The sequence below is a fragment of the Candidatus Omnitrophota bacterium genome, assembly GCA_028716165.1.
Taxonomy (GTDB): domain Bacteria; phylum Omnitrophota; class Gorgyraeia; order JABMRG01; family JABMRG01; genus JAQUQI01.
On sequence record JAQUQI010000009.1, the window covers coordinates 1 to 49,249 of the forward strand.

The window sequence follows — 49,249 nt, forward strand, 5'->3', positions numbered from 1 at the left end:
AGAGTGTTCTCATGCTTTAGCAACAAGCAAAGCTGCGAACGGATAATTTATGCTATTTTTACACACTTAAACAACCAATGGAAGGTTAAGCCCTTAAAAGAATTTACAGAATTTTGTTGACGTAACCCTTCGCGTAAAAACACTTGACATATATAGTGCATTTGTGATAAAATCTGATTTCTTTTAGGAGCCTTATATGAAAAAGACATTTGTTGCCAGGAAAAAAGATATTAAAAGACAGTGGGTTATTGTTGATGCGCAGGATAAGGTCCTCGGCAGGCTTGCAACGCGCATAGCCATTATATTGCGCGGTAAGCATAAGCCTGAATATACTCCTCATATTGATTGCGGTGACGGGGTCGTTGTTATAAATGCGGAAAAAATAAAAGTGACCGGAAAAAAGATGCGCGAAAAAGAGTATATTACATATTCAGGTTATCCCGGAGGCCAAAAAAGGACCGTATTGGCCGAGGTAATGAAAAAAGACCCGCGAAGGGTTATCAGACAGGCGGTAAAAAGGATGCTCTCTGATACTCCGCTGGGAAGGGATATGTTTAAAAAACTCAAGGTCTATACGGGTGCCGAGCACCCGCATAAGGCCCAGGGGCCGCAGGAATTGAAGTTTTAATCAGGAGATATTATTTCATGGCAGACCAATTGCTGTTAAGAGCTACAGGCAGAAGAAAAGAAGCCTCGGCAAGGGTGGTATTGAAGCCGGGCACAGGCATAATTAAAGTCAATAAGCGTTCAATTGAGGATTATTTTCCGCGCGAAACGCTTAGGATGATTATACAGCAGCCTTTTGAGGTATGTAATCTTATCGGTAAATATGACACTACCGTGATAGTTAACGGCGGAGGCACTTCCGCGCAGGCGGGCGCTATACGCCACGGCATAGCGAGGTCCTTAATAGTTCTTGATGAAACCCTGAAAAAGAAGCTTAAGAAGGCAGGATTTGTTACAAGAGATCCTCGCATGAAAGAGCGCAAGAAGTACGGCCAGAAGGGCGCCAGGAAGAGGTTCCAGTTCTCTAAGCGTTAATTTTTAGAAAATGCTTGCCCTTACCCGGCGCCGGGCGGCAGGCTTATAATTTAATTTTATTTAAACCCCGCCTTTGCGATAAAAGCGGGGTTTTTTGTTTTTGCTGTTTTTGCAAGGTGTTTTTGTATGATATCTACGCGCGAGAAAGGCCTGATACCAAGGTTTGCCGGTCAGATTTTTATAGCTCCGGCCATATATAGATTGACAAAACTATGTGCTTTGTTTTATAATCAGTATCCACATATACTAAAAATAAGTATATATAAGGCCTGCCGTATTTAACACCAATGCCTTATCATATCTTAATGATAAATATCGGAGAACAATTATGATCAATGTTGCGATTTGCGGTATAACAGGTTATACCGGTTTAGAGCTTATCAGGATATTATTAAGGCATCCGAAAGCCGCTATCAAGGTATTAACGGCAAGGTTTGACAAACCTGTCAAGATATCGGATGTATATCCCGAATTTAGAGGCAGGCTGGATATCACCTGCCAGGCTCTTGACTCTGCCGCCCTGTTTAAAAAGGGCATAGATATTATATTTCTGGCTCTGCCGCATAAGGTGTCTATGGAATATGTCCCCGGTTTTATAGACAAAGGCAAGAAGGTGATTGACTTAAGCGCGGATTTCAGGATCAAAGATGCCGGCATATATGAAAAATATTATGGGATAAGGCATATTGCTCCCCAATATATTAAAGACAGCGTTTACGGCCTGCCGGAGTTAAACAAAGCCGAAATCAGGCATGCCTGTCTTTTGGCAAACCCCGGTTGTTATCCCACAGGCTCTATTCTGGCAGTGGCGCCTCTAATCGCGAAAAATTTAACATCAAAGGATGCAATTATCCTTAATGCCGTTAGCGGAGTCACCGGCGCGGGCAAAAAGCCTGATACAGGCTTGATCTTTGCCGAGGTTTCGGAAAACGCGAAGGCGTATAAGGTTGGTTCGCACCAGCACGTACCGGAGATGGAACAAGAGCTTGCGCGGATATCTTCAAGCAAGGTCAATATTATATTTACCCCGCATTTGATACCGGTTAGAAGGGGGATACTGACAACAGCCTATGTTAGTTTGAAAAAAGATCAGACTCTTGACAGCCTGATCGCTTGTTATAGGCAGTTTTATAAAAATGCTCCATTTGTCAATGTTTATGATGCCAATGTCTTGCCTCAAATCAAGGATGTTGTAAACACAAACACCTGCGCTATCGGTATGGCGGTTTCCTCTGACCGGTCAAAGGCGATAATAGTAACGGCAATAGATAATTTGCAAAAAGGCGCTTCAGGCCAGGCTGTTCAGAATATGAATATCATGTTCGGTTTACCCGAGACTATGGGTTTGGTATAGATTTTATAAAAGGCCGCGGCATATTTTAGGGAGATAAAAATTTGAAAAGGATATCCGGAGGCATAACAAGGCCCGTGGGCTGGCTTCAGTCTGGCATACCTGCCGGCATAAAAAAGAAAGGCGCTGACATGGCGCTGATTATATCGCGGGCGCCTGCTACGGCATGCGGGGTTTTTACAAAAAACACTTTTAAGGCCGCGCCGGTTATGATTACAAAAAAACATCTCCGATGCGGCAGGCATTTTGGCGTTATCATTAATTCAGGCAATGCCAATTGCCTGACCGGGGCGCAAGGCATATCGGACGCGCTTTCCGTGCTTAATAAACTGGCCCTGCTGGCGGATTGCAAAAAAGAACAACTTCTTGTCTGCTCCACGGGTATTATTGGCAAGAGGCTTCCTTTGGCGAAGATGCAAAATGCCATGGATAGATTATTTTTGTCATTGCACAGCCATGATTCAAAATCAGCGGCCCGGGCCATTATGACAACCGATACGTTTGAAAAAGAGAGGGCCTATAGCATAGATATCGCTAATAAGAAAGTCAGGCTGGCAGGCATAGCAAAAGGCGCTGGCATGATATCTCCTGATATGGCCACCATGATAGCGGTTATAACCACGGACGCGGATATAAGCAAAGCTGTTTTGAAGCAGGCGCTTAAGGAATCGGTTGAGGATTCATTTAACAGCATTACGGTAGACGGAGATATGAGCACGAATGATACCGTATTAATTCTGGCAAACGGATTATCAGGGGTCACGATAAAGCCGTCCACGCCCTCCTACGTCAAATTTGTTTCAGCTCTTAAGCTGTTGTGCCTTGACCTGGCGCGGATGATTGTCAGCGACGCTGAAGGCGCGACCAAGTTTATACAAATTGACGTCAACTCGGCCAAAAGCGCCGGGCAGGCCAGGGCGATAGGCCTTAAAGTCGCTAATTCTCCATTGTTTAAAACAATGTGTTATGGAAATAATCCCAATTTCGGAAGGATCGCCTCCGCCTGCGGCAGTATCGGCCAAAGCGTAAAAGCCGGCCGCGTGGATATATATATTAATGGGGTTATGGCCGTTAAATCAGGCATTGCTTGCCAAAGCCCTTTGCCAAAGGACTTACTTGCCGGCAAAAGAATAGATATAAAGATACAACTTCATTCGGGAAGGGTCTGTAAAAGGATTTACACATCCGACCTAAGCCCTGAATATATCAGGATAAACGCGGCATACAGCTAAACATGAAAAGATTTATATAGAAAAGCGGGCCTGGTGCGCAGATGAGAGAACGTATATTGGATGGCGCGTCAAAGTATATAAAAATATTCAAAGGCAAAGCCTTTGTTATTAAATATGGCGGCAGTATGCTTGAGAATAAGGCCCTTTCAGATTCCGTTCTTGACGATATCGTCTCTTTTCATAATAAAGGGATAAATGCCGTGATAGTTCACGGGGGAGGCGCAAGGATAAACGCCTTGATGGCCCAACGCGGTAAAAGCGCTGTTTTTGTTGACGGACTGCGCATTACCGATGAAGAGACCGCCGGCATCGTGGATGAGGCACTTTCTTTGGTTAACAATGATCTTGTCAGGCGCGTAACCGAACGCGGCGCCCGCGCGCGCGGGCTTTTAAGCAGAGACACGGGCCTTATAAGCGCCAGAAAAAGAAGGACGGCTGTGGCAGAAGATTTTTTGGGTGATATCAGCGCTGTTAATACGGATATAATAAAGAGCGTTTTAGATGATGGCGCTATACCGATAATTTCCCCGGTTGGCATAGGCAGTGACAAAAAGCTTTATAATATAAATGCGGATATAGCGGCATCAGAGATAGCCTCTGCCATGCAATCCGAGAAATTGATACTTTTGACAAACGTTAAAGGCGTTATGATGGACAAGGACGACGATAAAAGCCTCATCTCGCATATAGATGAAGCGCATGCGCTGGAATTAATAGGCAAGGGTGTGATCTCTTCGGGTATGATACCAAAGGTAAAAGCTGGCATCAAGGCCCTTGACAGCGGCGTGAAAAAAGTCCATATAATAAACGGCACGATACCGCACTCGCTTCTATTAGAGGTTTTTACAGATGACGGGATCGGGACGGAGATAATAAAATAGACGCGATTACCCGCGGCCGGATATTTTGTTAACATTAACTGAAGAGGAAAATATGCCTAACGCGCAAGAAATCATTAATTTGGCCAATTCATACATATTAAACACCTATAAGAGGGTTCCGGTCGTTTTTGTAAAGGGCAGGGGTTCATATGTATGGGATCAAGACGGCAAAAAATATCTTGATTTTTTCCCTGGCTGGGCTGTAAGCGGACTGGGTCATTGCCACAAGTCTGTGGTAAGCTCCGTTATCAGGCAATTGAAAGAGATTATACATGTTTCTAATAATTATTACAGTTATCCCCAGGCAGTCCTTGCGCAGAAATTATCGGCAAGCGCTTTCGGCGGTAAGGTGTTTTTCTGCAATTCCGGGGCTGAAGCAAATGAGGCGGCTATAAAGCTGGCAAGGGCCTATGGCAGCAGGGATGGAAGATACAAAATCATCACGATGGAAAAATCTTTTCACGGCCGGACAATGGCTACCCTGACAGCCACGGGCCAGGAAAAGGTCAAAACCGGTTTTTATCCTTTGCTTGAGGGCTTTACCCATGTTCCTTTCAATAACATTGATGCCGTAAGAAATGCTGTTGATGAGCTTACGGTAGCTGTTATGATAGAGCCTATACAGGGCGAAGGCGGAATTAATATAGCAGGCCAGGAGTATATGAAAGAACTTAGGGCCCTATGCAAGGCAAAGGACCTACTGCTCATATTGGATGAGGTGCAGACAGGCATGGGCAGGACTGGAAAGCTTTTTTGTTACCAGCATTATGGAATATTGCCTGATATTATGACATTGGCGAAATCACTCGGCGCCGGTCTTCCTATCGCGGCCATGATGGCTTCCGACAGGCTTGTTGACGTGCTCAAACCGGGCATGCATGCTTCTACATTCGGAGGAAGCCCTGTGGTTTGTGCCGCCTCTATCGCCGCTTTGGAAGCTATTAACAGGGACAGGCTTTTGGCCAATGCTGACAGGATGGGAGATTATATCGTCAGGGGTATCCAAAAACTCAAGAAGCGTTTCCCTGCTGTCATAAGCAGTGTAAGGCATAAAGGCCTGATGATAGGGGTTGAGTTAAACATAGATGGCCAAAAAATAATTGAGCAATGCTTTAATATGGGACTGCTTATTAACTGCACACAGTCTAATATATTAAGGATTATGCCGCCTATTACAGTCAGAAGGTCTGAAGCGGCCAGGGCCTTAAAAATATTAGCCAATGTTATGGTGTCATTATGAAAAAAGACCTTATATCCATAAAAGACCTTTCCAAAGCCCATATAGATGAATTGCTTGAACTTGCGCAGTCTCTTAAGTCTGATCCGTCGGCTTATTACGATAAATTAAAAGGCAGATCCCTCGGCTTGATTTTTCAGAAGCCTTCAAACAGGACCAGGGCTTCTTTTGAGGTGGGGATGTATCAGCTTGGCGGGCACACATTATATCTTGGCCCGGATGATATTAAACTCGGCACAAGAGAGTCTGCCAAGGACATAGCGCAGACGCTTTCAAGATATCTTGACATAATAGTAGCCAGAACATTTTCCCATAAAGAGGTCCTTGATTTGGCTGAAAACGCGACAATACCAGTTGTTAACGGTTTAAGCGATCTTTCGCATCCGTGCCAGGCTTTGGCCGATATGTTTACGATAAAAGAGAAATTTGGCCAGCTTGAAGGGCTTAATATGGCGTATATAGGCGATGGTAATAATGTTCTTCACTCACTGCTCTACGCCGGTTCAAAGGCCGGTATAAATATCAGGGTGGCTGTCCCGAAAGGTTATGAGCCTGATAAGGCCATACTATCGCAGTCAAAGGATATGGCAAAGTCGGCGGGCTCCTCAATAGAGATATTTTATGACAAAAAGTCTGCCGCCCGGTGTGCTGATATATTGTATACCGATGTCTGGGTTTCCATGGGCCAGGAGGCTGATAAACAAAAACGCCTTAATGATTTTAAAGATTTTCAACTGGACAAGGAATTATTGAGTATGGCTAAAAATGAATGTGTCGTTATGCATTGCCTTCCGGCCCATCGCGGAGAAGAGATAACGGGCGAGGTCCTGGACGGGCCGCATTCAATAGTTTTTGACCAGGCGGAGAACAGACTGCACATGCAAAAGGCTATATTGCTTACATTGCTGAATTATTAGCGGGCTGTTTTTGTCTGTTGCTTTTTAATACGGATAATAAGGTTGATTGCCGAAAGAAGGGAGTTTAGATGAAAAAAATAGTTTTAGCGTATTCCGGCGGCCTTGATACTTCAGTTGCCATCAGATGGCTGAAAGACCGGGGTTTTGATGTTATCGCCTGCCTTGTTAACGTAGGCCAAAAAGGAGATTTTAAAAAGGCCAGAGAGAAGGCATTAAAGATAGGCGCCGGAAAAGTCTATATAGTAGATGCCAAAGATGAATTTGTTAAAAATTTTATATTCCCGGCGCTTAAAGCGGGCGCTGTTTACGAAGGCAAGTATTTTCTTGCAACAGCACTTTCAAGGCCGTTAATAGCAAAGGTTCTGGCAGAGACGGCCGGCAAGGAAAAGGCGAAATTTGTAGGGCACGGATGCACGGGAAAAGGCAATGACCAGGTGAGGATAGAAGTTTCTCTGGCCGCGCTTGCAAAGGGCCTTGAGATTGTAGCCCCTGTCAGAGTATGGGATTTTGCCTCAAGGCAGGCCCAGATAGAGTATGCCAATGAGAACGGCATACCGGTGCCGGTGACTAAGAAAAGCCCTTACAGCCTTGATGAAAATCTATGGGGCATAAGCATTGAATGCGGGGTATTAGAAAACCCCGCTATAGAGCCGCCTGAAGACGCGTATCAGATTACCAGGCCGGTTTCGCAGGCGCCTGATAAGCCTGCTTATGTAAGGATTGGTTTTGAAAAAGGCGAGCCTGTATCAATAGACGGCAGGGCCTGCGGGCCTGTTGAGCTTATTCAAAAACTTAGTTCGCTCGGAGCATTGCACGGAGTAGGCAGAAGCGATATGGTAGAGAACCGACTTGTAGGGATAAAATCCCGTGAGATATACGAGGCTCCGGCCGCTTTGATATTGCATACAGCGCACAAAGAGCTTGAGGCCCTGGTGCTTGACAGGGAGTTATTGCATTTTAAAGAGGTCATAGCGCAGAAGTATGCCGAGCTTATTTATTATGGTTTATGGTATAGCCGCCTAAGGCAGGCATTGGATGGTTTCACGCTTACTACTCAGCAGAATGTTACAGGCGAGGTCAGGTTGAAATTATATAAAGGCAACCTGATTCTGGCAGGCAGGCAGTCAAAACATTCGCTTTACGATGAAGGCCTTGCTACATATTCATCAAAGGACAGCTTTGATCATAAGGCGGCGGAAGGTTTTATCAAAATATGGGGGCTTCCGTATAAAAAATAGCCGGTATGCCTGACGGAACGCATTGTCAGAATCTTTTTAGGGCGCTGTTAAATACAAGGGTATGGCCATGGACAAAAAGTTATGGGGAGGCAGATTTATCAGTAAGCAGGATGAGACATTCTGGAGATTCCAGTGTTCTATTGATTATGACAAGGAATTGGCGCTATACGATGTGATGGGCAGTATAGCTCATGCCAGGATGCTGTCTAAGCGTGGTATCATAGCGAGGAACAAGTCCCGTATGATAATAAAGGGGCTTGATAAGATAAAAAGCCAGCTCCAAAAAGGTATTTTCAGGATAGATAAGTCCGCCGAAGATATACACAGCGCTGTCTATATCGCGCTCAAGGATGATATTGGTTCTTGCGCGGATTATTTGCACACTGCCAGGTCTAGAAATGACCAGATTTCTCTTGATATGAGGATGTATGTCAAGGACAAAGCGTGCCTATTAACGGGCATGGTAAAACAACTGCAGTCCGGCCTTGTCGCGCTGGCGAAACAGTACCGGGATATTATTATGCCCGGCCTGACGCATACCCAGCATGCCATGCCTGTTTTGCTGGCGCATCAGTTATTGGCATATGTGGAAATGCTGCAAAGAGACAGGGCCCGGCTTGAGGCGGTATATAATATGGCCGATGAAATGCCGCTTGGCTCGTGCGCGATGGCAGGGACATCGTTTAATATAGACAGGCAATACACGGCAGAATTACTTGGTTTTTCAAGGGTGAGTTCTAACAGCATAGACGCGGTTAGCGACAGGGATTTTATTCTGGATATGCTGTATGCCATATCATTATTATTTATGCATCTTTCAAGGTTTTGCGAAGATATGATATTATTGTCAACCCCGGAATTCGGCCTGCTGGATATACCGGAACAATATTGCACGGGTTCGTCCATTATGCCGCAGAAAAAAAATCCCGACGCGCTTGAGCTGTTGAGAGGAACAGCCGGATACGCGTACGCGAACCTATATTCCGTCATGGTTCTGATGAAGGGCCTGCCCCTGTCTTATAACAGGGACATGCAGTTGGACAAGAAACCATTGTTTGATTCCGTCTTGCAGGCGCAGGACGCGCTTACTATAGCGGCGGGTATTGTAAAGGGCATAAAGCCCGCCAAAGGTTACGGCCCGCGTTCCGGTTTTGCCGGCGATGATTGTCTTTACGCCTTGGACATGGCCGAGTATCTGGTAAAAAAAGGCCTTGCCTTTAAACAGGCCCATGATATTATAGGCAGAATAGTTGTTTACTGTTTGGATAAAGGGATTAGGATGTCCGCTCTGCCTATGGAAAAATACAAGCAGATGTCCGATAGCTTTGATAGCGGTATATATCATATATTTTCTTTGAAAAAATCAGTCGGGTCAAAGATCTCCGCCGGAGGGACCAGCCCAAGGCTTGTAAACGAGCAAATCAGAAAGTGGCAAAAGAGACTGGCCGGTAAGCGGGCCTCTTAAGCCCTTTAACAGTTCTTGATCACAAGAAGGCTAAAAAAAGCATGCATTATTTTCATTACCTGCGCAAGAGTTTATATTGCGAATCTGTTCAGATACAAAGGATCGCGCAAAACATAGCAACGCCTTTCTATCTTTACAGCTATAAGACCCTAATAAGCCATTACGATAAGATCCGCGAGGCTTTTAAAAGCCTGGATCCGCTTATATGCTTTTCCATGAAATCAAATTCCAATCTTTCTATAGTCAGGTCTCTGGTCGGCGCGGGCGCCGGGCTTGATATTGTTTCCGGCGGCGAATTGTTTAAAGCCAAAAAGGCTGGTGCCGATATGTCCAAGATAGTATATGCCGGGGCGGGCAAAACCCCGCTTGAGATAGAAGACGCTATTCGTTCCGGAATACTGCTTTTTAACGTTGAATCATTGCCGGAACTTGTTCTGATAAATAAGCTGTGTTCGCGCCTGCGTAAAAAGGTCAAAGCCGCCATTAGGGTCAATCCGGGTGTTAGAGCCGGGACGCACAAATATATTACCACAGGCGCCAAGGGAAATAAATTCGGCATAGATGAAGACACGCTTTTAGACATCTTTAATCAGAGCCGGAAATTTCCAAACGTGGAGATTTCAGGCATACATATGCACATAGGCTCGCAGATAACGCAGGCAGGGCCTTTTGTCAGGGCTGTAAAAAAAATATCGTCTCTTATCGCCCGCTTAAGAAGCGCGGGGCATAAGGTTGATTACCTTAACATAGGAGGCGGCCTTGGCATTGTTTATGGCAATGAAAAGCCGCAGACGGCGCGGGATTTCGCAAACTCTATTGTCCCCATGGTATCTAAACTGAATGTAAAACTGATACTTGAGCCGGGCAGGTTTATTTCCGGTAACAGCGGTGTCCTGGTATCAAAGGTACTATATGTTAAGAAGTCGTTCGGGAAGAATTTTATTATCGTGGATGCTGGCATGAATGATCTTGTCAGGCCCAGCCTGTACGGAGCTTTTCACGATATATTACCGCTAAGAAAGGCGACTGCCGGTGCAAGATACGAAAAATCAGATGTGGTAGGGCCTGTATGTGAAAGCGGGGACTTTATCGCCAAAGATAGAAACCTGCCCTCTCTGAAGCAGGGCGATTTTATAGCCGTGATGGGTGCCGGGGCGTACGGGTTTTCCATGTCAAGTAATTATAATGCCAGGCCGAGGGCGGCCGAGATCATGGTTATTGACGGGTCCTATCATACGGTGCGCAAAAGAGAATGTTATCAGGACCTTATCAGGGGCGAAATAATACCAAAGCGATTGTATAAGCGGGTTTAAAAGAAATCGCGCATAAATGTAATATGATAAATTTCAGCAAGATGGTTGCCACAGGAAATGATTTTATAGTCATAGACAACAGGCTTTCTGTATTGGGCCAGCGCCTCTCTTCTGTGGCAAAGAGGCTTTGCGACAGGAAAACCGGTATCGGCGCTGACGGATTTTTAGTGGTGGAGCGGTCAAGGTCCGCGGACTTCAGGATGAGGATATTTAATCCCGATGGTTCCGAACCTGATATGTGCGGAAACGGCTCTCGTTGTATAGCATTGTATGCGCGTGACAGGCAGATTGCGGCAAGCTCTATGGTTATACAAACCGGCGCGGGGCTTTTACGCGCCTCTGTCCGCCCAGCGGGGGTGCGTATCAACACCACACAGCCTTATGATTTGAAAATGTCGCTTACCGTAAAACATTCCGGTAAGCCGTATACCTTGCATCATATTAATACCGGGGTCCCGCACGCCGTCTGTTTTGCCGATGATGTAGATGGAATGGATATGATTTCCTTTGGGCGCAGTATAAGATATAATAATATTTTTTTACCTGACGGCGTCAATGTCAACGCGGCCAGGGTCAAGAGAGGGCCTTCTTTACAGGTCAGGACTTATGAGAGAGGGGTTGAATCGGAAACCCGCGCCTGCGGGACAGGCTCCATTGCCTGCGCCCTTATTGCCAGCCTCGTGAAAAAGCTTAAATCCCCTGTCAGGATATATACCAGAGGGGGGGAGTTAACGGTATATTTTAAATACCGGGATAATAAATTTTATGATGTTTTTTTAGAAGGCCCGGCCGAAGAAGTTTTTACAGGCAGGATAAAACTCTAATTATTATCCTGGCAGATATCAATATGCGCGAGCGGATTTTTGGCCAGCAGAAGGTTTTGGCCGCGGGATTGAGATGAACCGGTTTAAAAATTGAAATGTTTTTATTAAATATTTTACAAAACAGGAGAACTTATGTTTAAAGGGTCAATGGTGGCAATAGTAACGCCTTTTAAGAAAAAGGCGAAGGAGATTGATGAAGACAGTCTCAAGGACCTCGTTGAATTTCAGGTAAAAAACGGCACATCTGTTATTGTTCCGTGCGGCACAACAGGCGAGTCGGCCACCCTTTCCATGGAGGAGCATGAAAGGGTAATAGACGTAGTGATAGCGGCCGCCAAAGGCCGGGTAAAGGTCATGGCAGGGACCGGTTCCAATAGCACATCCGAAGCCATAGAGCTTACAAGGCACGCGAAAATCGCGGGCGCTGACGCGGCCTTGATAATTACACCGTATTATAATAAACCGACACAGGAGGGTGTCTACCAGCATTTTAAGGCTTTGTCCGATGAAGTGGATATACCGCTGGTAGTCTATAATATAGCGTCAAGGACAGGAGTTAATATAACTGCTGATACAATGAAAAGGCTTGCCGCGCTCAAAAATGTGGTAGGCGTAAAAGAAGCCAGCGGTGATCTCAACCAGATGTCCGAGATACGCAGTCTGTGCGGCAAAGATTTTGACCTTATATCAGGCGATGATTCTCTGACACTGCCCATTCTTTCCATAGGCGGCTGCGGAGTAATTTCAGTAGTGGCCAATATTATACCGAAAGATGTTTCAGATATGGTAAGCGCGTTTGAAAAAAACGATATTGAAACCGCGAGGGCCCTTCACTATAAGATGCTGCCTGTTGTCAAGGCCATGTTCATTGAGACAAACCCTATACCTGTTAAGACTGCCATGAGCATGATGGGTATGATAGAACCGGGGCTTAGGCTTCCTATGTGTGATATGTCAAAAACAAATAAGGACAGACTGTCCGCGGTTTTGAAAAATTATGAATTGATTTAAAAGATTTGGGGGCGATTATGGTTAAGAGGATACTTATTGCCGGTTCTTGCGGCAGGATGGGTAAGCGAATAGCGCATTACGCTTGCAAGGAAAACGATCTTGAGATAACCGCGGCTGTAGAGGCCGCGGGCCATCCTGATATCGGTAAAAATTATGGCAGCTTGGTTGGTGAAGACGGGTTTTGCGTCCAGGTCACCGGTGATTTGTCTTCATGCGTTAAAAATTGCGATGTTATTATTGATTTTACAAGCCCCTCGGCCATGCTGTCAAGCCTTAAGGCCGCGCGGGAAACCGGCCTGCCTATCGTAATAGGCGTTACCGGCATTACGGATGAGGAATATAAGGTCATTGAGTCTAGTTCAAAAAAGATACCGGTTTTCTTTTCTTCAAACATGTCTATAGCGGTCAATGTGATGTATGACATTGCCTGCGAAGCTGCTGCCGCTCTCGGGGATGGCTATGATATAGAAATTGTGGAGGCGCATCACAAGATGAAAAAGGACGCGCCCAGCGGAACCGCGAAGACGCTGTTGGAAAAAATAGCGCAGGCTAAAGGTTTGAAGGCCAGGGACATAGCTATATACGGCAGGTCTGGGAATACCGGCGCCCGGCCTAAAGGCCAAATATGCGTTCATGCCGTGCGGGGCGGGACTATTACCGGCGAACACACCGTTATATTTGCCGGTGAGGATGAAGTTATTGAGATAACCCACCGCGCGTCAAGCCGGGACATATTTGCCAGAGGCGCTATAAGGGCGGCTAAATATATCGTTGATAAATCGCCCGGATTGTATAATATGCAAAACGTGATACAAGGAGTATAAATTATGCCAAAGATTGAACAGGCAAGCAGGTTAAAGAAGCTGCCGCCTTATCTTTTTGCCGAGATAGATAGGATAAAGAAAAAGGCGGTTAGTGACGGCAGGGACATAATAGACTTAGGAATCGGTGATCCTGACAGGCCGACGCCGGTGCATATAATAGAGAAGTTATATGAGGCGGCCAAGGACCCCGAGAATCACCGCTATGCCCTTGACGCGGGCCTTCCCAAACTGCGCCAGAGCATAGCCGGCTGGTACAAAAAGCGTTTTAATGTTGAACTGGATCCTGATACAGAGGTACTGCCTTTGATAGGTTCCAAAGAAGGCATCGCTCATATACCTTTGGCTTTTGTTGACCATGGAGATACCGTGCTCGTGCCTGATCCCTGCTACCCGCCGTATAAATCGGGAACAATATTAGCGGGCGGCGTCCCCTATCTCATGCCTCTTATACCGCAGAACGACTTTTTGCCCGATTTTGACGCTATAGATTATCAGGTTGCCAAGATAGCAAAACTGATGTTTTTAAATTATCCTAATAATCCTACCGGAAAGACGGCGACCAAAGATTTTTATGTTAAGGCGATAGACTTTGCCAATGAAAATAATATAATCATATGCCATGACGCCGCGTATTCCGAGATGTCATACGATGGCTACAGGCCCATAAGTTTTCTTGAGGTAAAGGGCGCTAAAAATGCCGGCATTGAATTCCATTCCCTGTCAAAGACCTATAATATGACCGGATGGAGGCTTGGTTTTGCCTGCGGGAATTCTGAAGTGATAGCGGCCCTTAGGGCTGTAAAGTCAAACATAGATTCCGGCATATTTCAGGCAGTGCAATTTGCCGGTATAATGGCGCTTGAGACAGGCCAGGAGCATATAGATGAATTGAACCGTGTTTATCAGAGAAGAAGGGACATTCTTGTAGACGGCTTAAACAGCCTTGGCTGGAAGGTTGAAAAACCAAAGGCGACATTTTATGTATGGATACCGGTTCCTCCGGGATATACGTCCAATGAACTGACAAAGTCGCTTCTTCAAAGAGCTGATATAGTGACAACTCCGGGTATAGGGTTTGGCCCTAACGGTGAGGGCTTTATAAGAATGGCACTGACTGTTTCCGAAGACCGGCTCAAAGAGGCGGTTGACAGAATAAAGAGGCTTCACAGATGAGCATTGTTTATATAGGCATAGGGTCTAATTTAGGGGACAGGCGCGCCAACATTGAAAGGTCTCTTGAAAAATTAAAAGCCAGAAAGGACATTGAGTTCAAGAGCGTGTCATCAGTTATTGAAACAGAAGCTGTCGGCGGCCCGGGCCAGCCGATGTATCTTAACGCCTGTTGCTGTATTGGCACAACACTGTATCCTGACGAGGTTTTGGCTGCTTTGAAGACTATAGAGCGCGAGATGGGGAGATTCAAAGACAGCGCGCCGAAAAAATTAAGCGCGCAGGAACAATTAAAGGCCCTGGATGAAGGCAGAATGCCATCGTGTTATCGTGATCCTGATTCTGATAGCGCCGCCGCCAACAGATGGGCGCCAAGGGTAATAGACCTGGATATACTTTTGTATGATGATATTATTATGAAAGGCAATAATCTGATAATTCCGCATAGCCGGATGCATGAGCGTTATTTTGTGCTTAAGCCGCTCTCCGAAATAGCCCCTGATGTAATTCATCCGGTTTTAAAGAAAAGCATTAAAGATTTATTATCCGACGTTGATCGGCAGTGTTTACCCGCGCAAGAAGGCTAAAAAAATACGCAAGCAAAGAGAGCAGTCAAATATGAGAATAGTTAAAGACCCCAGGGCCATGAGGCGCGCTTCGCAAGCTCTATTCGCGGCCGGTAAACAAATAGGTTTTGTCCCTACTATGGGCGCTTTGCACGAAGGCCATTTATCGCTTATAAAAAAAGCGCGCAAGGAAAATGACGCGGTGGTAGTCAGCGTGTTCGTTAACCCGGCGCAATTTTCCGCCGGCGAGGATTATGAAAAATATCCGCGCAGTATAAAAAATGACGCTATCCTGGCCCAAAAAGCCGGTTGCGATATACTTTTTTATCCGGCATCCAAGGCCTTATATCCGGAAGGTTTTTCCTGCTCTGTTCACACAGGCCGGATATCGGAGGTTTTGTGCGGCGCGTCAAGGCCGGGGCATTTTTCGGGTGTTGCCACAATATGCCTGAAACTTTTTAATATCATAATGCCGCATAAGGTATACATGGGCCGTAAAGATTATCAGCAGGTGGCCATAATAAAAAAAATGGTCGCGGATCTCAATATTAACACCCAAATAAAAGCCTTGCCTACGGTAAGAGAGGCCTCGGGCCTTGCCATGAGTTCCCGCAATAATTATCTTGGCCCGCGCGGGCGCGAGTTCGCCGCTGTTATTTATCGGTCGTTAAAAGAGGCCGCGGGCCTGATAAGAGAAGGTGAATCAAGCCCTGGCAGGATAAAATCGTTTATTCAAAGCATGCTTCGCGGCCGGGGCGTTGATGTGGAATATATAGCTATCGTTTGTCCGCGCACCTTAGATGAAATTAAACGCGTAGGATGCAGTGTTCTGATAGCTATTGCGGTAAGGATAGACCAAACGCGATTGATTGATAATATGCTGGTAAGCAGGAGATAAAGGGTCGCTATTTGCCCAATAAACATAAGGAGTAAGACATATGTTTAGAATAATTTATAAGTCCAAGATACATAATGCCACCGTAACCGAATCAAATTTGAACTATACGGGAAGTATCACGATAGACACCGATTTATTGAAATCCGCCGATATATTTCCCGGGGAGAAGGTGCAGATAGTCAACCTTAATAACGGGACAAGGGTGGAGACATATGCTATTGACGGACAGCCTGGCAGTGGAGTAATATGCATGAACGGCGCGGCCGCCAGATGGGCCCAAAAAGGCGACCGTGTCATTATAATATCCTATTGCATTTTAGAATCAAAAGAGGCGTCAACGTTTAAACAAAAAGCCATATTTCTTAATGAAGATAACAGGATAAAAGACGGTGATACAAAAATACACAGAAAAAACAAATAAAAAATACTCCGAAAAACTGAAGAAGCGGATAGCCCAGCTTAAGAAGAAGCGGAACGCGATTATCATTGTCCATAATTACCAAAGGGATGAAGTCCAGGATATCGCCGATATAACCGGAGACTCATTGGGTTTGAGCAGGGCCGCTATCAAGATAGACGCCGACATTATAGTTTTCTGCGGGGTGCATTTTATGGCCGAGACAGCTTATATCCTTAATTCCAACAAGACTGTTCTGCTTCCGGTCAAAGAAGCCGGATGCCCCATGGCCGATATGATAACGCCCGAGGCTTTACGAATCAAAAAACAGGAATACCCGGGCATACCGGTTGTCTGCTATGTAAACACATCCGCTGATATAAAGGCTGAAAGCGACGTATGCTGCACCTCCCAGAATGCTGTTGAAGTGGTAAACTCTCTTAAAGATAAAAGAGTGTTGTTCGTGCCTGATAGAAATTTAGGCGCTTACGTGCAATCGTGTTTGCCCGATAAGGAGATAATTCTATGGGAGGGATTTTGCCCGACGCACGTGAGTGTTCTGCCGGACCAGATCAACGCGTCCAAGAGGCTTTACCCGGAGGCTGAATTTATTGCTCATCCGGAATGCGATCCGGCAGTGCTTAAACTGGCAGATCACGTAGCGTCAACCGGAGGGATGATAAAGTATGTTAAACAGGCAAAATGCAAAGAATTTATTATAGGCACAGAGTTAGGCATGCTTTACAGGTTAAGGCAGGACAATCCCGATAAAAAATTTTATTTACCAACAGAACATCTTTTGTGCGCTAATATGAAACTTACTACTCTGGGATGGATAGTTAACTCTCTTGAGCTCATGGTGCATAAGATCACCGTGCCTGAACATATCCGCGGACGGGCTTATTATGCCGTTGACAGGATGTTGAAGATATCAGGCGAAAAAAAATGGGTGTCGGTTTCAGGCGCATGAGACGCGTGCTTGATGTTTCTTAAAAAGATATAACGAATATTTTTTAAAACGCCCCTTATTACAGGCGGCCGAATATTATGGTTAAAAAAAAGATAGGTATAGCCGGATGCGGCGCGATAGGTTCATTTTTGGCAGAGCGTATCTCTTCTGATTTAAAGGACCGCGCGAGATTATCGGCGTTGTGCGATAAGGACAATAAAAAGGCTCTTGATCTTTCCACGCGCCTGGACCCCAGGCCCGCGGTTGTTTGTTTTGACAAACTTGTTGATGCCTGCGATATAGTGATAGAGTCGGCCTGCGCCGAGGTATCTTTTGCCTTTGCCCAAAAAGCGCTTAAAAAGAAAAAAGATATTATGGTGATGAGCGTCGGAGGCATACTGGATAAAAGCGGCAGGCTTTTTGACCTTGCCAGGAAAAATAAGGCGAGAATTATCCTGCCAAGCGGGGCTGTGTGCGGATTGGACGCGCTTAAAAGCGCTATGATAGGAGACATCAAGAGATTATCGTTAACTACCAGAAAACCCCCCGCCGGGTTAAAAGGCGCGCCGTTTATACAATCCCATAACATAGATCTTGACGCGATTACCGGTGAGACTGTTATTTTTGACGGGCCGGCAAGCCTGGCGGTGCGCGCTTTTCCGAAAAATATAAATATTTCAGCTCTGTTGAGTATAGCCGGTTTGGGGGCGGAAAAAACGTTTGTCAAGATTATTACTTCGCCTGAATATACGGTAAATTCACACGAGGTCCTGATAGAAGGTGATTTTGGAAAGATTACCTGCGTTTGCGAAAATACGCCTTGCGCTAACAATCCCAAGACAAGTTTTTTTGCCTGCCTGTCGGCTTTTTCCGCGCTCAAACAAACGCTTGATAATTACGTGAAGATTGGTTCTTGAATTTATTGACATAATTTTTTAAATCCCCGGCATTCCTTTATTTTTGTCTCGGTGTTGTTTTTTTGTAAAGACGAAAGAAGGAATAATCAGCCACGTGCCTTGTTCTCATAGCTGCTGTGGTAAGGCGCGTGTTTGATCCGGGGATTTTTTGTCCCAATGCGGAGCGTGACAATGCGGATAAAAAAAGAAATGATCATTTATCGTCAAAAAAATAATTTTATTTTTTTTTCAAAAAGAAAAAAAATACTTGCGTGCGTCTGATAAATAGCGTAAAATAAAATCAATAGAAAATATTTTACGAAGGGAGGTGAAAAAATAAATGGCAACCAAAGTTTTAAAATGCGGGATTAAGAGGGAAAAAGGATATTTATATTATTTGGATAAAAAAGGAAATGTATCAAAGGCCAAGATGGCCCGCGGCAAGAAAAAAGGCGGAAGTCCGCAGGTAATTGTCAAGGCCGGCATAAAGAGGCAAAAAGGATATCTTTACTTTATTGATAAACAGGGTGACGTGGCAATGGCCAAGATGGCCCGCGGAGGAAAAAAGAAATCCGCGAAAAAGAAAAAGAAGTAAATGATATTTTTTGTCTCTGTTTTTTAACCTAAAAAGGAGGGTAAAACCATGGCAGCGAAGAAAAAAGCTAAAAAGGCAAAAAAGACAGCGAAGAAAAAGAAGAAATAACATAAAGTAATACAGTAGTTATCAAGGAAAACCCCTTTTAACAAATGAATATTAGAAATGCTTTGTTAAAAAGGGGTTTTTCATGTTATTATATAGGGCGCGGTTGAGAAAGGCCCTGTTGCGGCAAAAGAGATGCTTATGGAAAACAAGTATATAATCATAAAAGGCGCCAGAGAGCATAACCTGAAATCAATAGATTTAAAATTGCCGAGAAACCAATTGATTGTTATTACCGGTTTATCAGGTTCCGGTAAATCGTCTCTGGCCTTTGATACCATTTATGCCCAGGGCCAGATGAAATACGTTGAAAGCCTTTCCGCCTATGCCCGGCAATTCCTTGAACAGATGCAGAAGCCCGATGTGGACCATATTGAAGGATTATCTCCCAGCATATCCATACAGCAGAGAATGCCCGGCGTCAATCCGCGTTCAACGGTAGGAACCGTAACCGAGATATATGATTATTTAAGGCTTCTTTTTTCCAAGATTGGCGAAGCCTATTGTTACAAGTGTTCAAGGCCCATAAGCCGGCAGAGCCCCCAGCAGGTCATAGAATCTGCCAATAGATATCCTTCCGGTACGCCCGTCAATATCCTGGCGCCGCTGGTCAGAGGCAAAAAGGGCCGGCATAAAGAGCTTTTGCTTAAGTACAGAAAACAGGGTTTTATAAGGTTTCGTATTGATGGCCATATTTTTGGGCCAGACAGCAAGATAGATTTAGACAAGAACATTAAGCATACCATTGACATAGTCATTGACAGGTTAAGCGTAAAAGACGAAAACAAGAAAAGGCTCGCGGATTCCATTGAAACCGCTCTGGGCATAGGAGACGGGATGGTGATTATAACATCACCGGCCCAGCCGGAAGGCATTTTATACAGCTGTAAAAATGCCTGCGTAAAATGCGGCATAAGTTATCAGGATTTTGAGCCCAGGCATTTTTCGTTCAATTCCCCGTTCGGCGCGTGCCCGGCCTGCGACGGGCTTGGACATAAGCTTGAGATAGACCCCGACCTTGTAGTAAAAGACCCGTCAAGATCCATCAAAGCCGGCGCGATAGAACCCTGGCGCAAGGGCGGTAAATCGCTTTTTCTCTATTATAACCGGCTATTGGTTAATCTTGCCGGCGATCATGGCTTCAGCCCAGACGCGCCTTTTGCCAAGCTTGGCAAAAAAGCGCGGGAGCTTATTTTTTACGGCACTAAAAGCGAGAAATATTCGCAGGGATATTTTGAAGGCGTTATACCAAATCTTGAGCGCCGCTTCCGGGAAACGGACAGTGATTATATGAGAGATTTTATACATGGTTACATGTCAATACAACCCTGTCCGGGATGCGGGGGCATGAGGCTGAAGAAAGAATCGCTGTCGGTAAAAATATCCGGAAAAAATATTGCCCAGGTATGTAAACTTTCAGCCGCCCAGGCGGTTAATTTTTTTGACGGGCTTGATATGGATGAAGAAAAGAAAAAAATATCCGCCTTAATATTAAAAGAAGTCAGGGCCAGGCTTATGTTTTTATGCGATGTGGGCTTGAATTATATCACCCTTGACCGCGTGAGCTCAACGTTATCAGGCGGAGAGGCCCAGCGTATCAGGCTTGCCACGCAGATAGGGTCAGGGCTTACGGGCGTTCTCTATGTCCTGGATGAACCCAGTATAGGCCTTCACCAAAGAGACAATGAAAAATTGCTGGCAACCCTCAAGTCTCTGCGCGATATGGGCAATACCGTGATCGTCGTTGAACACGACGAGGCTATTATGAGAAGCGCTGACCATATAGTTGATTTAGGCCCCGGCGCGGGCAAAGACGGCGGAAAGCTTATATACAGCGGTAATGTGCAAGGGCTTCTTGATGATAAATCGTCCCTTACCGCGCTTTATCTCAACGGGGACATGTCTGTTTCTGACAGAAGGCAAAGAAGAGACTACAAGAGATGTAAAAAACTTGTAATTAAGGGCGCGTCCGAACACAATTTGAAGAATATTGACGTAGACATACCCTTAGGGCTCTTTAATTGCGTGACAGGGGTATCGGGTTCCGGCAAATCTACATTAATCAACGAGATATTGTATAAAGCTCTTGCGAGAAAATTTTATCGCGCGACAGATAGGCCCGGGAGGCATAACAGCATTATTGGAATTGAGAATATTGATAAAGTAATAGTAATTGACCAGTCGCCCATAGGGCGCACGCCGCGGTCTAATCCCGCGACGTATACGGGCGTGTTCACACATATAAGGGATCTATTCTCAAAATTGCCGGAATCCAGGATAAGAGGATATAAGCCCGGACGTTTTAGTTTTAATGTTAAGGGCGGCAGATGCCAGGCCTGCGAGGGGGATGGTGTTAAAAAAATTGAGATGCATTTTCTTCCGGATATTTATGTGCAGTGTCAGGTATGCGGCGGAAAACGTTTTAACCAGCAAACGCTTGAGGTAAAATATAAGGGGAAGTCCATTACCGACGTCCTGCAGATGCCATTGAGCGAGGCACTGCGCTTGTTCGGCAATATACCGTCAATACGCGATAAGATAAGCACGCTGGAGGATGTTGGTTTAGGATACATAGAATTAGGCCAGCAGGCTACCACGCTTTCGGGAGGGGAAGCTCAAAGGGTCAAGCTGGCCAGTGAGCTTTGCAAAAAAGCCACGGGCAGGACGCTTTACATACTTGACGAGCCCACAACCGGCTTGCACTTTGCCGATATCAGCAAACTCTTGTCGGTTTTGCACGACCTGGTAGATAATGGGAATACCGTTTTAGTGATAGAACATAATCTGGACGTTATCAACAGCGCGGATTATATTATGGATCTCGGGCCTGAAGGCGGCGATGCCGGCGGCCGCGTTATTGCCTGCGGCAGTCCGGAAGAGATCGCCAAAATAAAGGCTTCTTACACCGGCCATTATATTAGTTTGAGCTCGCGTGGTGCTTAAAAAACGGGCCCCAAAAATCCTGCCTGATTGTTTTTATTGATTTACATGATATGCGCAACAATATACGTTTAATTATTACTTGAATATATATATACTAAGTGATATACTCAACCAGTCATGAAAATAAATAATAAATTTTTTTTATCTCTTGTTATGTTATTTGTTTTATGCCTTAACGGTATTGCCCGTGCCGACACAAAGGCCCAGGCCTCATCTGTGGCTGATTTGAAAGAGCTGTTCGCGAAGTCCCTTTACGATACCGCTATAGAGGAATCAGACAGAATACTTGAGGCCCAGCCTGAACACGCGCAAAGGGATGAGGTTTACGCGCTTTTGGGCATGTCATATTTTTACAAGGGTTCTTATAAAAAAGCGCTTTATTTTTTTGAAGAAATTTTTAAAATTGACCAGTCGAATTTAAAGGATGCCGCGCTTTATTGGTGCGGAGAGTGTAACTTCAGTATGAATAATTTTGACACCGCCATATCGTATTATCAGAAGCTTGTTGAGGCTTATCCTTTATCATCGTATCTGGCTGACGCCTATTACTCAAGGGGCTGTTCGCATTATAATAAGCGTGAATACAAAGAGGCGCTTGAGGATTTCCAGAAGATAGCCTCGGCGTATCCGGATTCAAAGGTCTATCCTTCGGCGCTGTATAAAATCGCCGGCACTTATTATGAGCTTTCCCGCCTGGATGAAGCCCGGGCATCTATAGACACGTATATTGAAAAATTCCCGCTGGCGACAGAGGCAAAAGACGCGCTTTTTTTGAAAGGCGAGATAATGTACCAGCTTGGTAGATTTGAAGAAGCCGTATCGTCGTACAGATATTCATTAAAACTTACCGGTATCAGGCCCTGGCAGCCTTACGCGCATTTGGCCATAGCATGGTCAATGTTTAATATGGGTGATTATGTTTCTGCCGCGGATGCCTTTGAAGCGGTTTTGAAAGAAGATTATGCTCCTGACCATAAGGCGAACGCGATCTTTGGAACAGGACTTTGCTATGCGGCGCAGGGTAGATACGAAGAGGCCATTGACGCTTATGAGAAATTAATTAACGATACGAGGTTTTCGCGCTATCTTGAGGAGGCTTATTTCAGGAAGGCCGAGTCATTGTTTCATCTGTCCAGATTTCAGGAAGCCGCTCTGCAATACGAATATCTGCTGGATAGTTTTCCTGACGGCAGGTTTTCTGCCAAATCGTATTATAACCTGGCATTGTCACTGCTTAAGACCAAAGCTTATTCGCGCGCTATCGCCTGCTTTGAAAAAGCCGCTCTTATGAACACGGACCCGAATCTAAAGGCTGATATCGCCTGCCGGATAGCGGACGCTTATCTGGCAATAGGTGATTATAAGAATTCAAAGAAGTATTATGATGAAGTCTTGAGCCATTATTCTGACAGCACTTATGTTGATTACGCGCAGTACCATCTGGGGCTGATTTTTATCAACCTGAAAGAGTTTGACTCGGCTGTAATAACACTGAACAGCCTGATAAGCAATTTCCCGGAAAGCGAGCTTTTTGGCCAGGCGGTCCTTGAACTGGCTAACGCCTATTACGCGCAGCGTAACTATGAATTGGCGCTTGAGGGTTATTACAGAGTCCTTGACAGCACGAAAGACACGTCTCTGGCTGACAAAGCGAAGTATCAGATAGGAGTATACTATTATAATAAAGGCGATTATGCCGACGCGGTCAAGGTTTTTGAAGACTTGGTTGATGCGGTAACTGATGCCGAAATAGAGCGCCTATCCAGATATGAACTGGCATGGTGTTATTACCGCATGGATGAAGAGGCCAAGGCGCTTAAGGCCTTTGATGATTATATTACCCGCTATCCTGACAGTGATCTGACTGCCGACGTTATATATTGGTTTGCCCAATATTATTATAATAAAGGTTCTTACGGCAGGGTCAGGATAAGCTTAAACAGGATATCCCAGGGTTTTCCTGACAGCGGTTTCAACGATAAGGTTGACTATCTTATGGCCTGGACATTATACCGTGAAGGCAAACCAAGCCAGGCGCTGGCCCAGTTTGAGTCTATAATATCCAGATATCGCGATACCGATGTTGCCGATGATTCCATAATATCATTAGGCGATATATTCGTTGAACTCGGCAGATATAATGACGGGATCAGGGTCCTTAACGGATTTCTAAAACAGACGGATTCGCAAAGGCTGAAAAAGACTATTAATAAGAAAATAGGCCTCATGTATCAGGCCGAGGGTTTTTACAATCTGGCCATCAGTTATTACCAGGAGGCCATTACGAACGAGAACAATGATTTTAACGCTGAATTGCAATTCAAGATAGCCCAATGCCTGGAGGATGAGTCTAATTTTGATAACGCGATATCCGAATACCGTAAGGTGGAATACATATATCCTAACAGCAGGCCGTGGGTTGTTAAGTCCAGGCTGCGCGTGGCTCATATATTGGAATCCCAGGCCAGGTGGAATGAAGCTAAAAAGATTTACGAACAGATATCGCTGGAAAATATTGAAGAAGCGAAGTATGCCCAGGAACGTTTGTTATGGATGGAAAGACACAGATACGAATTGTAATAGCCTGTTTGCGGCTGGCGGGATCTTTTGTTTGTAAAATAAGAAACGGTATATAAAAACAAGGCAATAAGCCTGATGGTTAAGTAAAAAATAGGAGGCATTTATGTTGGATTTTGTCATAAAAGGCGGGCCGTTGATGTATCCGATAATATTATGTTCTATTATAGCCATGGCGATAATAATAGAAAGAGTTTATCACCTGTACAGGGCCCGGATAGATACGCGCAAGTTTATGGATGAGATTTCCAATGTCCTGCGCCGGAATAAAATAATTGAGGCTATTGAAATATGCGACAAGACCCCCGGACCGATAGCCCATATCTTAAAAGCGGGTATATTAAAACATGACAGGCCTAGGCAGGAGATAAGAGAGGCCATAGAAGAAGCTGCCTTGTATGAAGTCCCCAGAATGGAAAAGAACCTTACGGCCCTTTCCACCATAGCGCATATCTCACCGCTATTGGGGCTTTTAGGCACGGTAGTGGGTATGGTAAGCTGTTTCCAGGTTATACAGCAAAAATCCACCTCGCTGAATCCTGTTTCTCCCGGAGATTTGGCCGGCGGTATCTGGCAGGCCCTTATCACAACAGTGGCGGGCCTTACCGTGGCGATACCGGTTTATGTTGCTTGTAATTACTTAATCAGCAGGGTAAATTATTTTGTGATTGATATGGAGAGAAGCGCCACCGACCTTATAAATATACTCGCCCAGAGGGGCAAAGACCATGAAGTTTAAAAGGCATATCAAGCTGGAGAGGACACTAAAGACCATAGATATCGCCCCGTTAATAGATGTCGTGTTCTTGCTTTTGATATTTTTTATGCTGACGTCCAGTTTTATATTCCAGCCCGGTATAAAGGTTAACCTGCCGCGCGCGATAACATCGGAGATGTTAAGCGAAGACAATGCCGTTATTAATATTACATCCGAAAACCTTATTTATTACAATCAAAAGCTGGTTACATTAAGAGAGCTTAATTCGCTGCTAAAGGATGTGGCTTCTTCCAGGCTGTCTGTTCTCATAAGGTCAGACAGGAGGGCTTCCTTAGGCAGGATAGTTGAGGTTTGGGACATGTGCAGACAGGAGGGCATCAGGCAGGTTAATATCGCCACAACCCAAACCGCAAATTAGAGGTTTATTTTTTATATGGATGTTAAAATAAATATTTTCCGCGCCTTCGCGCTGTCGTTTCTCTGGCATTTGTTGTGTTTTTTTATGGTCACTATCATAATTACGCCCGTTGGCATCAGCAGTAAGAAGCTCTCGGACGTATATTTTATCGGCTCATTCGTTGATAAAGGTTCAGCCGGACGCGGATTAAAGGAGATGGACGGGTTTTCCGGTATACCGAGGCCCCTGCCGGCCGCCAGGCCAAATTATGATTCCGATATTAAGGATATCCAGCCTGCCCGACTTGCCGGAGGTGATAACTTTATAGGCAGAAAAAGGCATTATGATTTTAAACCCGGACAGAACGTAAGCACGCAAGACTCAGGCGGTGAAAGTAAAGGGCATGATTCCAGGCCGAGGCCTTATATCATTATGTCCGATCTCTTAGGCAGGCCAGTTTCGCCTGATATTATCTTCATGCCGGATCTGGGCGCTCTTATCGGGGAATTGTCCAGGTCGTCGGGCAGTTTTGGCACAATATCGTTTTACGAGGCTGATATACTTTTATCAATAGATCGTGACGGACGCATAGAATCAGCCGGTATAATTAAAAGTGCCGGCCCTCCCGCTCTGGACGTGATAATTACCGGTTATATAAAAGAGTGCAGGTTTAAGGCTTCCGGCGATTCCGTAAGCGGCCGGGAGGAACTGACTATTCGCGTAAAACTTGTCTTATAACGGAAAAAAACAAAACTCTGACTTATGATTGAACTTGACATTTCCATCGCGGTTGCGTTATATTTGTTGGTAACAGTAGTGCTTGTGCTGTTGATTTGGTTTTTTTCCGATAAAAATACAAGGCCTAAACAGTATGCCTCTGAAAAAAGGCATATCTGGCAATGTGAGGTTTGTTTTTTTTCATATGTGGACAGCAGGCATGATATAATATCTATGTGCCCGCGGTGTGGTAGTTTCAACAAACGAAAAGCGCAAGATGCCTGATACCGTGGATTGCTGCGCGTGTGTAATATTTGGAATATATTTATATTATGAGGCCGTATTTCTAAAGGCGCAAGGTCTTGATAAAGAAAACGCTATTATGTGATTGCGGGTTCCAATCGGTTTTTATCACTGTCTTTAGGGGATGTAGCTCAGTTGGGAGAGCGCCTCGTTCGCAACGAGGAGGCCGTGGGTTCAACTCCCATCATCTCCACCAATCTTTATTATCTTTATTACAGTATATTCTGTATATAAAAATCATTTTATTCCCTTCCCGTGTATTGATTCTCAATTATAATTAAGGCATATTTATTGTGAAGAAGGAGGTGTAGTGGTTTTTTTTAGATAACTTATTACATAAATTGAAAAAGCTTTTAATAAAAGAGGCATTTATGCGGTTATCTGGTCATTGTGCCCGTATTATTATATTGGTAATGTTTGTGTTTGAGTCAGGCATCTGCCGTTGTAATATTAATGCCGCTATTGTCAATAACTATTGTTTCACTTTTGAACAGGAGTCCAATTACTATAAACATGACAGCCGGATACGAGGTATTATAGATATGGTTTTTCCTGATTCGCCGTGTGAGGAAAAGTATTCATGGAGGATGCTATTGCTTGGAACGGTCGCGGTAGAATCCAATTTTTTAGATAGATATGCCGGTAAGTCCCAAAACGGAAACGGGCCTTACCAGATTATTGCTGATACTGTTTACGGCGTTATTCACAGATATATTACATATCCTGTCAAAGACAACCCTCGCATGGCAGTTCGTAACGGCCTTATCCCCCTGTTTGAAAGGGCGACAGGCGGAAGAGTGAAATGGGATATATTATTTCAAATGAGCAAAGCAGGCCTGATTGAATTATGCGTAAATGATCATGATTTTGCCGCGTTGATATCTTTACTGGTGTATAAGGACGCCTTTGAACGCGATCGCGTCGCAGTGATTCCGCGGGATATAGCCGCGCTTGCCTGTCTGTGGAAGAAATATTACAATACCGATTCCGGTATGGGAAGATGCCGGTACTTTATTGATCGTTTTTTGCCTATATACTGCTATTTAACTCCAGGATGACGGGCTCTTTTGCCTGTTTCTTATGTTTTTACGCAGTATTCCTTTGTACAATTTTTGTTTTACTTGAATAAGTGAAGTAGTATAATATATGGCGTAATGAAGCCCATTAGATTGTTTTTATTACTCAATACGGTTTTGATCCTGGCCCAGGCTGCGCCCTGTGGCGCTGGCATCTTTTCTGAACAAGCCCGGGATACGGACAGGCGCCAGGAAGCGCTTTATTATAATAAGCTTGATAATGGCAGCATCCTATGCGCTTTATGCCCGCGCGGGTGCGTGATAAACGAAGGCAAGAGAGGTTTTTGCCGTGTCAGGCAGAATACCGGCGGTACTCTTTACAGCTTAGTCTATGCCAGGCCATGCGCTGTCCACGTTGATCCGATTGAAAAAAAACCGTTATTTCATGTCTTGCCCGGAGCGAAGTCTTTTTCTATAGCGACCGCGGGATGCAACCTGTCATGCGGGTTTTGCCAGAATTGGCACATATCCCAGGTAAGCCCTGAAGATATAAGGTCTGATTATATTGAACCAGCGGAGATAGTACGTTTAGCTATTTCTTCCAATGCGCCGGTCATTGCTTACACGTATACTGAACCCACGGTTTTTTATGAATATATGCTAAACACGGCAATGATTGCCAAAGAGGCTGGTATTTTGAACGTCATGCATTCATCGGGCTTTATAAATGAAGCCCCGTTGAGGAGGTTATGCAAATACCTTGACGCGGCGAATATTGATCTTAAGGGTAGTGAAAAGTTTTATCTTGACCTTTGCCAGGGCAGGCGCGAAGATGTCCTGCGAAGCTTGAAGATACTTAGGGAGGAAGGGGTATGGGTTGAGATAACCTATCTGTTGATACCGACTTTAAATGACAGCGATGAATATATAAAACAGACATGCCGGTGGATAAAGGAAAATCTCGGAGTTGATACGCCTTTGCATATATCCAGGTTCTGGCCTATGCATAAAATAAGAAATCTGCCTCCCACGCCAATGGAGTCGCTTTATAAAGCTTATGATATAGCCCGTGCCGCGGGCCTGCGTTATGTGTATATCGGAAATGTTTTGGGTGTAAGCGAACAATCCACGTTTTGTCCGTTTTGCCGCGGTTTATTGATACAAAGGTCCGGTTACGATATCGCAGGTAACAATATAGTTGACGGGAAATGCAAATTTTGCAAGAATGTCATTGCCGGTCTATGGCAGTCCGGGCCCAAAGGCGGAAAGAAGGGTGAAGCCAGTGCGCTTTAAAAGGTTGGTTTTTTTAAACGTTATTTTTTTGTCTCTCATACTGTTGCCAAACGCCGTCTCTTATGCGCAGAGCGTTCAGGCATCGTCTCTTGACGGCACATTTTATCCCAAAGATAAGGACGAGCTTGAGAGCATGTTAGAGAGGTTTTTTAGCTCTGCCTTTGTACCGGAGATAAAATCGGAAATCATAGCCGTTATCGTCCCGCACGCCGGATATGTATATTCCGGCGAGGTCGCCTCTTGCGCGTTTAAGGCGCTGATTGACAAAGGATATAATACGGTTGTCGTGCTGGGCATAAGCCACAGACATTATTTTAAAGGTGTTTCTGTTCTTGATAAAGACGCCTATATTACGCCGCTTGGCAGTTGTCAAATAGACAGAGATTTTTCGCAAAAGCTTATCGGATTTGATGAAGGCATATATTTTCTTGAAAAACCATTTAATGGAGAAAATTCCATAGAGACCCAGATACCTTTTATACAATACGCCCTGCCCAAAGCCAGGATAGCGGCTGTTCTTATCGGCGACAGCTCTTACCAGACATGCCTGCTTTTACAAAAAGCTCTCTGCGAAGCGATAGGCAGAAGAAAGGACGTGGTAATTGTTATAAGCACGGACATGTCGCATTTTTTACCGGATAAAAAGGCGCGCGCAATAGACAGCCTGGTGATATCCAGGCTTGAGGCGTTTGACCCGCAAACGCTTTATTCATTTCTTTTTAATATGAACGATACTAACAGGCCGTGCGGTTCATCGGCTATAGTCTCCGGCATGTTAACGGCATCGGAATTAGGCGCGGGCGTGGTGAATATACTCCGATACGCTAATTCGGGGCAGGTATCAGGCGATTATGACTCGGTTGTAGGTTATGTGTCGGCCGTTATATTAAGGGCAAAAGAGCAATCAAACGGCAAAATGCAGGATAACGAAGAGGGGTATGCCATGGAAGGATTTTTGAACTTGTCACAGAAGAAGCGTTTACTCCAGATTGCCAGAAGCTCAATAAAGGATTATATAGAGGGTGCTGGCAGTAAAAAATTGCCCGAAGATGAAGACAAAGTGCTTAACAGCCAGATGGGGGCCTTTGTCAGCCTGCATAAGGCAGGCAGGCTTAGGGGTTGCATAGGTAATATTGAAGGCAGGGGCCGATTATGCCAGACCGTGGCTGATATGGCTGTCCAGTCTGCCGTAGGGGACCCGAGATTTAATCCGGTTACGGCGGATGAATTGGATGATATTGATATAGAGATATCAGTTCTTTCCCCGCTTAAAAGGATTAATGACCCTGATGAGATTATCATGGGAAAGCATGGCGTCCTGGTCAGGGATGGCTTCAGGACAGGCGTATATCTGCCTCAAGTTGCCGTTGAGACAGGATGGAGCAGAGAGCAGTTTATGCGTTCACTATGTTCCCAGAAGGCGGGCATTCATCCGGACGCGTGGAAGACGGGCGCCTGCCAGATTTATGTTTTTACGGCCGAGGTTTTTGGAGAGAAGGAAAACAATTAAGGATTTATCCTAATGTCTCTTGTGACTATGTGCTCAAGTTTTTTCCTGACAGGATTGGCAATGGGTTCAGGGCCGTGCCTTTTAACGTGCGGGCCTGTCTTGCTAAGTTATATCACGGGCACGAAAAGTTCCGGCGCGCGGGCTCTGGCATGCTGGTTTGTATTTTCAATGGGCAGGCTGGTATCGGTTGTATTTCTATCTTTTTTGGCCGGCTGCGCGGGCTCTCTCTTATTTAAGTATTTTTATTGGAAAATGACAGGTTATATTCTGTGGACAGTTACAGGCGTATTTATATGTTTTTTGGGTTTTATGGTATTTAGCGGAAGATATGATAAGGCCTCAACGCACGGCGCAAAGGCCTGCTGTCCGGCCGGGCGGCAGACAAAGGATTTGGCCTTATTAGGGGTATTAACAGGCATGATGCCTTGCATGCCTCTTGCCGGCGTATTGTCTTACATATCAATGGTGTCCACCCGGTTTACGCATGGTATCTTTCTGGGGCTTTCTTTCGGCATAGGTGTTTTGATTTCTCCTTTGATATTAATGTCAATATTGGCAGGGTTTATTCCGAGGCTTGGCTGTTTTAATCCAGGGTCCGCCGGCATAATACTGCACAGGCTATGCGGTACCATTATCATGGTTATGGGTTTTCACATATTAATAAAGATTTTTAGGGAGCTTGCGTTAACAATATGAGAAGGTTCTTTATTGACGAACGGCGTATAAACGGCAATGAGGTTATCCTGTCCGGGCAGGAGGCCCGCCATATAACTAATGTTATCAGGTTAAGGCCCGGCGATAGATTTACAGGTATTGACGGCAAAGGCAGGCTCTACACGCTTCGCGTGGAGACAACAGGCAGGGATGTTTGCGCGTGTATAGAAAAGATTTCCTCGCAACCTGCCGTAAGCGCGGATATTGTCCTGGCGTGCGCTATTCCGAAAAAATTCGGGATGGATGATATAGTTGAAAAAGCGACGCAGTTGGGCGTAAGCGGCATTATCCCAATGATCACGGAAAGGACTATTGTTAGGCCCGCCGCAAAGGCGATACCCCTAAAACGCGAACGATGGAAGAGGATAGCGGTTGAGGCGTGCAAACAATCGCAAAGAGCGACATTGCCTGAAATATATGATATAATGGATTTACCCCGGGCCCTGGATAAGGTAGAGTCTTTGGGGTGTGTTAACAGGATAATGCCTTTTGTCGCGGAAGGCCTTGCCCATATCAGCGATATTCCCATGCGTAATAAGAAATCCGCGGCGGTTTTTATAGGCCCTGAAGGCGACTTTACCGGTGAAGAGATAGATCTTGCGATAAAGCTTGGTTTTAATCCTGTTTCGCTTGGCAGTCTGGTGTTGAAAGTTGATACGGCCTGCTATTATTCTTTATCGGTTATTTCATCAAGGCTTTTGAACGTGAAATAATATGTCCCCGTAGCCTAATGGATAGGGCACCGGCCTCCGGAGCCGGCCGTGGCAGTTCAAATCTGCCCGGGGACACCATTGCCATAGCCTCGCACTATCAATCCTTTACCAGAGAGAGGTCCTCGTTGAAATTCTATCTAAAGACCCTTGGCTGTAAGGTCAATCAATATGAGAGCCAGGTTATCAGAGAAAGATTACTGCGCCAAGGTTATGAAGAAACTTTGGATATGTCCGCGGCGCAGTTATGCTTTGTCAATACGTGCACTGTTACCGCCAAGGCGGATAGAGAGTGCAGAGAGGTATTGCGCAGGATAAGTAAGGCCAATTCCAAAGCGAGGATTATCGCCGCGGGCTGTTATGCCGTATCAGGATATGATGCCATCAAGGCCATTGATGGCAGGATAGAGGTTTTGGATAATGCCGGGAAAATGGAATTATTTTACTTAAACGGTGAGCCCGACGGTATAAGCATGTTCCATGACCGCACCAGGGCATTTATTAAGGTCCAGGACGGTTGCGATAATTTTTGTTCATATTGCAGGATACCTTATGTAAGAGGCCGATCCCGCAGCAGAAATGCCGAGAGCATATTAGAAGAGGCGGCAGGGCTTGTCGGTAAAGGTTATAGAGAGATTGTGCTGACAGGCATATGCCTGGGAGATTTTAGCAGGCAAGGCGGCAGCTGCGGGCTTGCCTGCCTGATAAGGCGCATATCCGGCATAGACGGGGATTTCAGGGTAAGGCTTAGTTCAATAGAATTGGCCGATATAAATGACGATATATTAAACGAGATTAGCCTGTCAAAAAAAATTTGCCATCACCTGCATATACCATTGCAAAGCGGGGACGATGAGATATTAAAAAAAATGAACCGCAGGTATACTGCCGGCCAATTCATATCCAGGGTCGCGTCTATCCGCAGCAGGATACCGGATATCGGAATTACAACGGATATTATCGTAGGCTTTCCGGGTGAGAAGGAGGCAAATTTCAAAAATAGCATCATAACGATGCAGGCTATCAAGCCGTCAAGGACGCATGTGTTCACGTTTAGCCCGAGGCAGGGCACAAAGGCCTTTGACATGGGACAGGATATCAGCGGCCGGGAAAAAAAAGAAAGAGCCTGTGTATTGAAAAAAGCGGCGGAGCATTTTAGCCGTGAATTTAATGCCGGCCTTTGCCGGAAAGAACAAAGGATACTGGTTGAGGGCCGCAGAGACCGCGCGACAGGCATGTTATGCGGTTATACGGATAATTATGCCAGGGTTTTAATAGACGGTAATGATGACCTTATGGGCCATTTGGTATGGCGCAGGTGCGAGGATTGGAGCTATTAGTAACCGGCGCATATTTTTTCATAAGGATATTTACGCGTGTATCGGGCTGTTATTTGCCGGCCCTTTTGTTCTAAAACCGGCCGGATTGTATCGCGCTATACCATAAGGCATAAAACAACACTATCTCAAATATGGTTGCATACAGATTATCTTTATGTTATATTAAATTATATACATAGGATTTATTATGAAAAAGAAAGATGTGAAATTAGGCCAGATGCTTTTAAACGACGGGATCATTACTAGTGAACAGCTGGATGCGGCCCTCATAGAGCATAAAAAAACAGGCCAGCTTATAGGCGATGTGATTGTCGCTTTAGGTTTTGCTACCGACGAACAGGTGCTTTTGGCTCTTTCCCATCAGATAGGCGTATTGTATATAAGGCTTAAGGAATTTGATATCAGCCCGGGAATTATTGAAAAGGTCTCTGCCAAATTCGCCTGCTATTATAAGATAATGCCTGTAGACATGTCCGGCCGCAGGCTGCGCATAGCAGTGACAAACCCGCTTGACCTTGCCGTTCTTGACGAGATACGATTGGTCCTTAAGTGCGACTTAGACCCCGTGCTCGCGGGGGAAAAAGATATCCTTGACGCGATCAAAAAATATTATGGCGTGGGCGCTGATACAATAGATAAAATAATAGGCAAGGCTTACACGCAGGATGACGTTCCGACCCAGGCGGAGCAATCCGGCAATATTGATGATATCGCCGACGACGCTTCAATTATAAAATTCGTAAACCAGCTCTTGCAGCAGGCTGTTTCCGAGAGGGCCACCGATATCCATATAGAGCCTTTTGAAGGCGAGCTTAGGATACGTTACCGCGTTGACGGTATCCTTTCCAGCGCGAATATACCGCCTAATATTAAATACCTGTACCAGGCCATAGTCTCGCGCATCAAGATAATGTCGGCCTTGAATATCGCTGAAAGGCGCCTGCCGCAGGACGGCAGAATAAAGATTAACGTTGCCAATACAGATCTTGACCTAAGGGTTTCCGTGATACCGACATCATACGGGGAGAGTGTTCATATAAGGATACTAAGCGCTAATGTTCTTCTCGGCCTTGAAAGCCTCGGCCTGCTTAAAGACGATCTTGATGTGGTTGATAAAATGATAAAAAAACCTCACGGTATATTGTTTGTAACAGGGCCTACCGGCAGCGGCAAGACAACGACTCTATACGCGTGCCTGAACAGGGTAAATGACGAGGGCAAAAACATAATTACAATTGAAGATCCTATTGAATATCAGTTGAGAGGCATTACGCAGATACAGGTTAATACCAAGGTGGGCCTTACCTTCGCCGCGGGGCTAAGGTCCATGTTAAGGCATGATCCGGACATCATGATGGTTGGAGAGGTAAGAGACCTTGAAACCGCAGAGATAGCTATAAGGGTGGCCCTTACCGGACATCTCGTCTTTTCAACACTGCATACCAATGATTCCACGGGGGCGGTCACAAGGCTTCTTGACATGGGTATTGAACCTTACCTTGTTTCAAGTTCCATTGAGGCTGTTATCGCGCAGAGGCTTGTCAGGGTGATATGCGATAAATGCAGGAGAGAGATTTTACCTGATGAAGGGCTGATAAAGGAATTAAATCTTGATACGCCCGGCAGTATAAAATTCTATGAAGGCAAGGGATGCCCTTTTTGTAAGTTTACCGGATTCATGGGCAGGACGGCCATATATGAAATACTTGTCCTGGATGATGAAATAAGAGAACTTATTGTCAGAAGGGTGCCGTCTAACGAGATCAAGGCGCTGGCATTGAAAAAAGGCATGAGGACACTATTTAATGACGGCATGATTAAAGTAGGCCGCGGCATTACTACCATTAAAGAGGTCTTGCGTGTCACTGAAATTGAAGCGGAAGAGTAGGCATGCCGAAATTTGTTTATGAGGCAAAGTCCAGTCCCGTTGAAGTCAGGAAGGGTTTTATTGAAGCCGAGAATGCCTCGCAGGCCGCTTTAAAACTGGCGAAAATGGGGCTTTTTGTATTATCAATAGAGGAAGAAACAGCCGACTTTGTTAAAAGGTCCAAGATCGGGTTTTTTTCTTTCAGCCCTTCACCCGCGCGTTCTTTAAGCTATTTTACAAGGCAGCTTTCAAGCCTGCTGGATTCAGGCCTTACTATAATCAAGGCCTTGAGCGTGCTTGAAGAGCAAACTGAAAATATTAGTTTGCGCCATATTATAAGCGGGATCAGGGCCGACATAAAGAACGGTTCCACGTTTTCATCGGCCCTGTTGAAATACCCTAAGGTTTTTTCAGACCTGTATATTAATATGGTTTCTTCAGGCGAGGCAAGCGGTAATCTTGAGCATGTCCTTGAACGTTTAAGCGGATTTTTGGAAAAAGACGAAGAGAATATATCCAAGATTAAATCGGCCATGGCATATCCTGCCTTAATGGCTGTGGTTGGTTGCGCGACCATATTTGTTTTACTGACATTTGTCGCCCCAAGGCTTACCGGGATTTTTAATGATCTTGGACAGGCCCTGCCGCTTCCGACAAAGATGCTTATATGGGTTAGTTCGTTTTTCGCGACGTTTTGGCCCGTGATTATTTTTGGCTTTATTTTTGGCGCTTTTACCTTTAATAGATGGTCCAGGACGCCGGAAGGCAAGGCTGTAATGGATGGATTAAAGGTAAAAACCCCCGCTATACGCGTATTTGTTCAAAAAGTGGAGATATCAAGATTTTCCAGGACATTAGCAACGCTGATAGGTAACGGTGTGCCGGTGATCAGGGCATTGTCAATAGCCTCCGGGACCATAGATAATATTCCAATGAGGCAGGATATAGAGCAGGCCAGGAGGGATGTTGAGGAAGGCCAGACCCTATCGGCCGCGATAAGAAAAAGCAGATACTTTCCTGCGGCAGTTACCAATATGATTGCAATAGGTGAAGAGGGCGGCACGCTTGAAAAGTCTCTGTCCAAGATAGCGGATTCTTATGATTCCGAGACCGACCGGGCCGTCAAGATGATCATGTCTTTGCTTGAGCCGGGACTTATCCTCTTTATGGGGATTATTGTCGGCTTTATCGTTATTTCAATGCTATTGCCCATATTCCAGTTGAATCTTATGATAAGATAGGTTGGTATTACCGGTATAGTGTTAACTGAATGAAAATCGGAGGATAGACAGGTGAGAATAAGCCAAATAGCAAAACAGGCCAACGTATCATCTATGATTGTTTCAAGGGTGATGCACGGTTCGCCGAACGTCAAGCCGCAGGATAGAAAAAGGGTCCAGGATGCTGTCAAAAGTCTGAAGCTCAACGCCTTTGTGGGGTCCGGTATAAGAAAGAAGTCGGGCAAGGTTTTTGGGCTGATAGTCCCAAGGTTTGAGGATATATTCCATTCATTTTATGCCACCGAGATTATAAAAGGCGTTGTCCTTGCCGCCAGCAGGCTTAAAATTGACGTTATGATTCATATAAGCGACAGCAAGAATCACGAGGATTGGCTTACAAGCAACGCCTTGAGCCCGGATTATATAGACGGTATATTGTTCGCCGACATAAACAGCGATAAAAGCCAGCTTCGGAAGGTGCTTGCCAGAAAAACGCCGTGTATGGTATTAAATAATTCGTTTGAAAAAGAGGACATTAATTCCATTGCTATTGATAATGAGCATGCCGCGATAGCGGCCACGGAATATCTTTTCCGGTTAGGGCATAGAAACATTGCCACTATCGCGGGCGAGCTCTCAACAGAGTCGGGCAGGATGAGGCTTGAAGGGTTTAAATCATTTATGAAATTACATAATTTAAGATTGAGCCCAAGGTATATTACCGTCGGACATTATTTACGCTCGCCTGCCAGAAAGGCGGCCGAAGCCCTGATAGCTCTTACCGAGCGGCCTACCGCCATATTCTGCGCCAGCGACGTAATGGCTATGGAGGCGATAGATGTTATCAAGCGCAAAGGCCTAAGGGTGCCTGAAGATATATCCATAGTTGGTTTTGATGATAATCCCCTGTGCGCTTATTCGCCTGTGCCCCTTACTACGGTTTGGCAGCCTATTGTTGAAATGGGCAGGTTAGGCGTGGAACTTCTTTACCAGATTGTGACAGGTGTAAAAAAACAGCCTGTCAAGACGCTGTTAAAGACTAAACTTATAGAGCGCGCTTCATGCGCCAAGATATAAATACCCGGGGAGAGGCATATGAAGAATAAGGCGTTTACACTTATAGAATTGATGCTCGTGGTTATAATCATAAGCGTTCTTGTGGCTATGGTAGTCCCCAGGCTTGTGGGCAGGTCTCAACAGGCAAGGGCCGCGGCAGCGCAGGCGCAGATAGAGGCGCATTTGGCCACCGCCCTGGACCTCTATGAGCTTGATAACGGCATGTACCCTGTTACCGAGCAGGGTATAGACGCGTTGATATATAAACCGTCTTCCGCGCCTGTGCCGCCCAATTGGAAAGGGCCATATATAAAAAAGACGCCTCTTGACCCGTGGGGCAACCCCTATATTTATGTGTGTCCGGGTATACATAATACAGGCGATTATGACCTGTCTTCGCACGGGCCAGACGGTATTGAAAGCGCTGATGACATCATTAATTGGCAATCCCCAAAAGAGTCAGCCTGATCCGGCCCCTGCCATAAGAGCTTTTACCCTTATTGAGCTGGCGCTTGTTACCGTGATCATGCTTATTATGATCTCATTATCAACGCCTATCTTTAGCAGGACATATGACGACTTAAGTATTTTTTCGTGCGCGAGAGCGGTATCTCAAATGATTTATCTGGCCCGCCAGCGGTCTATTTTTGAAAGAAAATATTACAGAATCGTTTTTGACATTGGCAGTAATACCTGCCAGATAATGGCAGGACTGCCAGACGGCAGTTATGAGGATTTGCCTGAGAGGTGGGGCAGGATATTTCGCGCGCCTTCCGGTTTGGATATCCATGCTGATAGAGAATATGTAGATTTTTCACCCGGCGGCTTCTGCGACCCCGCGGTTATAAATATCGTCAACAAAAAGAATAAATGTCTTTCGGTAAAACTGGATCATATTACCGGTACGGTGGATATCCATGAGAAGAAAGAATAGGGCTTTTTTGCTGATAGAAACTCTGATTGCCGTCGCGCTTGTATCGTCTTCTGTTATACTCATAAATCACGCCTTTTCCTCTTCATTGAAGGCTGTATCGCTGGCAAACAGCTATTATGAAGCAGCCATGTTTTTAGACGAGAGAATATTTGACATGGATTTAAAACTCTACACGCAGGACTCTCTGGATATCGAGCAGGAAGAAGTGTTTTTACAGACGGCATTTATATTCCGCAGCCAGGTTATGGCGCTTGAAAAAGATGATTTAGATTATGGCCATAGCGCGCAGGATACTGCTATAAAAAGGTTATGCTGTGAATTGGACTGGTCAAAGGACGGCGACAGAAGAATTGGGCTTGTTTCTTATGTCCCCGCCGAAGGCGGCGAGGGATTCTCTTACTGATACTGTCGTGTTTGCCGCAATAGTACCCGGCGGCCTGTCCTTGAATTTATACCGCGCAATGCAAAATCAGTGAAGGCGGGCATTGTTTTATGAAAAAGGCCTTAAAAGGTTTTACGCTTATTGAACTATTAATATCGGTTTCCATTTTTTCGTTGATTGCGGTTGTCATGTACGCTTGTTTTGGTTCAGGCATAACTGCTTATAAACGCATATTGCAAGAGGCCGCTTTTGGGCAGAAATTGAGATTTGCCCTGTCTGTGATAGATAAGGATTTCAGAAATGCCTGTTTTTCAAAAAGTATTGATTTCAGAGGAGATGAAAAGAGGCTGTCGTTGGCAAGCCTGGCTGATGACGGCGGCGGAACCAACTTTGGTGTGGCCAGGATCAGCTATGGTGTTGAAGGTTCAGGCAATGAGTTCTCGCTTGTAAGAAGAATAGAGCCTTTACGGCAGGCCGCCTCCGCTGTCCTGGCTGAAAAAATTTCCGGCAAAGAAGCCTTAGGCGGCAGGCAGGATGGCTACGAAGTACTCTTGGACAGTATTCTGGATATAAAATTCTCGTATCTTTATTTGAATGAGGGGCAAGCTTCCGCCGATAGCGCGGGAAATCCTAATGATGGACGTTCGTCGTACGAATGGGTTGCATTGTGGCAGGAGGATGCCCTGCCTATTGCCGTAAGCATGGAGATTGTTTATCTAAATCCCAATAGTCTTAAAACGCACAAGATTATTAAGCGTGTAAAGGTGCCTGTGGCAGGGCCTTTGCATTCAGGCATAGTGGAGGTTTAATTGTCCCAGCCAAACGATAAAGGCGTAATACTCATAACATCCCTGTGGATAGTGGCCATACTTTCCCTGTTTGCCGTTACTGTAGGCAGACAGGCTTCAATCTCATTGAAATTGGCATCTTATGAAACAGATAAACGCAAGGCGTTTTTTACGGCGCGTGCCGGTATCATGCGCGCGCTGGCGGAAAAAAGAATGGAATATGTTTTGGGCATGTCAGCCGGCATAGATGCTTTAAGCCAGGCTTGGGCGAATAATGAATCTCTTTTTCGCGCTCATGCCTTTGGCCCCGGGTATTATACTGTTAGTTACGAATATCCAGGACTTGACGCGGATGGGAAAAAACCAGCCACCCTTTATGGCCTGATGGATGAGCAGTCAAAGATAAACATAAACACCGCTGTTGAAGATACCTTGCGCGGACTGTTCATGTCTTTTATCGTTGATGAAGAAAAGGCCTTGTCTCTGGCAGGTTCTATAATAGATTGGAGGGACGCGGACAGCATAACCGCTTCATCCGAGAAAGGCCTGCTGTATGGAGCGGAAAACGAGTATTATACCGGGCTTAATCCGCCGTATGAGTGTAAAAACGCGGCATTTGACAGCATATATGAGCTTCTGCTTGTAAGAGGCATGGACGATAAAATATTTCGTATGATAAAGCCGTATATAACCGTTTACGGAAACGGGATGGTAAACATCAATACGGCAGGCGAGAGGGTGCTGTCAGCTTTAATAGGAGAGGATTTCCCGGAGCTCGCCTCCAAAATAAACCGTTATAGGCAGGGTGAAGACGGCATAATCGGCACAAAGGACGATGCCTGGTTCGGTTTTGGCCCGGAGGTAGTGGATAGGCGGGAAGATGGATTGGTTGAAATTAAGAATTTACAAGACCCTGACTGGTATGCTAATATTTATAGCATAACAACGGATGAGTATAATCGTATAAGAGAATTATTGTCTATCGGCGCCGCGCAGATATGCGTCGCCTCTGACGTTTATCGCGTCAGTGCCGTAGCGGATGTTGACGGCGTGAAATCACGCCTTGAGGCCGTTTATATGTTTTCGGATAAAAAGAATTTTCCAACAGCTGTATTTTGGTATCAGGAGTAGCGCATTGAGACTAATGTCTTTCTTCCACGCGAATAATAACCTCTTTGTCCAGGCTGATGAGAAATATCTCAAACTTGCCCAGTTTTCCTCAACCGGCAAGGCCTGCCAGGCCATGCGGCTTATCGTAAAACCGGTATCGGGACTCTCTGAAGCGGATATGCCGCGCGCTTTTGCCGAAGCCGTTGCCTCAAGCGCCATCAATTTTAACTGCATAACAGCCGTTATCCCAAGACAGAAAGTTATAACAAGGCACATCAAACTACCCGCTGTTAACAGGGTTGAAATTGATAAGATGCTGTCGTTTGAGATTGCCAAACAGACGCCTTATTCGCAGGAGGATATAATATCCGACTACAGAATAATTGGAACAGACGAACAGGGCTATTCAAGGATATTACTGGTAATATCCTTGAAATCAGAACTGACGAGGATTGATTCCCTGTTGGGCGCGTATTCATCAAGGCTTAAACAGGTCTATTTCAGTTCAGAAGCTGATGCGGGCTGGCTTGATAAGGCGGGCCTTGGCCCCGGGGCGGAAGAGAGTACCTGCCTTGTAAATGTTGACGCGGACAGGACCGAGATAGCGGTTGTTTCGTCTTCCGGCCTTTGCTTCAGCAGGTCAATTACCCTGGGAGCTGATGACCTGCTGGGCCCTAAAACAACCGCCGTAACACCCCAGGCCAGACTGCTTGATGAAATAAAACAGTCCATGGCCTTATGCCTTAAAGAAAAGGAAGGCCAGGGCAATGGAATTACGAAAATTATTCTTACGGGTGCCGCTGTTGCCGGCGAGGTTTTTCTGGATTGCCTGAAAGCGGACATCAACATCTCCTCGTCGTATTTTAATTCATTATATGGTGTACGGTTATCTGATAATGCTTTAAGCGAATCCGGCATACCTGAAAATGCCTCGGTCTGTTCTGTATGCGGAGCGGCCTGTATGGGTTTTGGCATCAATCTGATGCCGCAATCGCGCAAACAGATAAACAGGAAGAGGTCTTTATTCAAAAAACTTGTCGCAGGGTTTTCTCTTTTGTTTTTTGCCTGCGTGGTTTTTTTTACCGTTTATTTTGTAAGGATCGACCGGATGGAAAGGACGCTGGAAGACCTTGAAGCATTGTACAGCCGGATTGACAAGACGTCCGATCTTTTAGAGATTAAGCTCAAAAGACTGCAAGGTATAAAATCATACCTGGCCCAGGGTGAATCCTCCCTTGACGTAATATATAATCTTTACTATTTGATCCCTGAAGGCATATCTTTAGCCGATTTTGACTATGAAGACGAATCAAAGATACTGCGCTTCAGCGGTAAGGCATCAAAAATGTCGGATGTTTTCGGCCTCGTTTCTTTAATGGAGTCTTCGGAGGTATTCAGTAATGTCCAGACAGGCTCGGTAATACAGAGGCAGACAAAAGATGGCGTGTCGGTTGATTTTCAGTTGAGATGCAATTTTAAGGCAGTGCCGGAACGCGAATAACCACGCGCGGGGCATTAAATAAGGATAGGTTTATGCTAAAAAAGCTTTCATCACGGGAAAAATACATATTGGCCGCGGTGATATTCGTGATACTGCTGTCATTGCTATATACTGTATTGATAGAGCCGATGATGGCGCGCAGACGTGATATGAACAACAGGATCGGAATTGTTAAGGCGAAACTTCGCAAATCCCTCGCCCTGATGAAAGATAAGTCCGGCATAGAACAGGAATACGATCATTTTACAAGCCGGCTGAAACAGGCTGTTAACGATGAACAGGTTGTTACCGTTGTCCTTGATGAGCTTGAAAAAGCTGCCCAGAGAACAGGGGTAAGCATAACAAGCATGCGGCCCAAACCTGCCAAGCAAAAGCAGTATTTCAGGCAGTTTGAAGTAGAGGTAGAAACGGAATCGGACATGGCAGGCTTAATGAAGTTTATTTTTGAGATCAAAAATTCCCCCCAGCTTATCAAGATAGACAAATTAAACCTTAATACAAAAGGCGGCCAGCAGGCTGTATTAATCAGGGCTTTTATGCTTGTTTCAAAGATATCCATTGGATAATTGGCATGAATTTGTTTTTTATTCAATGGATATTAAGTTGCTCTAATGCTCCGCTCACCAGGTATGGAGCACATTTTATAATATTTCAGTTTTTTTCCTAAAAACTGTTGACATAATTAATTAGCTATAGTAAACTACTCTACAAGTAGGGAGAAGGTGGGCTCTCTGCTTGTAAATATTGGTAATTTGTGTAATATCCAGCTCACTGCTGGATTTTTTATTTTTGAGGAAAATATTATGCCGAATATATATTTGCTTAAGGACCTTTCGCATGTAACAGGACATTCTGTAGACACCCTAAAGTTCTACCTTAAAATAGGGCTCATAAAAGAAATCGCCAGAGGCCCGGAGACGAATTTTAGATTTTTTGACGATACAACGGTAAACTCGCTTAAGGATATACGAGAACTTAGAAAAAACGGAGTGCCTTTAAGCAAGATAAAGGACAATATCCCAAGGTACAAAAAGAGGCAGGGATGAGTTATTACGAAGCGTTAAATCTCAAATCAGAACCTTTTTCAACGAGCCCTGACCCGTATTTTTTTTATCCGTCTTCTTCGCATGATTCAGCCCTTAAAAGGCTTGAGATTGCCATAAGGCTGCGCAGAGGGCTTAATGTCATCTTAGGAGATGTGGGAACAGGCAAGACCACGTTAAGCAGGATGCTTATCCAGCTGTTCAAGGATGAGCCTGATTTTATTTTTCACATGATTCTTGACCCGAGTTATAAAACGGAGTTCCAGTTTCTTTCAAGCCTTGCCAAGATGTTTGGGGTAAACCCCGCTTTTCGCTCAACGCTTGATTACAAAGACGCCCTTGAAAAATACCTGTTTCAAAAAGGTGTTGACGAAAAAAAGACCATCGTTCTTCTTATAGATGAAGGTCAGAAACTTACCCCCAGCCAGGTGGAGATTTTAAGGACATTGCTAAATTATGAGACGAACGAATTCAAGCTGTTACAGCTGGTTATATTGTCACAGATTGAGCTTTTGCCCAAGATACGCAGGATAAGAAATTTCATGGACAGGATAAATTTAAAATATATTATTAATCCTCTGGACGAGTCCGAGACACGCGCCCTCATCCACTTCAGGCTGAAACAGGCGGGTTATGATGCCTCGGGCCAGGAGTTGTTTACCGACAGCGCCATAAGGCATATATATGAATATACACAGGGTTATCCGAGAAAGATTTCAATGTTTTGCCATGACGCCCTTGAGGTATTGATCATGCGTAATAAAAAGTTTGTTGACCAGGATATAATAGAAGAAATAATGACGCGTGAGGTACGGTAGCATGGATAGAGAGATTTCGCCGGAAGAAAGGCTTTTGCGTTTGATAAAAGGCAAAAATCGGCCGCTATCAGCAGAGAGGGCCAATATCCAAACCGCGGCAGGCGAGACGGGCCAGCCGATACCGGCATCTGTCCCGGCCGCTTCTTCTGGCAGATCAGGCGCCGTTTTAAAGCCAGACGGGCAAAAGATGCCGCTTCTTAAAGCAAAAGTTTCCGGCGCTGCGGATAGTATGCCAAAGGTCAAAATGCCGGCGGGCTTTAATCCTTATTATTTGATTGCCGGTTTTTTTGTTCTTTTACTGATTGCGGGATTATATTTTTTAATAAGTGCCTCCGGCACTAAAGAAGACCAGGATGTGGCTAATCTCAAACAGCTGGTCGCGGTTATATCAAGCCAGGCCCCCGCGGAAAATGCGCAGGCAAAACCCGCCCAGAATATTACCAGTGAAGCTCAAGGCTCTGGTGCCACAGGCAGAGGCTCATTTGATGATTATCAAAAACTTATCGGCAATAAAGCCGTATTCGTGCCGGCAGCGGTTGAAAAGAAGAAAACGCAGGCACAGGAACCCGCAAAACTGAACGAACTTTTAAAGGACCTCAAACTGGTCGGCGTGATTCCCGGAGACGTGCCGCAGGCCATTATTGAAGATAAAAAGAACAACCAGACGCTTTTTCTAAGAGAAGGAGAACTGGTTAACGGTATAGAGATAAAGAGCGTATCTGCCGGCAGGGTTGTCTTAAATTACGGTGAAGAAACCATGACCCTGTCACTATGATACGAGGGGGGCGCGTTATGAAGGCGTTATTGACATTATTTTTGGCATTTATAATATGTATTAATCCGTGTAGAACTGCTTATGCGCAGAACTTCGGCCGTCCCCAGGACCAGCCGGAAGAAAAACTATCTCTTGACATCAAAGGTATGGATATACTGGACGTTTTCAGGTTATTATCCATGAAGGGCGGGATTAATATTATAGCAGGCAAAAATGTCACCGGCAAGGTCACGCTCTTTCTAAAAGGGGTTGATATATGGGATGCGTTTGAAATAATAATAGCAGCCAATGGGTTAGCGTATGAGAATCGCAATAATATCATATACGTGATGACCGAACGCGATTATGAGCTTATGTACGGAAAGAAGTACGAAGACAGGAGGATAGTCAAATCCGTAAAATTGCATAATGTTACGGCGGCAGAGGTGCTCAAATCAGTATCACAGCTTAAGACTAATATAGGCAAGGTTGTCTCTGACGATGTCTCGGAAACAATAGTCCTTATGGATATACCTGAAACTGTGGCTGAAATGGAAAACGTCATAGAGGTCCTTGACGTGCCCCTTACGACAAAGGTTTATAATCTCCAGTACGCCAAGGCCAATGATCTCAAGGATAGGCTTAGCGAGATATTAACCAAGAATACGGGTAGTATCCATATTGACGAGCGCACAAACAAAATAGCGGTGACTGACCTCAAAAACCAGATACCTGTTTTTGATAAGCTGATAGAGGCCTTTGATGAAAAGCATAAAGAGGTCATCATTGAAGCCAAGGTTTTGCAGATTACATTAAATGACGACTATAATACCGGTATAAACTGGGACGCGGTCTTTACAAAGATGCAGAGTAAACTGCACCAGGTTGCCACCCTCGGTGTAAGCTTAAGATACGGCGACCAGCAACAGGTCATACCCACTGTCGCGACCACGGCCAACGGCGGGGCCCTGCAGATAGGTAATCTCGCCACCGAGGGTTATCAGGCTGTTATACAGGCATTAAGGGAGTATGGTAAGACCAACCTTCTTTCATCACCCCGTATTGTGGCGTTAAATAACGAAGAAGCCAGCATACTTGTGGGGACGAACCAGCCGTATGCTACCCGCACCATTAGCCAGGGAAGCGGTGGTACGGGCAATATAGAAGCTGAAAACGTGACATTTATAGACCTTGGAATAAAGCTAATAGTAACGCCTACAATTAACGATGAAAATTACATTACAATGAAGATCAAGCCCGAAGTAAGCTCCAAGATAGGGGATTTCCAGATTACCAGCAGCGGTAATGTAATACCTATTGTAAAGACAACCACTACGGAAACGACCGTGATGGTCAAGAACGGCTCAACGGTCCTTATCGGCGGGCTCATGGAAGAGAATATAAGGGAAAGCCTAAGAGAGGTTCCGGGGCTTGCTAATATTCCTCTGCTTGGCAATTTGTTCAGGACAAGGACGATCGGCAGCGGCGATAGCACTAATCCCGAAAAGACGGAGCTTGTCATATTTCTTACCCCCCATATTATATCAGGGTATGAAGCCAATGATCTGCTTACTGTAAACAAGGTCGCGCAGGAAAAGGCCGTAGACAATATTAGCGCGCGCCGCGGCATGACTAATGATATGGATGCCGATGAATATTACGGCCTCATAGCTTCAATAATCAATAAGAAGGTTGAACAAGAGAAGCCTGGCGAGAGCCTGCACGGAGAGGTTTTTATATCTTTTGAAATCAATTCCAAGGGCGAGCTTGTTTCCAAACCGGTTATATCAAAAGGGGATAACCCGGGGTTATCGCAATTAGGCATAAAAAGCGTAACGGAAGCGGCCCCTTTTCCGCCTTTCCCAAAGAGGATAACCAGCGATAAGGAAACACTGCAGATAGCCATAAGTTATCAATAGCATACCGCCAGGCGGTGGTAAAAAGCGCGGGCGCTGAAAGCGCTCCCGTCACAGACGCGCCTTCTCCGGCGGTTTTTGAAAAATCCAAATGTCTTGACTAAGAAATTATGCTGTGTTACAATACCCCAAAACAAAAAAGGAGGAAGTATGGCAGAGGCCTATTGCGTTAAATGTAAATCAAAAAAAGAGATTAAGGATGCGAAAGAGGTTTCTATGAAAAACGGCCGTAAGGCCATGAAAGGCAAGTGCCCTGATTGCGGTACAGGCATGTACAGGATAATGGGTAAATAAGCCGGTTTTTTTGATACGGCATACGCGTTTGAGGTATTCATGGCCGGGGTGAAGAAGGACGGCAGGCGGAAGTCCCGTCCGGGAGGGTTTGTCTGTTTAAGAGATAAGGTTTTGGCGGCCGCTCATTATGCTTTGGAGAAAAAGGCGGATTGTGTCAGGGTCTTGGATATGAGCGGTATTGCCTGTTTTTGTGATTATTTTGTTGTGGCAGAGGCAGAGTCTTCCACAAAGGTCATAGCAATTGCCGAGCATATAATAGATAGTTTGGCTTGTTTCGGAATAAGGCCTTTGCGCAGAGAAGGTTTCAGAGACGGGCAATGGATTGTTTTGGATTATGTTGATGTTGTTGTCCATGTTTTTCAGCATCAGGCAAGGCGGTTTTATGATCTGGAAAGACTGTGGGGCGACGCGAAAATTATAGAGATAAATGATGATAAACAGGGGCATCTCGGCCGTTAAGGTAAAGAGATGCCCCTGTTTATCATAGCGGGTATTTTGATACGATGAGAGCAAAGCTTTCGGATTACATAGAATCTATTATAAAACCGATATCCGGCAAATGGGGCCTGAATGCCTTGCCTAAGGTTGTCTGCGAAAAGCCCAAGCACTACAGCCTGGGAGATCTGTCTACCAATATTGCCATGCAGATATGCAAATCAGCCGAAGGACTTGACCTATTGCATACGGCGGAAGATATAGCGGATTTGTTGAGGAAGGGGCTCAAGGATTCAGGGTTTAGTGATTTAATATCCAGGGTAGAGGTCAAGCGCCCGGGTTTTATAAATTTTTATTTTTCGCGGGACTATTTACGTTCGGTGATAAGTGAAATATCTTCCATGTCCGGTGATTTTGGCAGGCCCGAAGGCGTAAAGCCCAAAAAGATATTGATTGAATTTGTCAGCGCCAATCCTACCGGCCCGTTAAGCGTTGCGCATGGCCGGCAGGCTGCCATAGGCGATGTGCTGGCTAATATATTGGATTTTGCCGGCCACAAAGTAACCAGGGAATATTATCTCAATGATGACGGTAACCAGATAATGGTTCTTGGCAAATCCATCCACGCCAGATATTGCCAGCTTGTCGGTAAGCCATGCGCTTTTCCTGACGACGGCTATAAGGGTGGATATATATACGATATCGCCAGATTGTTTATTGATAAATACGGCCGTGACATGTTTGAACCTGGCGAAAAAAACATAAGCGTTTTCTGCGATTTCGGCATACGGCACATTATGGAGGGTATCAGGAAAGATCTTGGCGATTTCAGGGTCAGGTTTGATAATTACTATTCCCAACGGGAGTTGGGCGGTTCGGGTAAGGTAGAGGATGCGCTCCAGGAGCTTGGGCAAAAAGGTTTACTATATGAAAAAGACTCCGCTCTGTGGTTTTCATCAACCAGGTTTGGGGACGATAAGGACAGGGTCTTGCGTAAAAGTGATGGAAGTTATACTTACATAACCCCTGACATAGCGTATCATAAAGACAAATTTCAAAGAGGTTATGATTTGCTCATAGACCTTTTGGGCCCGGACCATCACGGCTATATAAGCAGGATGAAAGCCGCCTGCCAGGCTATTGGCAAAGACCCTGATGCCTTATCCATACTCATTATCCAGCTTGTTACCCTGTCAAGATCCGGGGCACCGGTACGAATGTCTACAAGAGAGGGCGAGTTTATATCATTGCGCGAGGTTATGGATGAGGCCGGTTGCGATGTGACAAGGTTCTTTTTTTTGACGCGCCGCCGAGACAGCCATCTGGATTTTGATTTTGAACTGGCAAAAAAGCAATCCATGGAGAACCCTGTTTACTATATCCAGTATGCGCACGCAAGGATATGCGGCATACTTAATAACAAGGCTAAGGCAGCAGGCTCCGCCAGAGTTGATGACAGAGGCCGTTTGCTTTCCCTGCTTGATTCGGAAGAGGAATTTGATATAATGCGCCTGTTAAGGGAATTTCCCCAAATAATAAAATCCTGCGCGGCAACCCTTGAACCGCACTTACTTATAACGTATTTAATGGAACTTGCGTCGGGTTTTCATAGTTTTTATGCCAAGCACCGCGTTGTAAGTGATGATGTTGATCTTAGTCTTGCCCGGCTTATGCTGATAGAATCCCTTAAAAAGGTATTTTCAACGGCCCTTGCCTTATTGGGCGTTTCCATCCCCGATAGAATGTAAATGAGCACATAAGTTACGCGACCGCAAGGGAGCGTAACTTATAAGTGCGCATTTATCCTGATAATGCGACCAACGGGAGCATTAGAAGGATCTAAGCACCATACAGTATACGCGACCGCAAGGGAGCGTAACTTATAAGTGCGCATTTATCCTGATAATGCGACCAACGGGAGCATTAGAAGGATCTAAGCACCATACAGTATACGCGACCGCAAGGGAGCGTAACTTATAAGTG

General features: G+C 45.2%; 49 protein-coding genes and 2 tRNA genes. All 51 read left to right on the forward strand.

The features are described 5' to 3' along the window. Window positions 1–196: 196 nt before the first annotated feature. Window positions 197–628, forward strand: a complete 432-nt coding sequence (gene rplM, locus PHV77_05115; GenBank protein ID MDD5504675.1) for a 50S ribosomal protein L13 — start codon at window positions 197–199, stop codon at window positions 626–628. A gap of 17 nt (window positions 629–645) precedes the next feature. Beyond that, on the forward strand, window positions 646–1,041 hold the full coding sequence (gene rpsI / locus PHV77_05120) for a 30S ribosomal protein S9 (protein MDD5504676.1): 396 nt from the start codon (window positions 646–648) through the stop codon (window positions 1,039–1,041). A gap of 328 nt (window positions 1,042–1,369) precedes the next feature. Continuing rightward, window positions 1,370–2,395 (forward strand): N-acetyl-gamma-glutamyl-phosphate reductase, encoded by a 1,026-nt coding sequence (gene argC / locus PHV77_05125; protein MDD5504677.1) that lies wholly within the window; start codon window positions 1,370–1,372, stop codon window positions 2,393–2,395. A gap of 41 nt (window positions 2,396–2,436) precedes the next feature. After that, window positions 2,437–3,624 carry a bifunctional glutamate N-acetyltransferase/amino-acid acetyltransferase ArgJ gene (gene argJ, locus PHV77_05130; GenBank protein ID MDD5504678.1) on the forward strand — a complete coding sequence of 396 codons (1,188 nt, stop codon included), beginning with the start codon at window positions 2,437–2,439 and terminating at the stop codon, window positions 3,622–3,624. A 41-nt stretch (window positions 3,625–3,665) separates the two neighbouring features. Continuing rightward, window positions 3,666–4,505 carry an acetylglutamate kinase gene (gene argB, locus PHV77_05135; protein MDD5504679.1) on the forward strand — a complete coding sequence of 280 codons (840 nt, stop codon included), beginning with the start codon at window positions 3,666–3,668 and terminating at the stop codon, window positions 4,503–4,505. Window positions 4,506–4,557: 52 nt separating this feature from the next. Next, window positions 4,558–5,745, forward strand: a complete 1,188-nt coding sequence (locus PHV77_05140; GenBank protein MDD5504680.1) for an aspartate aminotransferase family protein — start codon at window positions 4,558–4,560, stop codon at window positions 5,743–5,745. Next, on the forward strand, window positions 5,742–6,659 hold the full coding sequence (gene argF / locus PHV77_05145; protein ID MDD5504681.1) for an ornithine carbamoyltransferase: 918 nt from the start codon (window positions 5,742–5,744) through the stop codon (window positions 6,657–6,659). The genes PHV77_05140 and argF overlap by 4 nt, the downstream gene beginning before the upstream one ends. A gap of 68 nt (window positions 6,660–6,727) precedes the next feature. Next, window positions 6,728–7,897: an argininosuccinate synthase gene (locus tag PHV77_05150; protein MDD5504682.1), complete on the forward strand. Its 1,170-nt coding sequence runs from the start codon at window positions 6,728–6,730 to the stop codon at window positions 7,895–7,897. A gap of 67 nt (window positions 7,898–7,964) precedes the next feature. Continuing rightward, the gene (argH, locus tag PHV77_05155) at window positions 7,965–9,362 is read left to right on the forward strand and encodes an argininosuccinate lyase (protein ID MDD5504683.1); all 1,398 of its coding nucleotides are present in this window, start codon (window positions 7,965–7,967) and stop codon (window positions 9,360–9,362) included. 41 nt (window positions 9,363–9,403) lie between these two features. After that, entirely contained in the window at window positions 9,404–10,675 is a 1,272-nt protein-coding gene (gene lysA / locus PHV77_05160) for a diaminopimelate decarboxylase (GenBank protein ID MDD5504684.1), read from the forward strand. Window positions 10,676–10,698: 23 nt separating this feature from the next. Continuing rightward, window positions 10,699–11,499 carry a diaminopimelate epimerase gene (gene dapF / locus PHV77_05165; GenBank protein MDD5504685.1) on the forward strand — a complete coding sequence of 267 codons (801 nt, stop codon included), beginning with the start codon at window positions 10,699–10,701 and terminating at the stop codon, window positions 11,497–11,499. A gap of 132 nt (window positions 11,500–11,631) precedes the next feature. Continuing rightward, the gene (gene dapA / locus PHV77_05170) at window positions 11,632–12,510 is read left to right on the forward strand and encodes a 4-hydroxy-tetrahydrodipicolinate synthase (GenBank protein ID MDD5504686.1); all 879 of its coding nucleotides are present in this window, start codon (window positions 11,632–11,634) and stop codon (window positions 12,508–12,510) included. Between the two features lie 17 nt (window positions 12,511–12,527). Continuing rightward, window positions 12,528–13,334: a 4-hydroxy-tetrahydrodipicolinate reductase gene (gene dapB, locus PHV77_05175; protein ID MDD5504687.1), complete on the forward strand. Its 807-nt coding sequence runs from the start codon at window positions 12,528–12,530 to the stop codon at window positions 13,332–13,334. A gap of 3 nt (window positions 13,335–13,337) precedes the next feature. After that, window positions 13,338–14,507: an LL-diaminopimelate aminotransferase gene (locus PHV77_05180; protein MDD5504688.1), complete on the forward strand. Its 1,170-nt coding sequence runs from the start codon at window positions 13,338–13,340 to the stop codon at window positions 14,505–14,507. Then, entirely contained in the window at window positions 14,504–15,091 is a 588-nt protein-coding gene (gene folK, locus PHV77_05185) for a 2-amino-4-hydroxy-6-hydroxymethyldihydropteridine diphosphokinase (GenBank protein MDD5504689.1), read from the forward strand. Before PHV77_05180 ends, folK begins: the two co-directional genes overlap by 4 nt. Window positions 15,092–15,122: 31 nt before the next feature. Then, window positions 15,123–15,968 carry a pantoate--beta-alanine ligase gene (panC, locus tag PHV77_05190; protein MDD5504690.1) on the forward strand — a complete coding sequence of 282 codons (846 nt, stop codon included), beginning with the start codon at window positions 15,123–15,125 and terminating at the stop codon, window positions 15,966–15,968. A 40-nt stretch (window positions 15,969–16,008) separates the two neighbouring features. Then, window positions 16,009–16,389, forward strand: coding sequence for an aspartate 1-decarboxylase (locus PHV77_05195; protein ID MDD5504691.1), 381 nt, complete (start codon window positions 16,009–16,011; stop codon window positions 16,387–16,389). After that, entirely contained in the window at window positions 16,361–17,335 is a 975-nt protein-coding gene (nadA, locus tag PHV77_05200) for a quinolinate synthase NadA (GenBank protein ID MDD5504692.1), read from the forward strand. Before PHV77_05195 ends, nadA begins: the two co-directional genes overlap by 29 nt. Window positions 17,336–17,412: 77 nt before the next feature. After that, window positions 17,413–18,231 carry an aspartate dehydrogenase gene (locus tag PHV77_05205; GenBank protein ID MDD5504693.1) on the forward strand — a complete coding sequence of 273 codons (819 nt, stop codon included), beginning with the start codon at window positions 17,413–17,415 and terminating at the stop codon, window positions 18,229–18,231. A gap of 319 nt (window positions 18,232–18,550) precedes the next feature. Further along, on the forward strand, window positions 18,551–18,805 hold the full coding sequence (locus PHV77_05210; GenBank protein MDD5504694.1) for a hypothetical protein: 255 nt from the start codon (window positions 18,551–18,553) through the stop codon (window positions 18,803–18,805). A 246-nt stretch (window positions 18,806–19,051) separates the two neighbouring features. Continuing rightward, window positions 19,052–21,853 carry an excinuclease ABC subunit UvrA gene (uvrA, locus tag PHV77_05215; protein ID MDD5504695.1) on the forward strand — a complete coding sequence of 934 codons (2,802 nt, stop codon included), beginning with the start codon at window positions 19,052–19,054 and terminating at the stop codon, window positions 21,851–21,853. Between the two features lie 117 nt (window positions 21,854–21,970). After that, complete coding sequence (locus tag PHV77_05220; protein MDD5504696.1) at window positions 21,971–24,433, forward strand: tetratricopeptide repeat protein; 2,463 nt, start codon at window positions 21,971–21,973, stop codon at window positions 24,431–24,433. A gap of 103 nt (window positions 24,434–24,536) precedes the next feature. Next, window positions 24,537–25,169, forward strand: coding sequence for a MotA/TolQ/ExbB proton channel family protein (locus tag PHV77_05225; GenBank protein MDD5504697.1), 633 nt, complete (start codon window positions 24,537–24,539; stop codon window positions 25,167–25,169). Further along, window positions 25,159–25,566 (forward strand): biopolymer transporter ExbD, encoded by a 408-nt coding sequence (locus tag PHV77_05230; protein ID MDD5504698.1) that lies wholly within the window; start codon window positions 25,159–25,161, stop codon window positions 25,564–25,566. The genes PHV77_05225 and PHV77_05230 overlap by 11 nt, the downstream gene beginning before the upstream one ends. Window positions 25,567–25,581: 15 nt before the next feature. Then, on the forward strand, window positions 25,582–26,283 hold the full coding sequence (locus tag PHV77_05235) for a hypothetical protein (GenBank protein MDD5504699.1): 702 nt from the start codon (window positions 25,582–25,584) through the stop codon (window positions 26,281–26,283). Between the two features lie 24 nt (window positions 26,284–26,307). Continuing rightward, a complete protein-coding gene (locus PHV77_05240) occupies window positions 26,308–26,547 on the forward strand; it encodes a hypothetical protein (GenBank protein ID MDD5504700.1) in 240 nt (79 codons plus the stop codon). Window positions 26,548–26,685: 138 nt separating this feature from the next. Then, window positions 26,686–26,761, forward strand: a tRNA-Ala gene (locus tag PHV77_05245). A 175-nt stretch (window positions 26,762–26,936) separates the two neighbouring features. Then, the gene (locus tag PHV77_05250) at window positions 26,937–27,623 is read left to right on the forward strand and encodes a hypothetical protein (GenBank protein ID MDD5504701.1); all 687 of its coding nucleotides are present in this window, start codon (window positions 26,937–26,939) and stop codon (window positions 27,621–27,623) included. A 96-nt stretch (window positions 27,624–27,719) separates the two neighbouring features. Then, on the forward strand, window positions 27,720–28,874 hold the full coding sequence (gene amrS, locus PHV77_05255) for an AmmeMemoRadiSam system radical SAM enzyme (GenBank protein ID MDD5504702.1): 1,155 nt from the start codon (window positions 27,720–27,722) through the stop codon (window positions 28,872–28,874). Continuing rightward, window positions 28,864–30,384 carry an AmmeMemoRadiSam system protein B gene (gene amrB, locus PHV77_05260; protein MDD5504703.1) on the forward strand — a complete coding sequence of 507 codons (1,521 nt, stop codon included), beginning with the start codon at window positions 28,864–28,866 and terminating at the stop codon, window positions 30,382–30,384. The genes amrS and amrB overlap by 11 nt, the downstream gene beginning before the upstream one ends. A 12-nt stretch (window positions 30,385–30,396) precedes the next feature. Next, window positions 30,397–31,080 (forward strand): sulfite exporter TauE/SafE family protein, encoded by a 684-nt coding sequence (locus tag PHV77_05265; GenBank protein ID MDD5504704.1) that lies wholly within the window; start codon window positions 30,397–30,399, stop codon window positions 31,078–31,080. Further along, on the forward strand, window positions 31,077–31,811 hold the full coding sequence (locus tag PHV77_05270; GenBank protein MDD5504705.1) for an RsmE family RNA methyltransferase: 735 nt from the start codon (window positions 31,077–31,079) through the stop codon (window positions 31,809–31,811). The genes PHV77_05265 and PHV77_05270 overlap by 4 nt, the downstream gene beginning before the upstream one ends. A 3-nt stretch (window positions 31,812–31,814) precedes the next feature. Further along, window positions 31,815–31,889, forward strand: a tRNA-Arg gene (locus PHV77_05275). Window positions 31,890–31,936: 47 nt separating this feature from the next. Continuing rightward, a complete protein-coding gene (locus tag PHV77_05280) occupies window positions 31,937–33,148 on the forward strand; it encodes a MiaB/RimO family radical SAM methylthiotransferase (protein MDD5504706.1) in 1,212 nt (403 codons plus the stop codon). A 187-nt stretch (window positions 33,149–33,335) separates the two neighbouring features. Next, complete coding sequence (locus tag PHV77_05285; GenBank protein ID MDD5504707.1) at window positions 33,336–35,036, forward strand: ATPase, T2SS/T4P/T4SS family; 1,701 nt, start codon at window positions 33,336–33,338, stop codon at window positions 35,034–35,036. Window positions 35,037–35,038: 2 nt separating this feature from the next. After that, window positions 35,039–36,256 (forward strand): type II secretion system F family protein, encoded by a 1,218-nt coding sequence (locus PHV77_05290; GenBank protein MDD5504708.1) that lies wholly within the window; start codon window positions 35,039–35,041, stop codon window positions 36,254–36,256. 51 nt (window positions 36,257–36,307) lie between these two features. Further along, window positions 36,308–37,312, forward strand: coding sequence for a LacI family DNA-binding transcriptional regulator (locus PHV77_05295; GenBank protein ID MDD5504709.1), 1,005 nt, complete (start codon window positions 36,308–36,310; stop codon window positions 37,310–37,312). An 18-nt stretch (window positions 37,313–37,330) separates the two neighbouring features. Further along, window positions 37,331–37,759 carry a type II secretion system major pseudopilin GspG gene (gene gspG, locus PHV77_05300; GenBank protein ID MDD5504710.1) on the forward strand — a complete coding sequence of 143 codons (429 nt, stop codon included), beginning with the start codon at window positions 37,331–37,333 and terminating at the stop codon, window positions 37,757–37,759. Further along, window positions 37,719–38,225: a hypothetical protein gene (locus tag PHV77_05305; protein MDD5504711.1), complete on the forward strand. Its 507-nt coding sequence runs from the start codon at window positions 37,719–37,721 to the stop codon at window positions 38,223–38,225. Before gspG ends, PHV77_05305 begins: the two co-directional genes overlap by 41 nt. After that, complete coding sequence (locus tag PHV77_05310; protein MDD5504712.1) at window positions 38,209–38,628, forward strand: hypothetical protein; 420 nt, start codon at window positions 38,209–38,211, stop codon at window positions 38,626–38,628. The genes PHV77_05305 and PHV77_05310 overlap by 17 nt, the downstream gene beginning before the upstream one ends. An 89-nt stretch (window positions 38,629–38,717) precedes the next feature. Further along, window positions 38,718–39,416, forward strand: coding sequence for a prepilin-type N-terminal cleavage/methylation domain-containing protein (locus PHV77_05315; protein ID MDD5504713.1), 699 nt, complete (start codon window positions 38,718–38,720; stop codon window positions 39,414–39,416). Beyond that, window positions 39,417–40,526 carry a type II secretion system protein GspK gene (locus PHV77_05320; GenBank protein MDD5504714.1) on the forward strand — a complete coding sequence of 370 codons (1,110 nt, stop codon included), beginning with the start codon at window positions 39,417–39,419 and terminating at the stop codon, window positions 40,524–40,526. A gap of 13 nt (window positions 40,527–40,539) precedes the next feature. Beyond that, complete coding sequence (locus PHV77_05325; GenBank protein MDD5504715.1) at window positions 40,540–42,006, forward strand: PilN domain-containing protein; 1,467 nt, start codon at window positions 40,540–40,542, stop codon at window positions 42,004–42,006. Between the two features lie 32 nt (window positions 42,007–42,038). Then, a complete protein-coding gene (gene pilO, locus PHV77_05330; protein MDD5504716.1) occupies window positions 42,039–42,572 on the forward strand; it encodes a type 4a pilus biogenesis protein PilO in 534 nt (177 codons plus the stop codon). Window positions 42,573–42,809: 237 nt separating this feature from the next. Further along, the gene (locus PHV77_05335) at window positions 42,810–43,052 is read left to right on the forward strand and encodes a MerR family transcriptional regulator (protein MDD5504717.1); all 243 of its coding nucleotides are present in this window, start codon (window positions 42,810–42,812) and stop codon (window positions 43,050–43,052) included. Beyond that, window positions 43,049–43,867: an AAA family ATPase gene (locus PHV77_05340; protein MDD5504718.1), complete on the forward strand. Its 819-nt coding sequence runs from the start codon at window positions 43,049–43,051 to the stop codon at window positions 43,865–43,867. The genes PHV77_05335 and PHV77_05340 overlap by 4 nt, the downstream gene beginning before the upstream one ends. A 1-nt stretch (window position 43,868) precedes the next feature. After that, window positions 43,869–44,642, forward strand: a complete 774-nt coding sequence (locus tag PHV77_05345; GenBank protein MDD5504719.1) for a hypothetical protein — start codon at window positions 43,869–43,871, stop codon at window positions 44,640–44,642. Window positions 44,643–44,659: 17 nt separating this feature from the next. Then, complete coding sequence (locus PHV77_05350) at window positions 44,660–46,540, forward strand: secretin N-terminal domain-containing protein (protein MDD5504720.1); 1,881 nt, start codon at window positions 44,660–44,662, stop codon at window positions 46,538–46,540. A 147-nt stretch (window positions 46,541–46,687) separates the two neighbouring features. Next, window positions 46,688–46,831 (forward strand): DUF5679 domain-containing protein, encoded by a 144-nt coding sequence (locus PHV77_05355; protein ID MDD5504721.1) that lies wholly within the window; start codon window positions 46,688–46,690, stop codon window positions 46,829–46,831. A 39-nt stretch (window positions 46,832–46,870) separates the two neighbouring features. Next, a complete protein-coding gene (gene rsfS, locus PHV77_05360; GenBank protein MDD5504722.1) occupies window positions 46,871–47,290 on the forward strand; it encodes a ribosome silencing factor in 420 nt (139 codons plus the stop codon). Window positions 47,291–47,334: 44 nt separating this feature from the next. Continuing rightward, window positions 47,335–49,014, forward strand: coding sequence for an arginine--tRNA ligase (gene argS, locus PHV77_05365; protein MDD5504723.1), 1,680 nt, complete (start codon window positions 47,335–47,337; stop codon window positions 49,012–49,014). Window positions 49,015–49,249: the final 235 nt, after the last annotated feature.

Bases quoted from the DNA above. Each gene is read 5' to 3' on its own strand.
- PHV77_05150 (MDD5504682.1), top strand. From the start codon at position 6,728: ATGAAAAAAATAGTTTTAGCGTATTCCGGCGGCCTTGATACTTCAGTT.
- folK (MDD5504689.1), top strand. From the start codon at position 14,504: ATGAGCATTGTTTATATAGGCATAGGGTCTAATTTAGGGGACAGGCGC.
- PHV77_05195 (MDD5504691.1), top strand. From the start codon at position 16,009: ATGTTTAGAATAATTTATAAGTCCAAGATACATAATGCCACCGTAACC.
- rpsI (MDD5504676.1), top strand. From the start codon at position 646: ATGGCAGACCAATTGCTGTTAAGAGCTACAGGCAGAAGAAAAGAAGCC.
- PHV77_05350 (MDD5504720.1), top strand. From the start codon at position 44,660: ATGAAGGCGTTATTGACATTATTTTTGGCATTTATAATATGTATTAAT.
- rsfS (MDD5504722.1), top strand. From the start codon at position 46,871: ATGGCCGGGGTGAAGAAGGACGGCAGGCGGAAGTCCCGTCCGGGAGGG.
- panC (MDD5504690.1), top strand. From the start codon at position 15,123: ATGAGAATAGTTAAAGACCCCAGGGCCATGAGGCGCGCTTCGCAAGCT.
- argB (MDD5504679.1), top strand. From the start codon at position 3,666: ATGAGAGAACGTATATTGGATGGCGCGTCAAAGTATATAAAAATATTC.
- PHV77_05250 (MDD5504701.1), top strand. From the start codon at position 26,937: ATGCGGTTATCTGGTCATTGTGCCCGTATTATTATATTGGTAATGTTT.
- PHV77_05285 (MDD5504707.1), top strand. From the start codon at position 33,336: ATGAAAAAGAAAGATGTGAAATTAGGCCAGATGCTTTTAAACGACGGG.
- lysA (MDD5504684.1), top strand. From the start codon at position 9,404: ATGCATTATTTTCATTACCTGCGCAAGAGTTTATATTGCGAATCTGTT.
- PHV77_05335 (MDD5504717.1), top strand. From the start codon at position 42,810: ATGCCGAATATATATTTGCTTAAGGACCTTTCGCATGTAACAGGACAT.
- PHV77_05345 (MDD5504719.1), top strand. From the start codon at position 43,869: ATGGATAGAGAGATTTCGCCGGAAGAAAGGCTTTTGCGTTTGATAAAA.
- PHV77_05305 (MDD5504711.1), top strand. From the start codon at position 37,719: ATGACATCATTAATTGGCAATCCCCAAAAGAGTCAGCCTGATCCGGCC.
- PHV77_05180 (MDD5504688.1), top strand. From the start codon at position 13,338: ATGCCAAAGATTGAACAGGCAAGCAGGTTAAAGAAGCTGCCGCCTTAT.
- PHV77_05265 (MDD5504704.1), top strand. From the start codon at position 30,397: ATGTCTCTTGTGACTATGTGCTCAAGTTTTTTCCTGACAGGATTGGCA.
- argF (MDD5504681.1), top strand. From the start codon at position 5,742: ATGAAAAAAGACCTTATATCCATAAAAGACCTTTCCAAAGCCCATATA.
- PHV77_05205 (MDD5504693.1), top strand. From the start codon at position 17,413: ATGGTTAAAAAAAAGATAGGTATAGCCGGATGCGGCGCGATAGGTTCA.
- pilO (MDD5504716.1), top strand. From the start codon at position 42,039: ATGCTAAAAAAGCTTTCATCACGGGAAAAATACATATTGGCCGCGGTG.
- argS (MDD5504723.1), top strand. From the start codon at position 47,335: ATGAGAGCAAAGCTTTCGGATTACATAGAATCTATTATAAAACCGATA.
- amrS (MDD5504702.1), top strand. From the start codon at position 27,720: ATGAAGCCCATTAGATTGTTTTTATTACTCAATACGGTTTTGATCCTG.
- PHV77_05225 (MDD5504697.1), top strand. From the start codon at position 24,537: ATGTTGGATTTTGTCATAAAAGGCGGGCCGTTGATGTATCCGATAATA.
- PHV77_05210 (MDD5504694.1), top strand. From the start codon at position 18,551: ATGGCAACCAAAGTTTTAAAATGCGGGATTAAGAGGGAAAAAGGATAT.
- PHV77_05355 (MDD5504721.1), top strand. From the start codon at position 46,688: ATGGCAGAGGCCTATTGCGTTAAATGTAAATCAAAAAAAGAGATTAAG.
- PHV77_05220 (MDD5504696.1), top strand. From the start codon at position 21,971: ATGAAAATAAATAATAAATTTTTTTTATCTCTTGTTATGTTATTTGTT.
- rplM (MDD5504675.1), top strand. From the start codon at position 197: ATGAAAAAGACATTTGTTGCCAGGAAAAAAGATATTAAAAGACAGTGG.
- argH (MDD5504683.1), top strand. From the start codon at position 7,965: ATGGACAAAAAGTTATGGGGAGGCAGATTTATCAGTAAGCAGGATGAG.
- PHV77_05230 (MDD5504698.1), top strand. From the start codon at position 25,159: ATGAAGTTTAAAAGGCATATCAAGCTGGAGAGGACACTAAAGACCATA.
- PHV77_05325 (MDD5504715.1), top strand. From the start codon at position 40,540: ATGTCTTTCTTCCACGCGAATAATAACCTCTTTGTCCAGGCTGATGAG.
- PHV77_05315 (MDD5504713.1), top strand. From the start codon at position 38,718: ATGAAAAAGGCCTTAAAAGGTTTTACGCTTATTGAACTATTAATATCG.
- argC (MDD5504677.1), top strand. From the start codon at position 1,370: ATGATCAATGTTGCGATTTGCGGTATAACAGGTTATACCGGTTTAGAG.
- PHV77_05240 (MDD5504700.1), top strand. From the start codon at position 26,308: ATGATTGAACTTGACATTTCCATCGCGGTTGCGTTATATTTGTTGGTA.
- PHV77_05310 (MDD5504712.1), top strand. From the start codon at position 38,209: ATGAGAAGAAAGAATAGGGCTTTTTTGCTGATAGAAACTCTGATTGCC.
- dapF (MDD5504685.1), top strand. From the start codon at position 10,699: ATGATAAATTTCAGCAAGATGGTTGCCACAGGAAATGATTTTATAGTC.
- dapA (MDD5504686.1), top strand. From the start codon at position 11,632: ATGTTTAAAGGGTCAATGGTGGCAATAGTAACGCCTTTTAAGAAAAAG.
- gspG (MDD5504710.1), top strand. From the start codon at position 37,331: ATGAAGAATAAGGCGTTTACACTTATAGAATTGATGCTCGTGGTTATA.
- uvrA (MDD5504695.1), top strand. From the start codon at position 19,052: ATGGAAAACAAGTATATAATCATAAAAGGCGCCAGAGAGCATAACCTG.
- PHV77_05140 (MDD5504680.1), top strand. From the start codon at position 4,558: ATGCCTAACGCGCAAGAAATCATTAATTTGGCCAATTCATACATATTA.
- dapB (MDD5504687.1), top strand. From the start codon at position 12,528: ATGGTTAAGAGGATACTTATTGCCGGTTCTTGCGGCAGGATGGGTAAG.
- PHV77_05290 (MDD5504708.1), top strand. From the start codon at position 35,039: ATGCCGAAATTTGTTTATGAGGCAAAGTCCAGTCCCGTTGAAGTCAGG.
- PHV77_05235 (MDD5504699.1), top strand. From the start codon at position 25,582: ATGGATGTTAAAATAAATATTTTCCGCGCCTTCGCGCTGTCGTTTCTC.
- PHV77_05270 (MDD5504705.1), top strand. From the start codon at position 31,077: ATGAGAAGGTTCTTTATTGACGAACGGCGTATAAACGGCAATGAGGTT.
- PHV77_05340 (MDD5504718.1), top strand. From the start codon at position 43,049: ATGAGTTATTACGAAGCGTTAAATCTCAAATCAGAACCTTTTTCAACG.